29 protein-coding genes and 1 pseudogene are annotated in these 41076 nt (G+C 37.6%); 17 read left to right on the forward strand and 13 right to left on the reverse strand.

Annotation, left to right across the window (positions count from 1 at the left end):
• The first annotated feature begins 60 nt into the window (after positions 1 to 60).
• From mtnA to VB797_RS10115, 7 genes are all read left to right on the forward strand, one after another.
• The gene (gene mtnA, locus VB797_RS10085) at positions 61 to 1119 is read left to right on the forward strand and encodes an S-methyl-5-thioribose-1-phosphate isomerase (protein WP_323237564.1); all 1059 of its coding nucleotides are present in this window, start codon (positions 61 to 63) and stop codon (positions 1117 to 1119) included.
• 458 nt (positions 1120 to 1577) lie between these two features.
• Positions 1578 to 2078, forward strand: a complete 501-nt coding sequence (locus VB797_RS10090) for a DUF2231 domain-containing protein (protein ID WP_323237535.1) — start codon at positions 1578 to 1580, stop codon at positions 2076 to 2078.
• Positions 2078 to 2674, forward strand: a complete 597-nt coding sequence (locus VB797_RS10095; protein ID WP_323237536.1) for a DUF2231 domain-containing protein — start codon at positions 2078 to 2080, stop codon at positions 2672 to 2674. The genes VB797_RS10090 and VB797_RS10095 overlap by 1 nt, the downstream gene beginning before the upstream one ends.
• Positions 2675 to 2730: 56 nt before the next feature.
• A complete protein-coding gene (locus VB797_RS10100) occupies positions 2731 to 3639 on the forward strand; it encodes a cytochrome c oxidase subunit II (protein WP_323237537.1) in 909 nt (302 codons plus the stop codon).
• Positions 3640 to 3696: 57 nt separating this feature from the next.
• Positions 3697 to 5367 (forward strand): cytochrome c oxidase subunit I, encoded by a 1671-nt coding sequence (gene ctaD / locus VB797_RS10105; protein ID WP_323237538.1) that lies wholly within the window; start codon positions 3697 to 3699, stop codon positions 5365 to 5367.
• 183 nt (positions 5368 to 5550) lie between these two features.
• Entirely contained in the window at positions 5551 to 6153 is a 603-nt protein-coding gene (locus tag VB797_RS10110) for a heme-copper oxidase subunit III (RefSeq protein ID WP_323237565.1), read from the forward strand.
• Between the two features lie 202 nt (positions 6154 to 6355).
• Positions 6356 to 7846 (forward strand): GMC family oxidoreductase, encoded by a 1491-nt coding sequence (locus VB797_RS10115; protein ID WP_323237539.1) that lies wholly within the window; start codon positions 6356 to 6358, stop codon positions 7844 to 7846.
• Positions 7847 to 7881: 35 nt separating this feature from the next.
• Here the strand turns inward: VB797_RS10115 and VB797_RS10120 are convergent, their stop codons facing one another.
• From VB797_RS10120 to VB797_RS10165, 10 genes are all read right to left on the reverse strand, one after another.
• Entirely contained in the window at positions 7882 to 9399 is a 1518-nt protein-coding gene (locus VB797_RS10120; protein ID WP_323237540.1) for a TolC family protein, read from the reverse strand.
• 167 nt (positions 9400 to 9566) lie between these two features.
• Positions 9567 to 10742, reverse strand: a complete 1176-nt coding sequence (locus VB797_RS10125; RefSeq protein ID WP_323237541.1) for an ABC transporter permease — start codon at positions 10740 to 10742, stop codon at positions 9567 to 9569.
• A gap of 36 nt (positions 10743 to 10778) precedes the next feature.
• Positions 10779 to 12479 (reverse strand): HlyD family efflux transporter periplasmic adaptor subunit, encoded by a 1701-nt coding sequence (locus tag VB797_RS10130; RefSeq protein WP_323237542.1) that lies wholly within the window; start codon positions 12477 to 12479, stop codon positions 10779 to 10781.
• A 148-nt stretch (positions 12480 to 12627) separates the two neighbouring features.
• Positions 12628 to 12798 carry a hypothetical protein gene (locus VB797_RS10135; RefSeq protein WP_323237543.1) on the reverse strand — a complete coding sequence of 57 codons (171 nt, stop codon included), beginning with the start codon at positions 12796 to 12798 and terminating at the stop codon, positions 12628 to 12630.
• Between the two features lie 496 nt (positions 12799 to 13294).
• Positions 13295 to 13612: a P-II family nitrogen regulator gene (locus VB797_RS10140; protein ID WP_323237544.1), complete on the reverse strand. Its 318-nt coding sequence runs from the start codon at positions 13610 to 13612 to the stop codon at positions 13295 to 13297.
• A gap of 163 nt (positions 13613 to 13775) precedes the next feature.
• Complete coding sequence (locus VB797_RS10145) at positions 13776 to 14888, reverse strand: sodium-dependent bicarbonate transport family permease (protein WP_323237545.1); 1113 nt, start codon at positions 14886 to 14888, stop codon at positions 13776 to 13778.
• Positions 14889 to 16117: 1229 nt separating this feature from the next.
• A complete protein-coding gene (locus tag VB797_RS10150; RefSeq protein WP_323237546.1) occupies positions 16118 to 18232 on the reverse strand; it encodes a cation:proton antiporter in 2115 nt (704 codons plus the stop codon).
• Between the two features lie 390 nt (positions 18233 to 18622).
• Positions 18623 to 19996, reverse strand: a complete 1374-nt coding sequence (locus tag VB797_RS10155; protein WP_323237547.1) for a cation:proton antiporter — start codon at positions 19994 to 19996, stop codon at positions 18623 to 18625.
• A gap of 224 nt (positions 19997 to 20220) precedes the next feature.
• Entirely contained in the window at positions 20221 to 21933 is a 1713-nt protein-coding gene (locus VB797_RS10160) for a SulP family inorganic anion transporter (RefSeq protein WP_323237548.1), read from the reverse strand.
• Between the two features lie 545 nt (positions 21934 to 22478).
• Positions 22479 to 23342 (reverse strand): shikimate dehydrogenase, encoded by an 864-nt coding sequence (locus VB797_RS10165; protein WP_323237549.1) that lies wholly within the window; start codon positions 23340 to 23342, stop codon positions 22479 to 22481.
• Between the two features lie 192 nt (positions 23343 to 23534).
• On the opposite strand from VB797_RS10165, the gene VB797_RS10170 reads away from it, so the two are divergent.
• The gene (locus VB797_RS10170; protein ID WP_323237550.1) at positions 23535 to 23822 is read left to right on the forward strand and encodes a hypothetical protein; all 288 of its coding nucleotides are present in this window, start codon (positions 23535 to 23537) and stop codon (positions 23820 to 23822) included.
• 79 nt (positions 23823 to 23901) lie between these two features.
• Here the strand turns inward: VB797_RS10170 and VB797_RS10175 are convergent, their stop codons facing one another.
• Positions 23902 to 24276, reverse strand: coding sequence for a hypothetical protein (locus VB797_RS10175; protein WP_323237551.1), 375 nt, complete (start codon positions 24274 to 24276; stop codon positions 23902 to 23904).
• A gap of 412 nt (positions 24277 to 24688) precedes the next feature.
• On the opposite strand from VB797_RS10175, the gene VB797_RS10180 reads away from it, so the two are divergent.
• Positions 24689 to 25159, forward strand: a complete 471-nt coding sequence (locus VB797_RS10180) for a DUF411 domain-containing protein (RefSeq protein WP_323237552.1) — start codon at positions 24689 to 24691, stop codon at positions 25157 to 25159.
• 13 nt (positions 25160 to 25172) lie between these two features.
• On the opposite strand, the gene VB797_RS10185 is transcribed toward VB797_RS10180, so the two are convergent.
• A complete protein-coding gene (locus VB797_RS10185; RefSeq protein ID WP_323237553.1) occupies positions 25173 to 25709 on the reverse strand; it encodes a pentapeptide repeat-containing protein in 537 nt (178 codons plus the stop codon).
• Between the two features lie 562 nt (positions 25710 to 26271).
• Here VB797_RS10185 and VB797_RS10190 point away from each other — a divergent pair.
• The gene (locus tag VB797_RS10190; protein ID WP_323237554.1) at positions 26272 to 26907 is read left to right on the forward strand and encodes a glutathione S-transferase; all 636 of its coding nucleotides are present in this window, start codon (positions 26272 to 26274) and stop codon (positions 26905 to 26907) included.
• 781 nt (positions 26908 to 27688) lie between these two features.
• Here the strand turns inward: VB797_RS10190 and VB797_RS10195 are convergent.
• Entirely contained in the window at positions 27689 to 28585 is an 897-nt protein-coding gene (locus VB797_RS10195) for a DUF4380 domain-containing protein (RefSeq protein ID WP_323237555.1), read from the reverse strand.
• Between the two features lie 759 nt (positions 28586 to 29344).
• Between VB797_RS10195 and VB797_RS10200 the strand changes: the two genes are divergently transcribed.
• From VB797_RS10200 to VB797_RS10230, 7 genes and pseudogenes are all read left to right on the forward strand, one after another.
• Positions 29345 to 30556 carry a bifunctional sterol desaturase/short chain dehydrogenase gene (locus VB797_RS10200; protein ID WP_323237556.1) on the forward strand — a complete coding sequence of 404 codons (1212 nt, stop codon included), beginning with the start codon at positions 29345 to 29347 and terminating at the stop codon, positions 30554 to 30556.
• A gap of 137 nt (positions 30557 to 30693) precedes the next feature.
• The gene (locus VB797_RS10205) at positions 30694 to 32358 is read left to right on the forward strand and encodes an RluA family pseudouridine synthase (protein ID WP_323237557.1); all 1665 of its coding nucleotides are present in this window, start codon (positions 30694 to 30696) and stop codon (positions 32356 to 32358) included.
• 177 nt (positions 32359 to 32535) lie between these two features.
• Positions 32536 to 33792: an aspartate aminotransferase family protein gene (locus tag VB797_RS10210; RefSeq protein ID WP_323237558.1), complete on the forward strand. Its 1257-nt coding sequence runs from the start codon at positions 32536 to 32538 to the stop codon at positions 33790 to 33792.
• Between the two features lie 429 nt (positions 33793 to 34221).
• Entirely contained in the window at positions 34222 to 34497 is a 276-nt protein-coding gene (locus tag VB797_RS10215) for an RNA-binding protein (protein ID WP_323237559.1), read from the forward strand.
• 177 nt (positions 34498 to 34674) lie between these two features.
• The gene (gene rpsU, locus VB797_RS10220; protein WP_015121075.1) at positions 34675 to 34863 is read left to right on the forward strand and encodes a 30S ribosomal protein S21; all 189 of its coding nucleotides are present in this window, start codon (positions 34675 to 34677) and stop codon (positions 34861 to 34863) included.
• A 407-nt stretch (positions 34864 to 35270) separates the two neighbouring features.
• Positions 35271 to 35522, forward strand: a pseudogene (locus VB797_RS10225) (Gfo/Idh/MocA family oxidoreductase); the annotation flags it as partial.
• Between the two features lie 392 nt (positions 35523 to 35914).
• Positions 35915 to 41076: putative Ig domain-containing protein (locus VB797_RS10230; RefSeq protein WP_323237560.1), on the forward strand; the 5162-nt coding region annotated here is incomplete at its 3' end.

Here is a 41076-nt window from a genome sequence, read left to right on the forward strand (position 1 = left end):
CCCCCTCTCCCCCCTCTCCCCCCATCCCTCTTAGTAATTAAATTCTTAACTCAAGGTAAGATGTCGCAAAATAATCCTGTGTATCCTGTAATTTGGCATAATAATTCAGTCTCCTTAATCGATCAAACTCGTTTACCTCTGGAATATTCCTACGTAGAAATTCATCGTAGTGAAGATATGGCTCAGGCAATTAAAACTATGATTGTCCGTGGTGCGCCTGCAATTGGTATTGCTGCTGCTTATGGTATGTATTTGGGAGCGCGGGAAATTGAAACCTGTAACCGCGATGAGTTTATCCAACATTTAGAAAGAGTCGCACAAATGCTACGGGAAACTCGTCCCACAGCGGTTAATCTGTTTTGGGCTATTTCACGGATGTTGAAAGCTACTTATGAAACAATCGGTACGGTAGAAGAAATCAGGCGAACCCTTCTGGAAACCGCTCAAGCGATTAATAATGAAGACCTGCAAACTTGTCACCAAATTGGCGATCGCGGTTTGTTGGCTTTACCCGAAACACCAGAAAAGTTAACTATCTTAACTCACTGTAATGCTGGTGCGTTGGCAACTGCGGGTTACGGTACTGCTTTGGGTGTAGTGCGATCGGCTTGGCGAGAAGGACGTTTAGCAAGACTTTTTGCTGACGAAACTCGCCCCAGATTACAAGGGGCTAAACTCACTACTTGGGAATGCGTTCAAGAAGGAATCCCGGTAACTTTGATTACCGATAGTATGGCAGCGCACTGCATGAAACAAAATTTAATTCATGCTGTTGTTGTCGGTGCTGACAGAATTGCTGCAAACGGTGATGCTGCTAATAAAATTGGGACTTATAGTTTGGCAATTATTGCAAAAGCTCATAACGTGCCGTTTTTTGTTGCTGCACCTCTTTCTACGGTTGATTTTTCTATCGCTGATGGTAGTGAAATTCCTATTGAGGAACGTAATTCAGCAGAGATTTACCAATTAGGAGAAACTATCCTTACTCCATCTGGTGTTGATTATTATAATCCTGCATTCGATGTTACCCCAGCAGAATTAATTACAGCAATTATGACGGAAGAAGGTGTATTTGCTCCTGGGGATTTGAAAAAGTATCAGAATAAGCATATGGTTTAGTTATTGGTTTAATGCTGGCATCTACTTGAGAAATAATAGAATTAAGAAATACATTTTTATTAATCCCCAGCGTTATGATTCGCGGGGATTTTGATTAATTAGCTTTAAAAAATACTTTGATTTTTTCATAGAAATTAATGCCAATCAGATAGTTGTATAAAATAAAATATTTTTTTCATAGCAAGATTAATTGGCGCAACACAGGCTAAATTTAAAATTGTAAAAACTAGATCAAAATATATTTTGCTCATGTCAAATTCTGACAATTTATTAATTATAAGGATTTTCTACATTCAAATAATAAATAATTAGCAAAGACGATTCCAGTAATCTTAATTTATAGTCCTTTTTGTAGGATAAAATACAGTTAAGATATATTACAGAATCTAACATATTATTGCTAAGATTGAAGCGAAACCATTTAGTGATTTTTCGCTAGATATGTAGAGAGAAACACAATGTTTGAGAATTTTCTTCCGCCTCTAAATGAACACAATTTACCCTATCCAGATACAATTCATCCTATTGTTGTCCATTTTGTAATTGCGATGGTTTTGTTTGCATTTTTGTGCGACATTATAGGGTATTTTACAAAAAATCATCGGCTTTTTGAAGTAAGTTGGTGGAATATGTTTTTCGCTACAATTGCCATTTTCGTTGCTATTGTATTTGGACAAATTGAGGCAGGTTTATCATTAGCTTATGACGCGGCTGAATCGGCGCTAAATTTACATACTTTGATGGGATGGACGCTTTCCGGAATTATCACTGCAATTACCGGCTGGCGCTATGTTATCCGTTTGCGCGACTCGAAAACGATACCAGTTTCTTATTTAGGAGCAGGATTGTTATTAACAGTATTAGTGTGTTTTCAGGTATATCTTGGAGATAAATTAGTTTGGGTTTATGGATTGCATACAAGTCCGGTTGTGGAAGCAGTAAAAGAGGGGATTTTGTAATGAATTCAGAAATTGAACAGTTAGGCTTAGGTGCAAATGGATTACCTTATACTATTCCAATTCATCCTAATTTAGTGCATCTCACATTGGGATTATTCATTATTGCGATCGCTTTTGATATTGTTGGTGTCTTTTTCACATTAGAAAAGCCAGTCTTCAAGTTTTTATCTCTTCGTGCGACTCGTTCGGCATTTTTTGATGTCGGCTGGTACAATATGCTGGCTTCAGCCATTATTACGTTTTTTACAGTTGCAGCAGGTTTTTACGAAATAATGTTGGCACAACCCCTACCTAATGTAAAAAGTGCTTGGGGATTAGGAGCAACTGAAACGATGCTTTGGCATGGTGTAGGTGGTGTTATTTTATTAACACTAATTGTCGGAATGACTGTATGGCGAGGGTTTCAGCGTTATAAGTGGCGTAAAGATAACGCTTTACAAGTCCAGTGGAGTTATTTATTAGTTGGATTATCAATCATGTTTATTATGTACCTCCACGGTACATTGGGAGCGCATATGGCTGGTGAATTTGGTATCCACAATACAGCAGATAATTTATTGCGATCGGGACAAAATCCTAATACTTTATTGCGATGAGTAGGTTAAAGGTTGAAGGTCAAAGGTTGAAGGTTAAAAACTAATTACTATTACTCATGAGAATACGTAAGATTTTATTAATACCCGTCAGTTCTATTATTTTAGCTATTGTTAGTTTAGGGATAGGACGATTATCTTACTCTTGGCTTCCTCCACAAGCTACGACTGAATCTCTATTAATAGATGATTTGTTTAGCTTCATGGTAACTGTAGGCTCATTTATCTTCTTTGGAGTTACGGTCGCGCTGGTATATTCAATCATCTTCAATCGTGCGGGTAAATATGACTTTAGCGATGGTCCTCACATCGAGGGAAACGTTACTGTTGAAGTAGTCTGGACGGTAATTCCATTCATCTTGGTAATTTGGATTGGGACTTATAGTTATCAAATTTACGACCAAATGTCGATTCTGGGTCCGATGGAGCATAACCATATATCGATGGGTATGAAATCAGCTTCAGCCGAACCAATTTCAGAAGCATCAGAAACAGTTGAAAATCCTGAAAGAATCGAAGTAACAGCCAAACAATGGGCTTGGATTTTTCGCTATCCAGAGCAAAATGTTAGCAGTACCGAACTGCATTTACCTGTAAATCAGCGTGCTTATCTAACATTGCGATCGCAAGATGTCATACATGGATTTTACATTCCTGCATTTCGGGTCAAGCAAGATGTGATTCCTGGAGAAACAATCAACTTTGAATTTACCCCCATCCTTGAAGGTAAATATCGGTTGCGGAATTCTCAATATAGCGGTACTTACTTCGCAGCGATGCAGGCTGATGTAGTGGTGGAATCTCCTGAAAAATATCAGCAGTGGCTAAAGGAAGCATCAAATCGCAAACCATCCCCTGCATTTAATCAAGCGATGTCCGAATATACCAGATTCACAAATAAAGCAATTAACAGCAATTGGGCAACTGTCAAGCCTGCGGAGCCTCCTGTAGTTAATTATCACGATTAATGGGAATAGGGCATTGATTGCTCATAGATAATCCAAAATCCAAAATCCAAAATTGAAATGACTAGTATTCAAGACAAAAATGCTGAAGTTGTCAGCGAACATCATCATCCGACTACGACTTGGAAAACTTACTTTACTTTTAGTACCGACCATAAAGTAATTGGTATCCAATATATCGTTACTGCCTTCGTATTTTTCCTGATTGGTGGCGTTCTTGCCATGATCATTCGTGGCGAATTAATTACCCCGGAATCTGACTTAGTAGACCGCACGGTTTACAACTCCATGTTTACCATGCATGGTACGTTAATGCTGTTTATGTGGACTTTTCCGGTCTTGGCGGGTTTGGCTAACTACCTCGTACCTTTGATGATTGGAGCGCGAGATATGGCGTTTCCTCGTTTAAATGCCCTTGCCTTTTGGATGGTTCCAGTGTTTGGAATTATACTCATGGCGAGTTTCTTTGTTCCCGGTGGTTCTGCACAAGCGGGTTGGTGGTCTTATCCACCTGTTAGTACCCAAAATCCGACGGGGAATTTAATTAACGGACAGTTTCTCTGGCTGCTAGCTGTGGCATTATCGGGAGTGTCTTCGATTTTGGGCGCGGTTAATATTGTTACCACAATTTTCCGGATGAGAGCGCCGGGAATGGGCTTTTTCAAAATGCCTGCTTATGTCTGGACGGTATTGAGCGCTCAGATCATTCAATTGTTTGGATTGCCTGCATTAACTGCTGGTGCGGTGATGCTGCTGTGCGACCTCAGTGTAGGAACCAGTTTCTTTGACCCCGCAAAAGGCGGCAACCCGGTTTTATATCAGCATTTGTTCTGGTTTTATTCCCATCCCGCAGTATACGTAATAATACTGCCTATCTTTGGTATTTTTTCGGAGATATTTCCGGTTTACGCTCGCAAACCGCTATTTGGCTATAAAGTTGTTGTCGTTTCGTCGGTGATTATTACAGCTTTGAGCGCTGTGGTGTGGGTTCACCATATGTTTGCTAGTGGTACTCCCGGCTGGATGCGGATGCTGTTTATGTTTTCCACGATGTTGATTTCGGTACCTACGGGAATCAAGGTATTTGCTTGGGTAGCAACTGTTTGGGGAGGTAAGTTACGTCTGGATACACCAATGCTGTTTGCGTTGGGTGGATTAACGATGTTTGTCTTTGCAGGGATTACGGGAATCATGCTAGCTGCGGTTCCAATTGACATTCACGTAAACAATACTTACTTTGTGGTTGGTCACTTTCACTATGTAATTTATGGTGCAACGGTAATGGGTATTTATGCTGCCTTGTACCATTGGTTCCCGAAGATGACTGGAAGAATGTATTACGAAGGTTTGGGTAAACTGCATTTTTGGTTGACTTTTATTGGTGCCAACCTTAACTTTTTCCCCATGCACCCATTAGGATTACAAGGAATGCCTCGTCGAGTTGCTTCCTATGACCCGGAATTTGCATTTTGGAATGTGATTGCGAGTATCGGTGGATTTGTATTAGGAATGTCCACATTACCGTTTTTACTTAATATGATTAGTTCTTGGATTGATGGTAAGAAAGCACCGGATAATCCTTGGAATGCAATTGGTTTGGAATGGTTGGTTTCTTCACCACCACCTGTGGAAAACTTTGAAAAACAACTGCCAATTGTAATAGAAAAACCCTACGGTTATGGAAAATCGAAACCGGAAGATTTAGTTGCAAATGCTGCGGATTTGAATTGATTGGGATCGAAAAAAAATTCCTCTGGTAACTAGTTCCCAGCCGACCGGCTGGGAATGCCTAAAAGAGAGGCTCTGCCTCTTTTCAAGTCCTTGGAGGCGGAGCCTCCAGGCAGGGATTCCCAGCCAGAGACTGGGAACCAGTCAATCCTCACAAAATCTATTATGAATACTACAAATGGGAATATGGCACAGGCTCAACACGAATTATCAAATAGTGAAATTTTAGCTGCACACGAACATGATGAAGAAGGCAACAGTATGTTTGGCTTCATTGTCTTTCTACTTTCAGAAAGCGTCATTTTCTTAAGTTTTTTCGTGGGATATATAGTTTACAAAACAACAACTGTTGATTGGCTTCCACCAGGAGTTGCAGGGTTAGAAGTTCGAGAACCTGCTATAAATACAGTTATTCTGGTTTCCAGTAGCTTTGTAATTTACTTTGCAGAAAGAGCTTTAAAGAATCATAATGTTTGGCTTTTTCGCTTGTTTTGGCTGTTAACAATGGCTATGGGCAGTTATTTCTTGTATGGTCAAGCTGTTGAATGGAATAGTTTGGAATTTAGTTTTACATCAGGTACATTTGGTGGAACCTTTTACTTATTAACCGGCTTTCACGGTTTGCACGTTTTTACTGGTGTGATGTTGCAGTTAACAATGTTAATTCGTTCTTTCATTCCCGGTAATTACGAAAAAGGTCATTTTGGTGTAGATGCAACTTCATTATTTTGGCACTTTGTTGATGTCATTTGGATTATTTTATTTTTACTTCTATATATATGGCAGTAAGTAGGGAGTAGGGAATAGGGAATAGGGTAGATAATTATTAACTATTAACTCTTTTAATCCAAAATCCAAAATCCAAAACTTGTGCTGAGCAGTTCGACGTAGCTCACTGTAAGACTTGCCGAAGTATCCAAAATCCAAAATCCATTCACGAAGTGTGTCCGAAGGACATAATCCAAAATCTAAAATCTAAAATCTATTAACAATGATAATTGACGACCAATATTACGATGTAATTATTATCGGTACTGGTGCTGGTGGAGGAACTTTAGCTCGTAAGTTAGCACCTACTGGTAAGAAAATTCTTGTTTTAGAACAAGGAGATTTCTTAGAAAAGGAAAGTTCTCAGTTGAGTGATGTGGAAGTTTTTAAAAAAGAAGATTTCCACGCACCAGAACAGTGGTATGAAGAGGAGGGTGATTTTTTCTATCCTCAAACTAGTTATTCCGTTGGTGGTAATACCAAAATTTATAGTGGTGTACTACAACGGATGCGGGAAAGGGATTTTGAGAAAGTTCAGCATCTTGATGGTATTTCCCCAGAATGGGAAGTTAAATACCAGGATTTTGAACCTTACTACACAGAAGCTGAGAAACTCTATCAAGTCCACGGTCAAGCGGGTGATGATTTGACAGAACCCCCTCGCAGCGAAGGTTTCCCGTTTCCCGTAGTTGATAGCGAACCCCAAGTAGAAGATATTTGTACCAGCATCTCAAAACAAGGATTGCATCCAGCATATCTCCCCATCGGAGTGGGTGAACAAGGACGAACTGATGCAGAAGATACCGGAATTTCTCCTACTATTAAAAATCACGATAATGTGACGTTAAAAACCTCTGCTAAAGTTGTATGTTTACACACCAATCCATCAGGAAAAGTAGTTAAAGCTGTAGAAGCGCAAATTGGAAAACAATCTTATTTGTTCATGGCAGATATTATTGTACTTTCTTGTGGGGCAATAAATTCCGCAGCATTACTATTACGTTCAGCAAACGATAAACATCCCCAAGGACTTGCTAATAGTTCCGATTTAGTGGGACGGAATTTGATGAAGCAGTTGATGACGGTGGTGGTACAGCTTACCAATACTGTTAATTCTGGATTCTTTCAAAGAACCCGCTATATCAATGATTTTTATTGGGGTGATGAAAATTTTGCTTACCCGATGGGTCATATTCAAAATTCGGGTGGTATTCTTCAAGATGTAATTTTCTCTGAATCACCACCGTTGTTGTCAGTTGCTGCTAAATTAATGCCAGAATTTGGTTTAAAGCAGTTAGCAAAACGTTCTATCGGTTGGTGGTTGCAGAGTGAAGATTTACCATCACCAAAAAATCGCGTTCGTGTAGAAGGTGCCAAACTATATTTAGATTATACGGTTAATAATACCGAAGCACACGACCGTTTAATTTATCGCTGGATTGATGTTCTCAAAGCTATAGATGGAAACGGACAAAATATTTATCCCCGTTGTGAAGCACCGCTTCAAGTGGTAGCACATCAAAGTGGAACTTGTCGCTTTGGGGAAGATACTAGAACTTCAGTTCTCGATCTTAATTGTCGCACTTATGATATAGATAATCTCTACGTTGTTGATAGTAGTTTCTTTCCTTCTGTCTCTGCAATTAGTCCAGCTTTGACTGTTATTGCTAATGCTTTGCGGGTAGGAGAGCATTTGATCGAGCGGTTAGGGTGAAGACAATGAACAATGAACAAAGAGGACTTAATTGTTCATTGTTCGATTTTAATTTGCCAAGTTTGTAAGGTGGTTCCCAAAAATTGGTCAAGTGTTGTTAGAGCATTAAGATATTGAATGGTTGCGGATAATTCAGCATTTTGTGCTTGAACTAAATCGTTCTGAAAATTTACGATATCTACAATTCTTGTTTGACCACCTAATTTTTGTTTTTCTCGTTCAATATCAAGCTGTTGTTTTGATAATTGGGTTGCTTGTCTGGCTAATTCTAATTGAGAGAAGCTTAAATTAATATTTCTAATCGCATCTTGTAATTCAATATCGAGGTTTTCGTTATTTTCTCTAAAGTCATTTTCTGATTTTTTTAAATTAATTCGTGCTTGTTCTACTTGCTGTTGTAAAGATAAATCCCCGATAGTCCGAGTCATAGCTAATCCGGCTCTTGCATCGTTTGCTTGATTATTACCATCGCTAATATCGACATTGAAACTTAAATCCCAACGTCTTGCATCTTTTGCTAAAACTAATCCAATTTTATTCGTTTCTAAGTTAAGTAATGATTGTAAATATGATGGTTGATTTTGAATGGCAATTTGTTTAATGTTTTCTAAATCGAGTTTAACTCGTTCAACTGTAGGAATTTCTGCTGCTTCAATATTTGTATTTTTGTCAATATCAATAATTTTTAATAATGCTAATTTGCTTGATGCTAAACTATTTTGTTCTCCTAATAAGCTAACGCGCAGGTTAGCAATATTTGCTTGTTCTTTAACAATTTCAACTGGTGCTATTCTACCAGCAGCAATTAAAGCTTTGGTGACTTCTAAATTTTCTTGAGCGTTTTTAAGGGATAGTTCGGCAATTTTGACTCTTTCTTGAGCTTGCAGTAATTCCCGATAGGCAATAATACTTTTGGTAATTGTGTCGGCTAATGTTGATTTTAAGTTGATAATATTATTTTGCTCGCCAATCCGCGCTAATTCAATAGAAGCTTTATTCACTGTAATTCCAGCACCTCTCAATAGCGGTTGACGAAAGCTTAGTTGTAAATTTTGGTCGAAGCTATTATTGCTGATATTAATATTATTAAGATTATTAAAACTACTATTATTAGTTCTAGTATTTCCAAGCCAACCAAAGCTGATTTCTGCCCCTGTGGGAATTTTCATGACTACTTTTGCATCTAGACTACTATTTACATTCGTAGTGTTGCCTAATTTGTTCGTAGATAAAGATAATGTAGGAGTAAAATCGGGGTTGAATTTATCTTCGGCAATTGCTAATTCTCCCCTTTGAACGGTTCTGTCTAAATAAGCGTTTTTAATTTCTGTGTTATTTGCTAATACTAATACTACAACATCTTTTAACATCAATCTTTTAATGTTGTCAGATGATGGAGATGTTCTTTGAAAAATTGCTGGATAATTATTCGGGGTTGCTTCGGTGGATGGTTGAATTTGACTAAATACGGGTAAAATTTGATTAAATACTAATAGAATAGTGATGGGAATCAAATTGATTTTATAAATTAGTAATAAGTGTAATTTTTTCATATTTGTTACATAATTTTTCAGTTAGTTCAGTGATATTTATGTAAGAAAAGATAGTTATTATTTTTGATTGTCCTCTATATTAATTTACAAAAAACTTATAGTTTTGTAATCTAAAATCTAAAATCAAAGCATCCGTTGTTAAAATCTAAAATTAATTAATTAATTAATTAAGATTGACGCAATGCTTTTACAGGGTCTAATTGACTTGCACGTAAAGCGGGGAAAAAACCCGCACCTACCCCAACAAATAAAGCCGAACCTAAAGATAAAGTCACAGTTTTTATTTCAAATTCATAGGGTAAACTGAATGTCTGAGCAACAACAGTAGTAATACCATGCACTGCGGTAATAGCGCTGATTCCTCCTACTAAACTCAAAATGGCAGCTTCAAGGATAAATTGCCATAAAATCTCGTATTTTGTCGCACCAATTGCTCTTCTTAAACCGATTTCCGCAGTCCGTTCAATAACAGCAGCAATGGTAATATTGGTAATCCCCACACCACCAATTAGTAATGCAATCATACCAACAACAGTTAATCCTTGGGAAGCTATTTCTAAGGTTTGCTTTTGAGCTACAATGTCTTCAATATTGCTATAAGCGTATATTTCCACACTGGGTAAACGCTTTTTCAATAATTCTTCAGCTTTAGTTTTGATTTCCTCCATGTCTTCTGGATTGCGGGGACGAATCGAAATCGATTGAATATTTTCTACGCCGGTCATTGCGCTATATATTGATATTGGTAATAGAATATTTCCTGTTGGCTCTCCATCAAATAAGTTATTTTTAGTTTCAATTACTCCTACCACTAAATAAAGTCTGCCACCACTAAATAACTGCTGTTCTAGAGGATTTTCCTTTTTAAATAATTTATCTGCTAAAAATTTATCGATGACAATTACTGGTCTATATTTAGTAAAATCGTTTGAGTTTAAAAATCGACCTTTTAATAGTTTTCTCCCTGTAGTTTGCAGATAATCTTGAGTTACGGCTAACATTGTCGGTTGTGCTTCTTCTGTTCTATAGTAAACTTTATTTTCTTCATATGAACGGTTTATTCCACTAATTGCAGTTATATTCTTAATGTTGCTTCGTAAATAATTCATATCTTCTAAATTTGCGTCTCTTCCCTCAGTCACGTAAGTTCCAATTTGGACTTGAGGAGCTTCTCTCTGGGCTAGTTGTTCGGCAATTATAGCGCGACTAATATCACCAACTTGTAAAGTTGCATTCACTGCACCAACTCCCATAAATACACCTAAAGCTGTTAATGTAGAACGCAGTTTATTGGCTATTAATGACTTACAACTAAGAATAATTAAATCTTGGGGAGAAAGCATTTTATATATTACTTATAATAAATTTAAAGTTCCGAATTATGGTGATTCACTACCAACTTCATTTACCAATGTTCCAGGTTTTAAAGTGACATCGGGTAGGGGAATAATAATTTTTTCTCCTGCTTTCAAACCAGATTTAACTTCGACTTTTGTAGCACCTTCTAAGCCTAATATAACTTTACGTTTTTGGGCTTTATTTTGCGCGTCTTTGATCCATACAAAGGGTTCTCCTTCTCGTTGAACTGCTTCAAGATTCACCGCAACTACCTGTTTGCGTTGTTCTACAACTATCTCTACACTTACTTGACTACCGGGTATTAAATCACCACTGGGTTTGTCTAATTCAATAGTTGCAGGGACTTTAGCTTGTCCAGAACCACTAAATCTCCCGCTACTGTCATCACCGGATGTCGCAATGGGATGTATCTTTTTGATACGTCCAGAGAATGGTTTTGCACTCGGACCAATAGTTTTAATCCTTACTGGTTGATTAACTTTTACTTTCCCAGCTTCTAAAGTTGCTAGTTGGAGTTTGACTATTTCTTGATTGGGATTGCCTAAAACAACTAATACTTTCCCTGTTTCCATTCCGTCACCATCTTTAACTTGAACATCAAGGATTTTTCCACTAATTGGAGCAGTTACAAGATTATTTTTTAACTGGGCAAAAATGGTATCACGCTCGACTTTTGAACGTTGGAGTTCAGTTTTTTCGTTTTCGACAATAGAAATTGCTTCCCGGAGTTCAGAACGCGCACCCAGGAGCTTTTCCTGTTCGGGAGTAGCACGCTGTTGTTCTAGCTGCATCCGCTTTAATTCACCTGTATCGCTTTTAATTGTTAAAATTGCTTCTTGTAATTCTGATTCTATTCCTAATAAATTCTGACGCTTTTCTTCCCTTTCTCGCTGTTGTTCTATTTCTTTGCTTTGGTAGTCAAGTTTTTGATTTCTCGCTTCCAATTCACTGTCTCTCAAACCAGATTCAGCAGCACGAACTAATTCTTGTTGCGCTTGTAATTCATCTCCTGCAATAAAACCCTTAGATGCAAGCAACTGTTGATTTTTGAGTTTATTTTGTTCCCCAATCAACTTGTATTTAGCTTCTGCAATTTTTTCTCGTGTTCTAATCAGTTCTAATTGCTGCTTTTGATTTTCGATTTGTTGCTTTTTGCGGTCTTGTACTAATTGTTGCTTGGATGTTGTAATCTTTTGTTGAATCTCCTTGACTTTTTGTCCAGCACGGATAATTTTTAGTTGTTGATTTTCGATTTCAATTTTTTTAATTGGCTGACCTAATTCTTGCTGTGCGGTAGCTAATTTGTCTCGTGCTTCTACCACCTTTTCCTGACTGCGAGCAAGAGCTAATTCCTTACTTTTAACCTGTAAGTCTTGACCTGCAAGATTTTTTGACCCTTCAACGTTACGTAAAATTACTAACTTATCACCAGCAACAACAGAATCACCGATTTTGACCAATACCCGTTCTAGAACTACACTGCTTGGGGATTTAATTTCCTGCTGTCCTCCCAATTCAAGCGTACCACCCTCACTAACAGTAATTTCCACATCTCCCCGCTCCACCGGAACTACAGGTAAAGCTACCGCACTACCAGATCGATCACGATCGCGCAGCAAAAACAACCATCCACCAGCACCCACGACAGTCAAGATTGCCGATAAAATTAACCACTTTATGCCAACTTTGAACCTTTTTTTACTTTCAACTGACTGCTCCATAGTTGAGATAGCAAAGATTTATGAGTATCAAAATTTTATCCTATCCTTGATTTCTTAGAAGTTAAAAAATATTTATTGTAATTAAGAATACCTTTCTTAGTAGAAGAATAGAGAACAGGTTCTTACTTAAAATAAAACCAATTCACAACTATAAATTCCCAACTCCTAAATATAAAACTTCAACCTTTGACCTTTGACCTGAATTGGGTTCTCCAAATAAAACTACCGAACAATTAACTTCAGCAAGTACCTTATTTGTGACATCGCTAACCGCGAATCCTCCAGCGGTACAACGACGGACAGAACGTGAAATTATCATGTCAATCTATATCTGCAACCAGCCCCTGTTTAACTGTAATAGATAAGGAGTTTTGACTTAGGTATTGTTTTTATGAACAAAACTTAACATTTCTAGATAATTCTCAACATTTTTTGATGTATTTTATGCTTCATTTTTACTAGAATAAAAAAGTTAGAGAACAATCATGCTTACTAATACGCGAAAAGCAAGCACTTATCGATACTTATTTGCAAATAAGTAATTATGCTGAAGCGCGAATGCCTCAGCCGTGCAAGCCGAAGTACGGGATAACCGCTTCTATGGAACCGTTGAAGTAGGAAGTAATGTCCGGAAAGTACTGATTTTACAGAGCAAAAGCAAGAGGATGAAAGATAAAAGCTTTTCATTTCCAACTTCCCCTATGAATAGCATAGACCGAAATACGGACACCAAAAAGCCGGGGTCATGACCCGACTTTTTGGATTTAATCGGCTGGATTTTAAGTAAGGATTTAATCGGCTGGATTTTAAGTAAGTTAGAACTTGTGCGCGTGCAGCACCTCCATTACGTCACAGAGATAGGCGATGCCCGAATAGTCGTCGAAAAATTGCGCTGCAACCTCATCCGAAATCTTCACGGCCATATCCCGATTGGGGGTAAGTATCTCGAACTTTACATTCTGGAAAGCATCAGAAACGCTGGGTTGTCCCGACGAGCGCACGTTACGACTGCCTTTACCGCCAGCATCCACCACCGTATAACCGGCGGCTCCGGCTTCGTCGATGATTTTGGCGATCTGTTTCATCAGCACCTTTTCCGTGACGATGACGAGTTTACTAGCTCTCTGGGTCATGTTAGTTACCTCCCTTTGTGTGTATTTATTAGACTATATAGAAACTCAGCAAAACGTCAATACTGCGTGCGTAGGCGTAGCCAGCCAGAGGCATCGCGCCGATCTAGCCGCCGCGTTGGTTGCTGAGCCAGGGGAGCAACGGCAGACCGTGACCCGTCTGGTATCAGCCGCCCAGCGCCTGGGCGAGTCCAATGTAGAGAGGTATTCCTAAAGCAATTGCAACCGGCGTGCCGACGGCTGTAGACGCGCCGATGTAGGCAGAGGGATTGGCCGACGGGATACCAGCTCGTAAAGTGGGCGGTCCTGAAATGTCTGAACTGGAGGCGGCCATAACGGCTAGAACCACGACACCGCCAAGGCTGAAATTCGTAACGTAGTGGGCAATCATGCCGAAACCGAAGGCTATGAGTCCATGCAGTAGCGGCGCTATCACAGAATATACAGTGTACCAATGAGCCACTTTACGCAGCTCGTTAACCCTTGCCCAGGCTTCCATACCCATGATCAGCATCAGTACCGAAAGCAGACCGCGAAAGAGCGGCTCGTAGAAGGTTTTATAGACACTTTCCGGCTGAGTTAGCAGGCCTAGAGCGAGACCGAGTAGCAGTGCCGATAGGGCAGAGCCTTGGAGGCTTTCCTTGACGATAGGCCATATCTTGACCCGCTGGCGCTCCTTGCTAGGATACCCGTGTGCGACGATACCCTGGTCGCTGGGATAATCACCTGCGGTAACGCGCTGCTTGCCAAGATACTCCTGCTTGCTGAGATACTCGTCTGTGTTACCGTGCTGTTTGCTGGTAGTATAAATGCTGGCCAAGACAATCGCAGTCACGAGCGCTGGAATGTCCATGAAGGGATAGAGTGCGGCTGACCAGGCTTCGTATGACATCTTTTGGGTTTCCAGTAGCGTCAGGGCGGCAGCAAAGGTAGAGCCACTCACGGCACCGAACAAGCCTGCGGTCGCAATGCCATCCTCGGTTTTGACGTTCGGCAGCTTGCACAGCGTGTAGCGCCCGATAAACACGATAAGAATTCCTATTATTACGGCGAATAATGCGGGCAACAGCATATCCACCAGATTGGCATTGCGGATCTCCTGTCCGCCGGTCAGCCCGACTTTCATGAGCAGCATGAAGACGATGAACTTATAGACAGGATCTGGAATTGCCAGTCGGCTGCCGACGGATGCAGCGACCATACCACCAATCAGAAAGCCGAGTGTCGGGGACTGCAACTGCGCCGCAAATTTCGTCAAGAAATCGGTCAAAAATTCCACGTTGTAATTTCTCCTTAAGTTCAGATATTAGGGGTCAGGATGGGCAGGCAAGCGTATTGTCATCACAGCCAAAACTTGCTTTATGCTTATTGCCCCAATTACTGCGATCGCTCTTCTATAAAACGGTTTAAAATCATCAACTCTTGCACCGCGTTCACCTTTATGTGCGACGATCGCTACGTGCCGTCTGTTCGTGTAAGATTAAGTAGAACAACCATTTCATCGATAAAGACTAAATAATCTTTGGTCTATTTGTTTAACTTGTTTCCAATATTCACTTATTCACTTCTTAAATTTTGGACTCGTTTTTTACTTGCTTAGCTACTACGCAGCGTCTCTTTTTTATTATTAAATTTTGTTTCTTCAATCCACTACACATCGTACTTGTACTTACTCAAAATATTGTTTTGTCTGGGTACTGTTCAACCATCTTTACTAGTTGAACATCATATCTGTGCAAATCACCGAAGAACGTTTCTAGCGCTTATTCGGGATTAATCTTCGCCACTGGTTCTGCTGTTGTTGCATTTTAAGTGTTATCACCTCCCGCTTCTAGTGGATTCTCCATGCAACCTTTGAGCAAAACTACCCCGGTCGATAACCCTGCTGTTACAAGAAATTTGCTTCGAGAAACTGAATTAAAATCTGTCACTGTGGTCTCCTTTAAGTAGTTCTATGTTTTTTAGACATCACAAAGCTGAACAATAACTACTCGAATTTGCTAATATAAAAACGTTTGACTTACTCTTACAAACAGCAAGCAACAATAGCGCAAATATCAATGTAGTCTGCTTTGGAAAAAACTAATAGCAAAGATGAAAATTTACGATGCAATTAACGTAAATCTGTTTGCGGGTTTGTTTTTTTACATTTTGACTAGTGTTAAAACTAGAATACAACGTTTAGCATAAAAAATATATACCCTAACTAGGTAATTATTAAATAAATATAATATTAGATATATAAGTAAAACTTTATAGTTACCAAATAATGATAGCTTTACTACATTGATAATAAATAAAATACAATCATAATAATTGATGTGAATCTATGATTAAGTTATATATATATATATATATACGCCTAATATGAATTAGTTCAAGGGTAGGAGAAGTAAGATTCGGGAAATTTACCAGCAAATCATTCCCAACTTCCCCTATGAATAGCATAGACTGGACTACGGTAATTGGATTAAAGCGCGATAAGCGCTATGGTGTAACTCCTAACCTTTAACCCGAATTTGGTTCTCCAAATAAAACCATCGAACAAGTAACAGCGGAAAGTACTTTGTTAGTGACATCGCTAACTGCTAATCCTCCAGCGGTACGACGACGGACGGAACGCAAAATTACCATGTCGTAGGAACTTGCTTGAGCAATAATCAATGAAGCCACATCATCGTGCAGAACTGTTTGAATTACTGGTTGTTCGCGAAATTCATTGCGATCGAGGTATGAAGAAAGTTCTGATTCAAATGCAGTTATTTGTTTTGCAGTAGTTTTACGGGGACGGACGTGTAGTAATGTGACTGTTGCTTGATTAGTATCGGCAAAAAGTTGAGCAAATTGGATTACACGTAAGATTTGAGGTGTAGTGCTTCCTACAGGAATTAGGATGCGGTGAATGTTAACTGGTTCATTCATTAAACGCATTACCGCTACCGGACAATGAGCAGACCAAAAAACATTATCAATCACATTCCCAAGTAAGCGAGCTTGTAAGCTGCTGTTTCTACTCCAACCCATGACAATTAAATTTGCATTTTGTTCTCTAGCTGTACGACTAATTCCGCGTGCAATATCATCATCGATACGAATTATTGGTTTAACTTGAGCTTGGAATTCTTGACTAATTAATAAAGCTTGTTTTAATAATTTCTTACTTTTTTTGATCGAACTATTTAGCCTTGGTTCATCCATATAAACGTGGGCTTTGGGAATCGATAAAGGCAAAACTATTCCTTGTTCGTGATGCGCTAGTAATGCTCCCATTTCAATCAAATATCTCTCAGTATTTGGGTTAGAAACAGGTACTACTACTTTAAAAATATGGCTGTAGCTTAAATCATCTATATCTAAATTAATTTCACTATTTACCGTTTTTACTTTTGCCTCTACTTCTACTTCAGATATTTGATCTTGAGGATTTTTTTCTTTATTTGATATCGGTACGGTTAATTTAATCGCAAATTTTTCTGTTATTATCGGGCCCAAAATAGCGGTAACTAACATCAACACAATTACAGTATTAAACACCGAATCTGTAATAATTCCGGCATTTTTACCTACTAATGCAGCAGCTAAAGTCGCAGCTACTTGAGGTAAGGATAAAGACCACATTGTTAAGGTTTCATTCCAATTGTAGCGATAAAGTAGTTTAGCAATAAATGCGGCAAGAAATTTACTACTAATTAATGCTCCGACAATTCCTACAGTTAATAATAATTCAGAAGTCAGGCTAGATACAAACCCAGACAAATTGATTATTAATCCCATATTTACAAAGAAAAAAGGAATAAATAAGGTACTTCCGACAAATTCCACTTTTTCTTCTACGGGGGAACGTCCTACAACATCATTTACTGCTAACCCGGCTAAAAATGCTCCGACAATTTTATCTACATTAATAATCTCTGCTCCGACTGAAGCTAAAAATACTGCTAATAAAACGAATAAAAATTGATTGCTTTGTTCGTCCCCCGTGCGACGAAAATACTCTTTTCCAGCCCAATCAAAACCAAATAAAACTATTGCCGAGTAAATTGCTAAAACACCTAATTGAATGGCTACACTAGCAATAGAAAATTCTCCCGCATTCACCGATACGCAAATTGCCAGTACTAATAATGCGGCAATATCAGTAAAAATTGTTGCTCCGATAGTTACGGTAACGGCTTCATTGCTGGTAACACCAAAACGGGTAACGATGGGGAAACCTAACAAAGTATGAGAAGCGAGTAGAGAACCAATTAAAACCGAAGCATTCCAGCCAAAATTAAAAAACCTTCCTACTATTACCCCAAAAATCATTGGAACTAGAAAAGTTGCCATTCCGAACCCTAAAGAACGGTCTTTTGTTCTGCGAAAGTCTTCTAAATCTATTTCCAAACCAGCAACGAACATCAGATAAATTTTACCGATGTCAGATAGCAGTTTCATGGTTTCGGTTTTTGCATCAAGAACTCCTAAACCATCGGGTCCTAAAACGATTCCTGCTGCTAATAGTCCTACCAATCCAGGAAGTCGCAAACGTTCAAAAATTGGCGGAACTATCAGAATAACTAATAAAAGAATTGTAAAAGCAACTATAGGACTCTTCTGAATTTCTTGTAATACTTGTTCCATAAGTAAATAGATTTATTTGTTGGTGAGACTAAATCCTAGATAGATTTTAGATTGCAAACATTTTACAGGGCAATGGTCAAATAAATCTATCTTTCATCGGCAATAATTTTTAGATTTAGTGTAGTTAAAAACTGAAAGTTAAACAAATAGCTGTTTGAATGAAACTTATTACAAAATTATGATTATTTTTGTTCGTGTATGACTATTTTATGAAATTGCGATTTCAAATATGAACCTTAGTTTTAACTTGATTTTAAATAGTTATTAATCCTTTATCTATCTAAGATTACCGATATAGTTTCTTCTTTCCCTATTCCCTATTCCCTACTCTCTACAAATAGCAAAGCCACCCTTTGAGGTGACTTCACTGATAAAAAATGTTTAACTTAGTTAGCTAGCAGCATCTGCCTTTTCTACAGTATCTTTAGCTGCATCACCAAAAGCAATCCTTAAAAAAGGTGGTGCTAAGAACGTTGTCAAGATCACCATAATAATGATAGCTGCTTGCAAAGGTTTATCAAGTGCGCCGCTAGCTGCACCAATTCCTGCAAATACCAGTCCAACTTCACCCCGTGGAATCATCCCTACACCGATCGCCAAACGATTAATTCCCGGTTTACCGAAGACTGCCCAACCTGTGATCACTTTACCAATAATCGCGACTACAAGCAAAAAGACCGCCAAAACTAAACCTTGACGATTTTCAGGAACTATGGGATTAAGTACGCTTAAATCAACTCTAGCTCCCACCGTGACGAAGAAAATCGGCACCAGTATATCTGCAATAGGAATTACTTGTTCATCTAATTCGTTGCGTTTATCGGTTTCATCTAAAACTAAACCAGCTGCAAAAGCACCTAAAATTGCTTCTAGATGAATTGCATTGGCAAGAAAAGACATCAATAATGCAAAGATAAACGCCGGAATTACAATGTTTCCTCTAGTTTTAAATACTTCAGCAGTAAGATTGAAGGCTTTATTGAAGAATTTACCCAGTAAAATCGAACCAAATAGAAAAACAGTGGCGCTGATTATTAGATAAACTACGTTAGAAATATCAACTTTGCCAGTTTTCGCTAAACTTGCTACTACCGCTAAAACGATAATACCTAAAACATCATCAATTACCGCCGCACCGACAATAATTTGACCTTCTGCTGATTTCAGATGTCCTAGCTCTGATAACACTTTGGAGGTGATACCAATACTAGTTGCAGTTAAAGCCGCACCTGCGAAAACAGCCGGAATTGTCGGGACGTTAAAGAGAAACATTAAACCCGCAGTTCCAGCTATAAAAGGAGCAGCGACCCCAACTACAGCCACAATTGCAGCTTGATAACCAACTTTTTGCAATTCCCTCAAATCGGATTCCAAGCCAATTTCAAACAGCAGCACAATTACACCTAATTCTGCTAATATCGAAATTGCTTCGCTCTGACTGGCAAAAATTGACGTTACCGCTTCGGGACTAATGTCATCAAAAAGTTGTAAAGCTTTCATGATTAGCGAGTCGGAAGCACTTGCACCACTTTCGGGAAACACGATCAGATTTAGCGCAGAAGCACCGACTACCACACCACCAACTAATTCACCTAAAACTGGGGGAAAGTCCATCATTCTGGACAACTCACCACCTAGTTTACTAGCAAGATAAATTACAACTAAACTCAGCAGTACCCCTGCAAGGACAATGGGTGCATTTTCAGCTTCGGTTGTTGCCAGTAAGGTATTTACCGGCGCAATCAGTTCAAGTGGATAATTCATTGATGTATTAATTGATTCTCCGATTAAAAGATTTGCCGTGCTTGTTAGCCTTGAGCAATTTCTATATGTTCTTTCAGCTATCGTAATACGATTTTAGATTTTGGATTAAATCGCACTATATTCAGATAAAGCTTTTTTCTTCCGCTTTCGTAATTCACACAATGGAGCCGCAATATACCCCAAATGGATTTAATGCGGCTTGTCTGGGGATTTAAATTCGATACTTATTGTCCAAAAGCAGTTTCGTTAAAGCCTGTGGTGGGATAGTTGGAAACACTATCGCTACTTTGATAGCTGACTAAGTTAAGTGCTTGTTTTAATGCTTCCTCACGCGACATAACTATATGATGTGGAGGTAACATACTGAAGATTCCCATTTTTTGAAATCTTTGCTTAATTTTGCCTTGAGCGCCGACAATAAATATATGACGACCTTTATCTAGCGCGTCTTTAATCGCATTTTCTACCGCTAAGGAACTTGTGACACCGATGTGTGGAACGTCGGTTACATCCAAAATCAACACATCATGGTCTTTCATCGCGGTTTGTTCGCGAGCGATCGCTTTCGCAACACCAAATATCATCGGTCCTTCTAAGCGGAACAGCAACACGCGATTGTTAGCACGGTCTAATAAGTCTTTTTCTACGTCGTTCAACTTAATTGCATCATCTGCATCGGTAATTGTCTTCACATCTTCCGAACGCAGGTTACTTAAACGTTCGATGGTCAAGATATTCGCAACGAATACCCCAACTCCAACCGCAACAATTAAGTCAACAAATACGGTGAGAATTATCACACCGTACATAATTAAGGCAGCTTTTGGTGATACCTTATGAGCGCGTTTGAGGAAGCTCCAGTCGATAATGTTTATACCTACCTTGAGCGCGATCGCTGCTAATACTGCTAGGGGTATAACAGAAGTTAAAGGTGCAGCCCATAATACTACAACCAACAAAATTAAGGCACGAGTTATACCAGAAAGCGCCGAGGTAGCACCTGTTTGAATGTTAACAACCGTTCCCATTGTCGCACCAGCACCAGCGATACCGCCAAATAATCCAGAAGCGATATTACCTATACCTTGACCGATTAATTCTTTATTGGAATCGTGTTCCGTGCGAGTCAAACTATCGGCAACTACTGATGTTAGTAAGGCATCAATACAGCCCAACATACCCAAAACCAAAGCGTCGATCAGCATGGTTTGGAATTGTGCTGCACTAAATACAGGCATGACGAATTGAGGTAAACCGGCTTTTATTTCGCCAATTCTGCGGATACCTTCTACATTGCCAAAGAAAACAAGGGAAACAACTGTTCCTATAATTAAAGCCGATAGCTGCGGGGGAACAAACTTATTGATCTGCTTGGGAGAAAATACCAAAATGGCGATCGTTAACACAGCCAAAATGGTTTCAATCGGTTGAATATTTGCGATCAGGTTGGGTATATTTTGCACCGTCCCGATTACCCCACCTTTAGGACTTGCTTGACCCAAAAATGGTGCTGTTTGCAGAATTATAAGAATTATCCCGATTCCCGACATGAAACCGGAAACCACCGTATAAGGCATCAAAGTCACGTATCTTCCTAACTTCAACGCTCCCAGGATAATTTGAATTATCCCAGCCATGACTACTACAGTAAAAGCCATTGCTAACCCGTTTTCTGGGTCCGCAGCAGTTAAATGGGCAATTATCGCCGTCATTACCACCGTCATCGGTCCGGTGGGTTCGGAAATTAATGTGGGAGTTCCGCCGAAAAGTGCGGCAAAAAAGCCAACTAAAACAGCACCATAAAGACCAGCCGCAGGACCAGCACCGGAAGCTACACCGAAAGCTAGTGCCATCGGTAAGGCAATAATTGCCGCAGTTAAACCGCCAAATACGTCTCCGCGTATGTTTCTAAAATGGATTTGATTGGTTATTTGCATCTTTTAAACACCATATTTTTAGTAGCAATGATTTATTTTGTTTAAATTATTCATTTCGTTTTGTTTAAATTATTCATTTCGTTTTGTTTAAATTATTCATTTCGCTCCAATTTAAGCAAAACTTTTCTCTACCTGCTCAAGTATTAAGCAGGCAAAAGGCAAGTAACAGCAAAAAATATTATTGACTGCGGTAGATATTCAGTTCACAAAAAAATTTACACAATATTCAACACGTTAGTAAATACCGCTATAGATAATAAAAGCTATTATCAGTGATGATATCTTTCGACCTTTATTTTGAGACCAGACCCTTATGCAGCAAATTACATTGTCAATAAGTCTAATTTAATCATGTATAATCTTTTGAATGTTTTTTTAATTATTATCATAGACTTAAATCTATGAATAAACTGTTTGTTATAACTAATAATACAATATAAGTGCAAAAAGTAAATAACTAGCAATTTAAAATTACTCATAAAGTTAGAAAATTTAACTTCTTAAAACATTTGCTGTTGGCGATCGCTAAATATTTATATTTCCCTTTATCCTCGATAAAGGTGTTGCTGCAAAGTTTGACGCATCACATCTACGGGAACGTCCTGTTGCAGCCATATCTTTAAAGCTGCTGCACCTTGTTGAACTAGCATTTCTAAACCGTCGATCGCAGTTACACCTTGAGCTTGTGCGTATTGTAAAAATTTTGTCGGGCTGGGAGTATAAATTAAATCGTAAATAATTGTATCTTTTGGTAGATGCGCGAATAATTGTGCGTCTAACGGGGAATTTTCAATATGAGGATGCATCCCGATGGGGGTGGTGTTAATTAATAAGTTTGCTTGTTGAATTATTTTTGGTAGAGAGTCCCATTGATGAACTTGTAAATTTACTTTTAACGGTGAATCCTGCCAATTGTCGCGGAATTCTTGCAATTTCGGTAAATTGCGTCCCACCACATGAACCGATGCACAACCCAATTGAGTACAACCTGCGACAACTGCTCTTGCAGCACCACCATTACCTAAAACTACCGCGACAACTTGACTCCAATCTCGCTCTAATAATTGTAAAGGTGCAATAAACCCTTCTACATCAGTGTTTGTGCCTATCCATCTGTCATTTTCACGGAAAACTGTATTAACTGCACCTACAGCTTGAGCGATCGGATCGATTTGCGAAAGTAAAGGTATTATTGCCCTTTTGTGGGGAATTGTAGCGTTAAATCCCACAACACCAATAGCTGCGAAACCATCCAAGGCTTTGGCTAAATTCTGCGGTTCGATGGGAAAGGGAAGATAAATATAATTTAGTCCTAACTTTGTTAAAGCTGCATTATGCATTAACGGTGATAGCGAATGTTCTACCGGATGTCCGATGACTCCGAGTAATTTAGTTGTACCTGTAATCATGATTTATTGTTCGACCGTTATTAATAAGATATATTTTCGTGGAAGGCATCATACTAATAGCAGAGTTTTTTGATTGTCCTGATATTGATAACTACTACTATAGTTACTATTAACTCATGAAAGGTACGTATTAAATATAAATAGTTGGGATAGACTTTTTGAAATTATATTGATTTACTTTTTAGCAGGTTCATGATGACAACGGACATCTTATTCGATAAAGTATTCCGCGACGATAATGGCAATATTGTCATAGCTCAACCACCGAATCTACCAATTATCCTTTGGGGTGTAGCTAGTTTACTCAAACTGGTTTTTCCAACTAGTGAAATTAATGTAGGATTGGATGTACTCGCTTTTGGCTGTATATTTACTTGGGGATGGTTGGAATTGTTTCAGGGAGTTAATTATTTTCGTCGGGGGTTGGGTTTGATTGTTTTAGTTGGGGTTATTGGGTCAAGGATTTTGAGTTTGATTTAGGGAAAATATAATTTTTAATTAAGTTGATTTTTTGTATAACCATAATTAATAAGACGTAGCAATGCTACGTCTCTAGATTTTACTTTTGCAAGTCTTCTAACTTAACCTGTTTTCCTTTCTCATCAGTACGATAAACCAACTCGTTCTTTCCATCAGTAACTACAACTTTCCAACCGGGTACAATTACCTGAGCGCAAAGTTTATCTGCTTGTGCTAAACCCAAGCAGCTATCTCCCCAACTTTGTTTTTCCGCTTGAGTTATTCGCAGTTCAGCTATGGATTTACTCACACGTTTTGATGCATCTGATAATACTGCACTTTTGACTGCTGTTGATAATTTGTTATTAGTTGAATTAGTTGGTGGAGCAGGTGTTTGAGTAATTTCAATTTGAGGAGAATTTGCTTGATTATTAGTACAGGAAGTTGTAGAAAATACCAATAAGCAAATAGTCACAACGAGTGCAATTTTACGAAGTGAATGCAGCGAAGTATATATCATTATATATCTTAAAATCCTTTTACTTAGATTAGATTCTCAAGAGTCGGATGTATTCTTAAAGTAGATTTTATCTTACAAAATTGGTCAAACGCAGAACTCACTCCTTCAAGTCCCTTATTATTTTTAGTTTATATTGCGGTAGTTTAGAGGTAGGAAAAATTAGCATTGTTAAATTTGGATGAATTGTCAAATCATCATATACAGCAGATTGCAAGAAATTTACTGTTAATTTCTAACTTCCAATCCAAAATCTATTGACGCGAAAGCGTCTTCTCATAGGCTAATCTAAAATCTAAATCGGGTTTAATTGATGTTTACTAATTCCAAATTGTTTTTTTCTATAATTAGGGGCATTGTTATTTTAGCAATGGTCGGAATATTTTACTGGCTGCCAATGACGGCAAATAATGCTCAAGCTAGCGTCTGGGATAAGGAAACCGAACCACTGTTATCAGGAGTTAAGGAAGTTACGGTTTATCGCAGTCCTTCTTGTAGTTGCTGTGGAGACTGGATAAAACATATGCAAAAGCACGGTTTTAAAATCAAAGATGATATTAAAACTGAAGAAATGGAAGCAATTAAGGAAGAATATAACGTATCTCAACAGTTAGAATCCTGTCATACAGCAATAATTGATGGTTATGTCATAGAAGGACACGTTCCTGCTGATGATATTAAACGTTTTATTGCGCGATCGCCTAAGCAACTAGGTTTATCAGTACCCGGAATGCCTTCAGGTACTCCAGGTATGGAAATGGGAAAAAACCAGCCGTTTGATGTAGTCTCTTTTGATAATGATGGTGAAATCAAAATTTTTCAGGAATATCACTCTTATTAAGGAAACTACTTCTTTATTTACGGATACTTTTCCATTCTCCGAAGTAAAGACCGCTTTGAACAGTTCCATCGGGCATGATAGTATCCCAAATTATATTCATGGCACGACAAATAGCGTCGTGGGGAATGGAAGCACCTCGAAAATCCGCACGAATGAAAACATTATTCTCACCACCATACAAAAATCTAGCTTTACGGAAAATAGTACCGATGGCATTAGCCTGATACAAGTGACTTCCAACCAAATCAGCACCGATTAAATAACACCTAAATAAATTAACACATTCCAAATTAGCATCCCGAACGATCGCATTATCTAAACGAGCTTCTATAAAAGAAGCACCAAACAAATCGGCTCCACTCAAATCAGCACCTTTAAGATCGGCGAAACTTAAATCGGCTCCACGCAAGTTGATATCCCTTAACACAGCACCTTCAAGGTCAATGTAGTTACGTCCAACATTTTCTCTAATTACGACAGCACCAGCAAAGTTTCGCTTCCCGGAAGTATATTTTTTCAACAAGTCTTCGGTAGTAATTTCCCAAACCATAATCAGTTTTCTAATTCCACTTACTCAATTCAAGCTTTAATAACCACTTAAAGAACTAAAAATCAAGCTCTAATAATCAAAAATTATCAATAATCCCCCATCTATTAAACTTTTGTATTCATATTCCGTTACAAACCCTTTACTCAAGTTTACATAATTATTCTATTGACGCTATTCTCAATAATTTTACGAGATTACAAGACTTTGCGCCAAAACGTGATATTGTTATTCTCAGCGAAGCAGTATGCTCACTTTTCAAATATTTGCCACTTATCAATCAACTATCCCCATTAAAAGCAGCAACTAAGCTGTTGTTTGTATTATTTCTGTGCTACAGATTGAAAAAGTCTGGAATAACTCAGGATGCTCATGTGAAATGATGTAAAGTTGCTTGTAATTAAAACTACTAAAAACTGCCTCTTAATATACTGATGTTGACAAAAAACATCTTTTAATATCTATCCTACTAACAAACAATTTTTAGATAGCAAGATGCGTGATCGACACTATTTATGGTTTGCTTTTTAGGAGGGATATATATAGTTATTTTGGGGAAGAAAATATGATTGTTGTTCATCATCTGAATAACTCGCGATCGCAACGAATATTGTGGCTGCTGGAAGAATTGGGTGTCGATTACGAAATCAAGCATTACCAACGCGATGCAGAAACAATGCTCGCACCACCATCACTGTACGAAGTTCATCCGCTGGGAAAGTCACCAGTAATTACAGATGCAGATCGAACGATCGCCGAATCGGGTGCGATCGTTGAATATATTGTGAGTCGTTACGGCAACGGTAAATTAGTTCCAGCAGCCGAGACACCCGAACACCTGCGCTATACTTATTGGTTGCACTATGCTGAAGGTTCGGCAATGCCACCGCTGCTTATGAACTTGATTTTTAACCTTTTTGAAATTAAAGAAAGCAGTGCAATGGATGGATTTATTGCACCTCAAATTAAGCTGCACTTTGACTATATAGAAAACGAGTTGAATAAGAGTAAATGGTTTGCGGGTGAGGAATTCACCGCTGCGGATATTCAAATGAGCTTTCCGTTAGAATTGCTTGGTAGTCTTCCACAACAGCTTGAAAGCCGACCAAATATTAAAGAATTTTTGGCTCGCATTCACGAACTACCTGCTTATAAACGTGGAATTGAACGAGGGGGAGAATACGATTTTGCACTCCTGTAATTAATAACAGGATGATATATCCTTATCTATATATATGTTTGTTAATTTACTGGGCGTTTTCAATCTCGGTCGATCTTTCATTAGTCTTGTAGATAAGGATGAAAGGTTATTCAAAATGTAATTTAAATTTTTAATTTGTTTTCAGAGAAAAAATTTTTAAAAGATGTTCGTGGTATGGGATAATAAAGTTATGAGCTTGATATTATCATAATGGGATGGTAGTCAAATTTTTAGAGCAAGCCACATTCGATTATAAAAATACTCTATAAAAAGAATAATACCATGAAAAAGTTACTTTTAATAAAAAAAACGCAACCTTTATTTATTACAAATTATGGTTGCTAATTTACTGGGCGTTTTCAATCTCAGCCGATCGCAAAAGTCAAGTAGATCGGGGTCAAAGCTTATTTAAAATGTAATTTCAATTTTTAATTTGTTTTCAGAGAAAAAATTTTTAAAAGATGTTCGTGGTATGGGACAATAAAGTTATGAGCTTGATATTATCATAATGGGATATTAGTCAAATTTTTAGAGCAAGCCACATTCCATTATAAAAATACTCTACAAAAAGAATAATACCATGAAAAAGTTACTTTTAATAAAAAAATCGCAATCTTCTATAGCTTGAAATCAATTTTCGAGTGATTATAAATACTAAAAAGTAAAAAAGTAAGTATTTATTTGTAGAAAAGTCCAGGGTTATATTAACTGTATCTGTGTTCAAGGGAACATTTAAGATTTTAAGTATTAGGATTAAATAGATTATAGGCTTTGATGTTAATTATCGTTCCAGAATTTTGAGAACTTGTGTTTCGACATTCTCCGAAGTGGTTTTAAATAAAGTGTATGTGACAGTTAAATCCATTTTTTCCCCTACTTGCAAAGTTTTTAGGGGACTGAGGAATTCTAATTCAACGTAAGCTTTTGGATCGTAATTGGTGTATATTTCAGCGCTACTATTATTGTCGGGATAAATTACTTTATCTATTCTTGGTGAATCCATGCGAACTGCAACTGTTTCACCAAGCCATAATAACGTACTCGCATCGCTGCCGATTTTATGGGCTTTGTTGCGATCGCGCTTTAAGGATAAAATGCCGTTATCTACTTTCAAGTTAGCTGGTAACTCATCCGATTGCTGGTTATAACCTTGAGGAAAAATTGAATTTTGGGGTATTGCTGCGTAAACACAAACTGGTTCGTTTAATTGTGCGATCGTCCAAACGGAGACTTGTTGTGAATCACCTTTGACTTTTTCAAAAGTCGTGGTGACTTTCATTATCGGCTGATTTGCTTCAAGTGTAATTTGACGGTAAAATCTAATTCCGTAAAAGGGATCAATTTCTGAAATTAGCGTTATTTCGTTGTTTTGGATTTGTATTTTGAGTGGTACGGAATCAAATGTAGTGGGTGGTGGCCAACTTATTTTTGTAATTTCTTCCCATTCAGATTGTGGTGCTGGCCAAGTTTTATCACCACCGAAGTTATTCCATTCTTCAGATTTGAGATTTGGTATCTTACCGTATAACTGCGAATCTTCCCAAAATGTATTTTCTCCACCTTGGAAACGAAATTGCATTATTCTGCCAATTTCTGGAACTACAATTGCTTCTATTTGGGAGTTACTCAAAATATAAGAATCTTCCCAACCCTGGTAATTGATTTTTTTGATTGTCATTTTTTCTAGGATATTCGCGTTGATGATTGGATAGCAAACCGTTATAAGAAATAATCCCAAACAAAATATTAGTAAATGTTTCAGCTTGATATTGCTGAGAATATTCATTTTTTGATTTGATTTAATTTAAATTGAAACATATAATTGATTCAAAAAGATAACGAATATTGATTATCTATAGGCATTTTTTTTGGTGATTAAAATCACGTAAAAAGTGTAAAATCAGTATTTATATTCAAAAAAAACCGCTGTTATATCAATCAAGCTTGTCACAAAACAAACAAAAACCTCTGCACTCGGAGGCTGTGAGTATAATTCGTAATTCGTAATACCCTTCGGGAACACCTCCGGTGAACGTAATTCGTAATTAATTCCCCATGAATAAAATTAAGGGGCTTCCATAGAGCATAATCCACGGATAAATCCGGGGGCTTTAAACCGATAAAAATTTCCAAAGGTAAAAAAAAAGATGTTTGATATGACTACTTTCTTCGCGGCTTTATGATTACCCATAAGGTAGGTTAAGTTGAGGGACAAAGCCCAGCCTACAATTTATCGGTAATCTTAGAGCATGAGGGCAGTAAGAATTTTTGACTATTTCTTGCAATACCCAATTCACCATGTTTAATACCCTACCATCGAAAAATATTAAACTGCTCGGAAATATCCTTATATATATGGTTCGGAAGTGCTAAACAGAATGTATGGTGTATTTAATTAAAATACATAATACAAATATTAGCTGAGATTAAAACCGTGATGGCAGCAGGATTACAAATTAATTGGGTTGTAGCGACGACGTATACTTTACAGTTTGTTGCTTGGGGGTTTCTCTCAATTTTGATTGCGGAGGTGGTTAGAGATAGCTATCACGCTGCTTGTCATCACGTACAATGGTTATCTAAATGGCATAACAAACACCATCAGGTATACAAGCGGGATTTATCGATAATTTCTCTGGAAGCTTATAAGGATTCCCAGCTTTATCATGATATTGTTGAATCGATTTTGCTGCTGGTGATAATCAGCGCGATCGCAATTATTTTTCGTCCGATGGGTTTATGGTTGGGGGTACTTTATGCTGCGACTTTCCTTTATGGAGCGTCGTTAAGATATTTCTTAGGAAAAGTTGAAACTGACTATACTCACAAACCGGGAGCTTTAGACGTAATTCCTTCTGTATGGTGGGTAAATCGTACTTACCATTGGCGACATCATTTTGACGATGTGAATGCTTATTATAGTGGTGTATTTCCAATAGTAGATAAAGTTTTGGGAACCGCACTTTCTCTAAAAGGTAAAACTATCGCTATAACTGGAGCTAGTGGTAGTTTAGGACAAGCCTTAACATCTGAACTGCTGCTAAATAACGCCAAAGTTATAGCCTTGACAACTAATCCAGAAAAAATTGTCGAACAACCCAAAGTAAGCGTAATACCTTGGGAATCGGGAAAAGAATCAGAATTGCGATCGCGCTTGCAAAAAGTAGATATTTTAATTATTAATCACGGCATAAATGTTCACGGTAGCCGCACGTCGGAGGATATTGATAAATCTTTTGAGGTAAATGCATTTTCAGCGGTGAGATTGATGGACGTATTTTTCTCTACCGTAACGGGTGCAAACGATAAAGCAACTAAGGAAATTTGGATTAATACCTCGGAAGCGGAAGTATCTCCAGCTTTGAGTCCGCTTTATGAGTTGAGTAAAAGAGCGTTGGGGAATATCATTACTTTGAAGCGGTTGGATTCCCCTTGTACAATTCGTAAATTAATCTTAGGACCATTTAAAAGTCAATTAAATCCTTATGGAGTAATGTCCGCACAGCAAGTCGCGAAAGGGATTGTGTTTCTAGCGTGTCGGGATTTTCGCAATATTATCGTCACTGTGAATCCTTTGACTTATATCTTTTTTCCAATTAAGGAATTGAGTACCTGGTTGTACTATCGGATTTTTAGCAGTGAACAGTGAACAGTGAGCAGTGAGCAGTGAGCAGTGAGCAGTGATAAATACGAATACAAATACAAATACAAATATAAATGTAGAAACGATTTTACCGTTACATTAATTCCAAAATCCATAACTGCTCGCTGCTTGGTGTATTAAAAATGTTACTTCTGCACCCGCTTTCAGATTTTCTCGACACCGATTACCAAGTTGATACACTTGCTACTTATTACTATCAAGGATATAGGAATGGTGAATTACTACAGCTTCCCCGGACTTTAGAAGCAGAAGCGATCGCAATTAGTTTAATGCAGCAACTCGCGAGTAATAAAGTATATTCTCGTGAAGGGAAAATGTACGGGATATTATTAGTAGAATTACCAAACGGTGAAAAACGTATACTCAAGGCTTTTTCGGGGTTGCTGAATGGCTGTAGTCTAATTGAAGGTTGGGTACCACCAATTCCTGGTAGAGAACAAGTAGTGTTAGCAGAAAATCGCACTTTAGAAGAATTATCAGCGATTAAACAAGAAATTATTCAGCTTAAACAACTCACTCAAAGAAAACAACATGAAACTATAGCGCTACAGTTTACCAAACATTTACAAGAAATGAGTAAACGTCATCAAGTTAGTAAACAACAACGTCAGGAAAAACGTCAGCTATTCCACAAAACCTTGACGGAGGAAGAATTAAATATAGAGTTAGAAAAACTTAACGAATCTAGTCGTCGGGATGGAATTGAACGTAAATTACTCAAAAGACAGCGTGACGAAGCTTTACAACCGCTGCAAATAATAATTGATGGTGCAGATATCAAGATTCGGGTATTGAAGCAGCAGCGTCAAGAAATATCCCGCAAACTGCAAACGCAAATGCACGCAGCTTATTCAGTGATGAACTTTCTGGGTAATTCCTCAACTTTACAGCAACTGATGCCGCAAATACCAACGGGTACGGGTGATTGCTGTGCAGTTAAATTACTTCATTATGCAGCAGCAACGAATAAATTAAAACCATTGGCGATCGCGGAATTTTGGTGGGGAGAATCGAATCGCGATAAAGTCCAGGGACAATTCTACGGTGCTTGTGTGGAACGCTGTCAGCCGTTGATGGGATTTTTGTTATCTGGGTTGAAAACCTCACCCCCTTCCCTTATCAAGGAGAGGGGTGTCCGACGTTCCCTAATTAGCAAAGAAATTCCCGTTATCTACCAGGATGAATGGTTAATTGCTGTAAATAAACCCCCAGGTTTACTATCGGTTCCGGGAAGATATCATCACAATCAAGATAGCGTTTTGAGTCGCTTAAGTAATTTATTGCTCGATGGTGAAAATATTACAGCAGTGCATCGCTTGGATATGGATACTTCTGGGATTTTGTTGTTAGCAAAAGATCCAGAAACTCATCGGTTATTGAGTAAGCAGTTTGAACAAAGATTAATCAAAAAAGTTTATGAAGCCTTACTTTCAGGTAATTTATCTGTCGATCGAGGTCGGATTGAATTGCCGCTGTGGGGAAATCCCGAACATCGTCCTTATCAAGAAGTTAATTACAAGCATGGTAAATCTTGTATCACTGAATTTACAGTTTTAAGTCAAGGAAATTATACTCGCGTCGAATTTATACCTTTAACAGGAAGAACCCATCAGCTAAGAGTTCATGCTGCGGATACGGAGGGTTTGGCTATACCTATTTTAGGAGATAAACTTTACGGATGCGAAGTTAGAGAAGCGACTCGGTTACATTTACACGCAAAGGAACTAACATTTGAGCATCCGCATTCTGGTGAAAAGATACATCTGAAAGCAGAAACGCCATTTTAAATTTTCTATTCCCCATTCCCTTTCAAAGTATTTCCCAAAAATAGTAATTTACACTACAATATATCTTTCACCTTCATTATTGGTAAAAAACGAAAGAGAAAGGGCTTTTGCCAAAAATGTTTCATTTTTCTCCTTTCTCCCGTTTGTCTAAATATACAAATATTCAGGAGTTAAGCCGTGAGCATTGAGACTCTTGTTCAACAAGCTAACCAGTCATCTACCCCTTTTAATAAAGAAAGTTTTGACGAAGTTGTCATGTCCACCTATGGACGTTTTCCTTTAGCCTTTGAAAAAGGTGATGGATGCCGTTTGTGGGATACTGAAGGTAAAGAATATCTCGACTTTGTGGCAGGAATTGCTACCTGTACCTTGGGACACGCACATCCGGCATTAATTGAAGCGGTAACGCGACAAATTCAAAAAATACATCACGTTTCAAATTTATATTACATTCCCGAACAGGGAGAACTAGCGCGTTGGATAGTCGATCATTCCTGTGCTGATAAAGTATTTTTCTGTAATTCCGGTGCAGAAGCCAACGAAGCGGCGATTAAATTGGCGCGGAAATATGCTCATACCGTTTTAGATATTGATAACCCAATTATTTTAACGGCGAATGCCAGCTTTCATGGACGTACTTTAGCAACAGTTACCGCTACCGGACAACCGAAGTATCAAAAAAACTTTAATCCTTTAGTACCGGGATTTCACTACGTAGATTACAACGATATTGATGCAGTAGAAGCAGCAATTGGTGAATTGGATGAAGGTGATTACGCAGTTGGTGCTATTTTGTTAGAACCACTACAGGGAGAAGGTGGTGTTCGTCCTGGAGACGTAAAATATTTTCAAAAGCTGCGTTCGATTTGCGACGAGACTGGTATCTTGCTGATGTTTGATGAAGTGCAAGTTGGAATGGGACGTAGTGGTAAATTGTGGGGTTATGAATATCTTGGAGTAGAACCAGACGTTTTCACCAGCGCTAAAGGTTTGGGAGGTGGGATTCCCATTGGTGCGATGATGGCGAAGAAATTCTGTGATGTATTTCAACCCGGAGAACACGCTAGTACTTTCGGTGGTAATCCATTTGCTTGCGCTGTAGCTCTTGCCGTCTGCCATACTTTGGAAAAAGAAAATATTGTCCAAAATGCCCATCATAGAGGTGAACAGTTAAGATCGGGTTTGCAGGCGATCGCACAAAAATATCCCCAATATATTGCCGAAGTACGCGGTTGGGGTTTAATTAACGGCATGGAACTACAATCAGATATTGAATTAACCGCTATTGATGTAGTTAAAGCTGCAATGAACGAAGGTTTATTATTAGTACCCGCAGGTACCAAAGTTGTACGTTTTGTACCACCGTTAATCGTTACGGAAGCGGAAATAGATCGAGCCTTGCAAATTGTCGAACAAATTATCGCCAAATTGTAAAGTCATAAATAAATGTTTAATAGTGCGACCATCTTGGTCGCTTGCTAAAACACAATTACCAATACCCAATACCCAATTACCAATTACCAATTACCAATTCCCAATTCCCAATTCCCAATTCCCAATACCCAATACCCAATTACCAATTACCAATTACCAATTACCAATTACCAATTACCCATTCCCAATTACCAATTACCAATTACCAATTACCAATTCCCAATTCCCAATTCCCAATTCCCAATTTATATTTTGCTTTTAAATACTGATGCCAAAAGGTTTACATAGAAGTAACACAGCCATCTAATTTGTGATTTATGCTATGGTATTTCTAGAAGATTAAGTTCGGCTGGTCAGTTTGTTTAAGATTATGTGTTGCAGACTTCTCCGGATGTAATCTCCTCACATTGTTAATTCTGGAGACGTTGTATGTCGATTTACGTGGGCAATCTTTCCTATGAGGTTGCGGAAAATGACCTGAAAGAGGTCTTTTTAGAATATGGAGATGTCAAAAGTGTTTATTTACCACTTGACCGAGAAACAAGCCGTATTAGAGGCTTCGCATTTGTTGAAATGGAAAATGACGCACAAGAGGATAAAGCCATAGAATCCCTTGATGGTGCTGAATGGATGGGTCGTAGTCTACGAGTTAACAAAGCCAAGCCAAAACCGGAAAAAGGTGCGGATGGTGGTGGGAGATGGTAAGGGAATAGTGGTAAAGGATATAATAAAGGCGGTTCTATTCGATTAGAAAAATATTTAGCTTTTAAGTATGAAGGGCATACAAGAAGTTTGCCCTTTTTTTGCTCGCAGTTAATGTTACTGTTTACATTTGAGCATTAATTGCGATATTAGAGAGTGTTAGTTTAGATAGGAGAAAGAATGACCCAAATAGTTGTAGGCGAAAACGAAGGAATTGAATCAGCATTACGTAGATTCAAGCGTGAGGTTTCTAAAGCTGGTATAATGCCGGATATCAAGAAACATCGTCACTTTGAAACGCCCCTACAGAAACATAAGCGTAAAGCAATTGCTCGATCCAAGCAGCGTAAGAGACGTTTTAAATACTAAAGACAGTAAAATTTTCTAAAGTTTTCTTGATTTCCGCAGGAAGATGAGCTAAGTGAGTATTATGGTGGGTCAATTATCAGTCATCAATTATTCTATTAATAGTTGTTCATTGATAATTGTCTTCCCCTCTCTTAGGTTGAAGTGGACAGTAAAGGGAATCGGGAATTGGGAATTGGGAATTGGGAGCAGGTAGAAGAAGTAATATTAATTAATAGTACTTATTTAAGAATCCAATTATAAAAGTGCGATCGGGATTCTCAGCTTTTAAGAAATGAATATTTAATTTAACTAGAATAGTGCGTTCCGCTGCACTAACAGTACCCTATAATCTATACAGGCTTAATTTAACAGTATTAATTTTTGATGTTGCGATCGCGCAGTAAAATACTGTCACTGCCGGAGATCAATTTGGTGCAGAAATTCAATATTTTTCTGATTGCATATTAAATAATCAAGAACCAGAACCATCGGGAACTGAAGGTTTAGCAGATGTGCGTATCGTTCGTGCGATTATCGAATCAGCGCAAACAGGAAAGCCGGTAAAACTTGATGAATTTAAGGTAGAAAAAAGACCAACTGTTGAGCAAGTAATTCAGCTTCCTGCGATTGAAACACCAAAACATTTCGTTAATGCTGCTGATATGCAAGGTAATTCTTAAAGAGGTAATTGGTAATTGGTAATTGGGGATGGGGAATAATTACTAATAAATTTGGATGTAGAGACGTTGTAATATAGCGTCTTATTTCTTGTATATATAAATACTTAACTAATGATATTTTTCTCAGTAATAACCGCTAACTTTAATCTAAACCCTTGAGTCTTCAGGCTTATTTTGAAAATATTTCAGAGAATTCCTCGATGATATTTATACCAGAAATCCGGATAATAGTTATTAGATAATAAATACAATTTTTTTGAATAGCTCTTTAATAGTTGCGATTATATGATGCAGATTGCTGAATCGTAAAGATTTAGGCTGTATTTGAAAAGTGATTATTCAAAAAGGTTTGATAAAAGTGCAAATTTTTAATCATTCATTTAAGTAATAACATGAATATACCAAAGCAATTAACAAACTTCAATTCCTCTTTAATCGGTTCTAACCCTTTAGAAATAATCGATTTTAATGGAGTTATTTACTTCACTGCTGATGATGGAAGAAACGGTAGAGAATTATGGAAATTGCAAGCAAACGGTAATCCTCCTGTACGTGTCAGCGATATTAACCTTGGTTTTGCATCATCAAATCCTGAGAATCTCACAGTTGTTAACGGTACACTTTACTTTACTGCTGAAGATGCAAAACAAGGTAGAGAGTTATGGAAAATAAGTGAAACAGGTATACCCAAACTTATTGAGGATATTAATTTGGGTGCAAATTCTTCCAATCCTGAAAATTTCACCGTCTTTAATAATACACTTTATTTTATTGCCGATGATAACAAATATGGTAAAGAATTGTGGAAGCTTGATAGCTTTGGAAAACCACAGGTTGTTAAAGAAATTAACCTTTATTCTCAGTCTTCTAATCCTGCAAATCTGACCATTTTTAACGACGCACTTTATTTTACTGTTATAGATAACTCCAATCAAATGCAACTGTGGAGAACAAATATTACAGGAATTAACGAGCAAGTTAATAATATTTCGATTGCTTTTTCTAATTTTTCCAACTTCAACGTTGTTAACAATACACTTTATTTTACTGCGGAAGATAGATACAAAAAACCTGTACTTTTAAAAGTAGATAATCAAGGTAATAGTCAACCTATTAACTTATTTGGTAACGGTTACGATAATTTTTCAAATATCACCGTTGCTAATAACACCCTTTATTTTAGTACTACTGATAGCACCAATCGTCCATACCTATGGAAAATAGATAGTAACGGTAATGTTCAACAACTTAATAATTATGGTAGTTTTTTAAATTTATCAAATTTGTCAAGTTTGGTAGTTGTGAATGATATTCTTTACTTTAGTGGAGTTGATCGATACAACGGTTTACAGCTTTGGCAAATTGATAATAGTGGTTACACTAAACAAGTTCCTGGTACTTTTGGTAGCTTCTCAAACTTGTCTAATTTTACTATTGTTAACAATACTCTTTACTTTACTTCCGAAGATTCGCTACTGTGGAAAATTGAGAACGGTTACGCTCAATGGGTAAATGGAATATCTCCAAGTTCATCTATATCTAATCTAACTATTGCTAATAATACTCTTTATTTCAGTGCAACTGATGCAAATAATAATTCAAAACTTTGGAAGATAAATAGTAGCGGTTATGTAGAAACTGTCCGTAATTTCGATCAAATGTCGAATCCGTTAAATTTACAAGTTGTTAATAACACGCTTTATTTTACTGCTAGGGATAACTATTACGGTAGTGAACTATGGAAGATAGATAATGGCTTTGGTACGGAAACTGCGATACCTCTAACTAAAATAAACCTAGAAACTCGTCAAGCTCCATCTGATTTTATTAATGTTAACGGTACTCTCTACTTTACTGCGGAAACTAAAGATAAAGGTCGGGAACTGTGGAGGATTAATAATGGTGTTTCAGAATTAGTTCAAGATATTAATTTTGGTAATCGTTCGTCGAATCCGAAAAATTTAACTGTTGTCAACGGTCTTCTTTACTTTACTGCAAAAGCCGAAGATAAAGGTACAGAATTATGGAGGATTAATAACAACGGGATTTCTCAACTTGTCAATGATATTAACTTGGGTAATCGTTCGTCCAATCCTTCAAATTTAACAGTTATCAACGGTACGCTTTACTTTATTGCTACCGATACTTATGATAAAACACAACTGTTGAAGATAGATAGTGAAGGTAGTGTAAAGTCTGTTCGATTTAATAACTTTAGTAGCGATTATCCAGGATTAAATCCCCAAAATTTAACCGTAATCAATGGTGCGCTTTATTTTACTGCTGGTGAGGAGAATGCAGGACGATTGTGGAAGATAAATCAAATAGGTGATGCTGAAGCGATTCGTGACTATAGTTATAACAATGCAGCATTTAATCCTAAAAATCTAACTTTTATTAACAATACGCTTTACTTCACTGCTGAAGATGGACAATACGATAAACAACTGTGGAAGATAAATGAACAAGGTTATTCAAAGCGTGTTAATGATGTTAATTTTGCCAACAGTTCATCAAATCCGGAAAATCTCACAGATGTAAACGGTACGCTTTACTTTACTGCTACGAATTATAACGGTACAGAACTTTGGAAGATTAATAGTGATGGGAATCTACAGACAGTTATAGTTCGAGATATTTACTATGGTGCTGAATCATCTAATCCCTCAAATTTAACAGTCGTCAAAGACACGCTTTACTTTACTGCTGATGAAGGAAGTAATTTTACAGGTAGAGAATTATGGAAAGTAGATAAGAATGGTTTCGTAACACTCGTTAAAGACATCAATCCTGGTAATCTTTCTTCAAACCCAGAAAATTTAACGGTGGTTAACGATACGCTTTACTTTACTGCTACTGATAGTATAGGGAAAAAACTGTGGTGGGTAGATAATAGCGGTCAAGTTAAACCAGTTGTAAACAGCGGTAATAGTCCTTTTAATCTGTCCAATTTCACTAATTTTTCCAATTTCACTAATATTAATGATACGCTTTACTTTACTGCTACTGATAATGCTAGTAGAAAATTATGGAAAATAGAAAGTAATGGTGATGCGATTTTCGTAGATGATGTTAATCGTAGTAGCGGCTTTTCTGAAGATTTTAACTTAACTGCAATTGATAATAAACTGTACTTTGTCAAAGAGAATGGTTTCGATAGTCCGCAGGTATGGGCTTTAGAAAATCAAGCTCCCGAAATTAAATTATCATCTTACATTGCAAATTTTCAAGAAAACTATAGCAATAACTACCTGAGATTTATCGACCCGAATGCAACAATATTAGATCCAGATTCTGGAAACTTTAATAAAGGTAAATTAACCGTTCGGATTACCAATGGTGGTCATCTCGATGACCGCCTGGGTATTTACGGTGATAGTAGTATTAGATTAGACGGTAGAATCGTTAAGTATCAAAATATTGAAATTGGTATCCTAACTCCCAGCTATGGTGTAGAGGATATGGTAATTGATTTCAATGCTAATGCGACACGCGAAATTGTTCAGCGATTATTGCAAAGCGTCACCTACACTAACTTCTCTCGCAATCCTTCCACAACTCCCCGTACCGTGGAATTTATGCTTAGCGATGGTGACGGTGGTGCTAGTATTGTTAACAAAACCGTTAATGTCCAAGCTGTTAACGATGCTCCGTTTATTGGTAAAAATCAACTTCTGTACGATAGCAGCACTAATTTAGACCCAACAAAACCAAATTCCGCACCTGATGCTTGGTTTGAATATCAACAATTCGGTCCAAACGCTAACAAAACCTTAGTAAATGGTGGAATTAAGCTGACCTCTGGGAATGAAGCTTACGCTGGTTTCAACACCAGAACAATTCCGAATCTTGACCAAAATGAGGGTTATATTCTTAGCTTCAACGCTCAATTGCTTTGGGAAGATCATACCAGCTATGGTAATAACGATAAAAACGGAGATGGAAAAGCAGACAGAGCCGGATTTAGCGTTACTTTATTAGGTAGCGATCGCCAAGGTATTGAACTCGGTTTCTGGAAAAATCGGATTTGGGTACAGCAAGATGGTGTATTTAATCCGGGAACTTCTCAAGCTGCTAATATTGCAAATCCTTACCTGACTTTATTTACTCAAGTAGAAGGAGTCGATTTTGACACGACCAAATCTGTTAATTATGACTTAGCAATTTTTGGATACAGCTATACTCTTTACGCCAATAATACATCGATTCTTAGCGGTAGACTGCGGGATTACTCAGCTTACCAACCTAGTACTGAACCTGACAGATTTTTTCCTAATCCCTATAATAAATCCAATTTTATTTTCTTCGGTGATAATAATCCCTATGCTGGAGCAGAAGTAAAGCTGGGTGATATTTCAATTACAACTCATCCCAAATATTTAAGTCCCATTAATAATACAGTTACCTATAACGAAAATGACCCCGGTGTAATTATTGACCCGAAAATAACCCTAACAGACCTTGATTCTGCTAATTTCAATAACGGCAAATTAACAGTCCGTTTGATTTCAGGTGTTTTTAACGAAGACATTTTAAGCATTAAAAATCAAGGTAATGGTGTTGGTCAAATTAGTATCTCTGGTAATAGTATTTTATTTGGTAGCGATTTGATTGGGACTTTTCAAGGTGGGATTAATAATATTCCTTTGCAAATTAATTTTAATTCCAAAGCTACCCCAAAAGCAGTAGAAGCATTAATGCGTAATATTACTTACGCTAATAGTTCAGATAGACCTTCTACTTATCCGCGTCAAGTTGAATTTGCTGTTAATGATGGTAGCTTTAGCACTATCAATAAATCAGTAATTCGAGAAATTCGCGTTCAATCGATTAACGACGCACCCATAGTTGAAAATCCCATTGCTAATCAAATAATCGACAAAGATACAACATTTAATTTCAGCGTACCGAATAATACCTTTAAAGATGCAGATGCAGATAAACTGACCCTAAATGCAAGTTTGGAAGATAATTTACCATTACCAAATTGGTTAATTTTTAATCCTGAGACTGCTACTTTTAGCGGTACTTCCACTAATAATCTTGGTGCAATCAACATCAAAGTCACAGCAACCGATAATGCTGGTCTAGCTACCCAAAATATTTTTACTTTGACAGTTGCAAATATTAACGATGCACCTACTATTAATACAAATCAAAATTTTACTATCGATGAAAATAGTAGAGTCGGAAGTTTTGTCGATCAAGTATTAGCAACAGATGCAGATAAAAACACTTTATCAAATTGGACAATCACTGACGGAAATCTAGATATAGATAAGGATGGTAGAGCAGCATTTGCTATCAATAGAAGCGGAAGAATTATTGTTAACGATGCTGATGATTTAGATTTTGAAACCAAATCCAGTTTTGAATTACAAGTAACTGTCAGCGATGGGACTTTAACTAGTACTCCAGGAACTATTATCATTAACCTTAATGATGTTGCAGGAATTCAAATCGAGGGAACTTCCGCAGACGATAGGCTTAGAGGTTCATCAGAGGATGATACTATCAACGGTCAAGCAGGAAATGATTTTCTTTATGGATTTAA

Source organism: Rivularia sp. UHCC 0363 (assembly GCF_034931125.1).
Taxonomy (GTDB): domain Bacteria; phylum Cyanobacteriota; class Cyanobacteriia; order Cyanobacteriales; family Nostocaceae; genus Rivularia.

Coding starts and splice junctions, on each gene's coding strand:
- VB797_RS10190 (WP_323237554.1), top strand. CDS start 26,272: ATGATTGTTGTTCATCATCTGAATAACTCGCGATCGCAACGAATATTG.
- VB797_RS10150 (WP_323237546.1), bottom strand. CDS start 18,232: ATGGAACAAGTATTACAAGAAATTCAGAAGAGTCCTATAGTTGCTTTT.
- VB797_RS10185 (WP_323237553.1), bottom strand. CDS start 25,709: ATGGTTTGGGAAATTACTACCGAAGACTTGTTGAAAAAATATACTTCC.
- VB797_RS10165 (WP_323237549.1), bottom strand. CDS start 23,342: ATGATTACAGGTACAACTAAATTACTCGGAGTCATCGGACATCCGGTA.
- VB797_RS10135 (WP_323237543.1), bottom strand. CDS start 12,798: ATGATAATTTCACGTTCTGTCCGTCGTTGTACCGCTGGAGGATTCGCG.
- VB797_RS10170 (WP_323237550.1), top strand. CDS start 23,535: ATGATGACAACGGACATCTTATTCGATAAAGTATTCCGCGACGATAAT.
- VB797_RS10200 (WP_323237556.1), top strand. CDS start 29,345: ATGGCAGCAGGATTACAAATTAATTGGGTTGTAGCGACGACGTATACT.
- VB797_RS10100 (WP_323237537.1), top strand. CDS start 2,731: ATGAGAATACGTAAGATTTTATTAATACCCGTCAGTTCTATTATTTTA.
- VB797_RS10155 (WP_323237547.1), bottom strand. CDS start 19,996: ATGAATTATCCACTTGAACTGATTGCGCCGGTAAATACCTTACTGGCA.
- VB797_RS10205 (WP_323237557.1), top strand. CDS start 30,694: ATGTTACTTCTGCACCCGCTTTCAGATTTTCTCGACACCGATTACCAA.
- VB797_RS10215 (WP_323237559.1), top strand. CDS start 34,222: ATGTCGATTTACGTGGGCAATCTTTCCTATGAGGTTGCGGAAAATGAC.
- VB797_RS10125 (WP_323237541.1), bottom strand. CDS start 10,742: ATGCTTTCTCCCCAAGATTTAATTATTCTTAGTTGTAAGTCATTAATA.
- rpsU (WP_015121075.1), top strand. CDS start 34,675: ATGACCCAAATAGTTGTAGGCGAAAACGAAGGAATTGAATCAGCATTA.
- mtnA (WP_323237564.1), top strand. CDS start 61: ATGTCGCAAAATAATCCTGTGTATCCTGTAATTTGGCATAATAATTCA.
- VB797_RS10160 (WP_323237548.1), bottom strand. CDS start 21,933: ATGCAAATAACCAATCAAATCCATTTTAGAAACATACGCGGAGACGTA.
- VB797_RS10110 (WP_323237565.1), top strand. CDS start 5,551: ATGGCACAGGCTCAACACGAATTATCAAATAGTGAAATTTTAGCTGCA.
- VB797_RS10115 (WP_323237539.1), top strand. CDS start 6,356: ATGATAATTGACGACCAATATTACGATGTAATTATTATCGGTACTGGT.
- VB797_RS10140 (WP_323237544.1), bottom strand. CDS start 13,612: ATGACCCAGAGAGCTAGTAAACTCGTCATCGTCACGGAAAAGGTGCTG.
- ctaD (WP_323237538.1), top strand. CDS start 3,697: ATGACTAGTATTCAAGACAAAAATGCTGAAGTTGTCAGCGAACATCAT.
- VB797_RS10095 (WP_323237536.1), top strand. CDS start 2,078: ATGAATTCAGAAATTGAACAGTTAGGCTTAGGTGCAAATGGATTACCT.
- VB797_RS10090 (WP_323237535.1), top strand. CDS start 1,578: ATGTTTGAGAATTTTCTTCCGCCTCTAAATGAACACAATTTACCCTAT.
- VB797_RS10195 (WP_323237555.1), bottom strand. CDS start 28,585: ATGACAATCAAAAAAATCAATTACCAGGGTTGGGAAGATTCTTATATT.
- VB797_RS10130 (WP_323237542.1), bottom strand. CDS start 12,479: ATGGAGCAGTCAGTTGAAAGTAAAAAAAGGTTCAAAGTTGGCATAAAG.
- VB797_RS10120 (WP_323237540.1), bottom strand. CDS start 9,399: ATGAAAAAATTACACTTATTACTAATTTATAAAATCAATTTGATTCCC.
- VB797_RS10180 (WP_323237552.1), top strand. CDS start 24,689: ATGGTCGGAATATTTTACTGGCTGCCAATGACGGCAAATAATGCTCAA.